This is a genomic window from Bacteroides sp. GM023 (assembly GCF_014750685.1).
In the GTDB taxonomy this organism is placed as follows: Bacteria; Bacteroidota; Bacteroidia; order Bacteroidales; family Bacteroidaceae; genus Bacteroides.
In genome coordinates this window covers 115,344-173,014 of sequence record NZ_JAAXGE010000011.1, presented here as the reverse complement: position 1 = coordinate 173,014, position 57,671 = coordinate 115,344, and the positions used below count along the sequence as shown (strand labels likewise).

Below are 57,671 nucleotides of genomic sequence, written 5' to 3'. Positions count from 1 at the left end.
GCCGGAAAAACTGTGGAAGCAGGCAAAATAGTGAAAGTAGAAATACGTTTAACCCAATTCCCTAATTAGAATTTTATACCAATGATGAAATATTTTAAATTCAAGATAATAGCAGTACTCTGCTTACAAGTACTATTCGGGTTTGCTTTGCAAAGCTGTGGTACTGAAAGCGATGAACATAAAACCAATACACCATCCACCGGGCAACCGTCCGATACATCAGGAGCTTTACTAGAAAGCTTCTCAATAGAGCAACTCCCTGAAAAAACAGTTTACGCTTTAGGTGAGAAGATTGACTTGACCGGAATCAAAGTGATTGGTAATTATGATGATGGTAAACAACGACCCGTTACAGTTACTTCAGAGCAAATCAGCGGTTTTTCCTCTGCAGCTCCTGTTGAAAAGCAAGAAGTTACAATTACCATAGAAGGGAAACAGAAAACGTTTACTGTACAGATAGCCCCTATACGCATAGAGAACGGAGCATTGACGGAAGTTGTGAACGGTTATGATGAAATTACGTTGCCCAGTCATGTGAAATCAATCTCGAAAAATGTGTTTTATGGGAAAAAGATAACCAAAGTAGTACTTAACGAAGGACTCACCTCCATCGGAGAACAGGCTTTCTTTAATTCAAGTATTCAAGAAATCGTTTTCCCTTCGACTTTGGAGAAACTTGAAGAAGACATATTTTATTATTGCAAAAACTTGAAGCGGGTAGATTTAAGTCAGACGAAGCTCACCGAACTTCCTGCCAGTACCTTCTTCCTTTCCGGTATCGAAGAGATTGAATTACCTTCAACGCTAAAGGAAATCGGTTCGCAAGCATTCCTCGGTACTTCAAAACTGAAGATGATTAAAGTCCCTGAGAATGTAAAGACAATCGGACAGGAAGCTTTCCGTGAAAGTGGTATTGTAACTGCCAAACTACCGAACGGCATTACAACCCTGGTAGACAGAGCATTCTACTATTGTCCGGAATTGACAGAAGTATTAACTTACGGCGCCGCTTCCAATGACGGCCCCAATGCCATAATTAAAGCATATTGCTTTGAAGGATGCCCGAAGCTAACCCGTTTTGAAATTCCGCAAAGCATCCGGATATTAGGACAAGGGCTACTCGGCGGCAACCAAAAAGTAACTCAACTAACCATTCCGGCAAGCGTCACACAAATCAATTTCTCAGCTTTCGATAATACAGGCATCCAGGAAGTCAAGGTAGAGACAGCAACCCCACCACAGGTATTTGAAAAGGTATGGTACGGATTTCCTAAGAATATTACAGCAATCCGTGTTCCTTCCGGAGCAGTAGAGAACTATAAATCAGCGAACGGATGGAAAGAGTTTAAAGACAAGATAACAACGTTCTAGTAGTTTCTTTCTTCGATTATAACTGTAAAGAAAGCTCCTAAACCCTTACTTTATCAGTTATAATCGTTTTTTTCTATTGTCAACCGACTTAAATTTCTCCGTTTATCCCCAACCCGAACAGGGCAAAATCCCCCAAACAAGGGTCATCAGGAAAGACCTCTGCCAAAGCAGCGGTAATCTGACGGGCATTCTTCAGAGAAAAAGTTTCCGAATCCGTCAAATTAAAATAGTGAGCTACCCGGCAGACATGTGTATCCAAAGGAACAATCAAATCTTTCCGGTCGAAACTCTCCCAAATACCAAAATCAACTTCCGAATCCCGGCGAATCATCCAACGCAAAAACATATTCAGCTTTTTCTGTGGGCTTTTGGCGGAAACTTCAAGAAAGGCACATAACTTTTCCATCGGTATCCCGGGATGTACACGCAAAGCATCTTCCAAACTATCAAACCGGGAATAGGCTGCATACAAACGCTGAAAATATCCATGAAAATCAGAGTACGAGAGCATTCGATAGAAACTATCCTTTACTCCCGCCGGAAAATCCTCCTTCCATTGGCATGACAATACATATTGGTAAGGTGAATCCCCCATCAATCCATGCAGTTCATCCGCCTTTTTCCGTATCTGTTTACGATTGCCAAAACTCATTATTGCCGTCAGCAGACCGCTAATCTCAATGTCTTGCTTCAGTGTGTAACGATGCGGAAACTGCACCGGGTCACTTGCTATAAATCCGGCACAATGATAAATTTCCGCACACATCAATAGTTTATTCTTTATATCTTCAGTCATTTCAAAAGAGGTATCAATCATCGAAGATGCAAAAATACACATTCTAATTCAATTTCCTCTTCAGATACAGGACAGATTGCAATCCCAGCATTATTACAAACAAGTACTCCGCTGTCATATACATAACTAAAGAAGCATGGAAACATTCACTCAAAAGATATAAGTAAACGAGGTACAACAAGATGGTTACCAACTGAAATACAAAAGCCAGTTTCGTTCTTCCTGTTCCTGTGACAGCATTGATATAGACATATCCGGGCAATGCAAAGATATAATTCAATGACATGACTACAAAAGGATAGTAAGACAGCTCTACCAACAGGTTATTATTCGTATAAAAACCTACAATCCATTGATTGCATAAAAGAGCTATTCCGACCAATGGCAGTCCCAGCAAATATCCCAGTTTAAGAACTTTACGGCAAACCGGAAAAAGTTCTTTCCCCTGTCCTGCTCCAATCAGATTGCTGACTAGAGCTCCGGTAGTAGTGGCAAATGAATTGACTATCACAAAGAAGACAGTAGAAACACTGCGGGTAATATTGGAAACGGCCAGTTCCGTTTTTCCTAAATGCTCAACCGCCACAAAAAAGAGAAACCACGGCGCGACACTGATAAAAGCATGAAGCATACTCCACAAGGACAGCTTCAACAACCGCACCAACAACTTTCCATCATAAACAAACTTTAATCCATATTTCACTTTATCCACTTTCGTCCACATATATAAGAGGAGTACAATGAATGCACCGAATTCAGCCAAAGAAGAAGCCATCGCAGCTCCCGAAATACCCAAATCCAGTTTGAATATCAACCCATAGTTGAAAGGAATATTAATGCAGACTGCCATAATAGCTGCGCCGGACAATGCTTTGGTATTTGTTATCCCGACTAAAAAAGAACGAAAAGCCAAAAATGGAAATGAAAATAACAACCCGAAACTACGCCAATTCAGATAATGGATTACTGCCTGATAGATTTCATCGGAAGTAATCAACCAGCGTAGAATAAAGGGAGACGCAAAGTAAATCAAGAAACAAAGCAAAACCGCCATTCCCAATAAAAAGAATAACCCCTGAAAAAAGGTACGTCCCGTCTCCTTATAATCCTGCTCACCATTTCTTCGGGCAATCATCACTTGTAACCCGACACTGAAACCGAATCCCAACATATAAACTGCCAAATAATAAATTCCCGCAAGTGCGGAAGCTCCCAGTTCAACTTCGCCTACATGACCTAAAAATATAGCATCGGTAATATTGATTAACTGCTCCATCAAAATACTCATCATCACAGGAAAGTTGATGAGCCAAATTTGCTTATAAGTATAATTATTCATTGCTCAACTTTAAATAGCACGATAACAGCCTATTGCATTCTCATTGCAATACACCGCTTCGTAAATTCAGAAAAAGGAATATAAAAACTCTCTGACCGATAGAATTCGTCTATCGGAATAGCTGAATAGCTTCATTAAGAAAGGGATATGCTATTCGTTGAGCGTAGCTATATACAGAGTTTCATAAATGAGTGAATAATACGTATATTAATTGATTCGGTTACAAATATAGAAATAAATCTTTCAATCTTCTCACTCCTGAACGATAAGTATCTTTCAAACTATGGTATGATATTGGCATACTAATTATAGGAAGGATTACCTTCCTAAACAGTAAAATCATGATTAATAAATTGATTTTTAGAGATATACAGAAAACAAAAAGAACAGAAGAGCTTGGCAAAAGCCTTCTATTTTGAAAAAAGCATATCATTTTGAAAAAGATTAGTAACCAATAAAATATCAGACAACAATGAAAGTTTGTAAATTTGAAAAAATAAAGGATGAAGAAGAGATGAAACGGATTATCAACTGTATCCGCAATGAACATCCTTATGTAGCAGTACTTCCAACGATAGTACCTCTACAAAAATGGCTGCAAGAAATCTCAGTCAGTTGGTTCCACGATGAAGACGAAACTTCACATACCGCTATCAATGCCATAGAAGAATATTGCTATACATTGTCAGACCATCTTATCACAAGCGATAAACTGAACAGTGACAGTAAAGTGCTTATTCAAAAATATTGCAACAATATGCACAATTTGGTGGAAGAAAAAGCAGACTTACTGATAGATAAAATCATAAAAGCTGAAATATACCGTTTATCCACGCATTTATTCACCTATTTCCTGCGTGAACAAGGCATCAATGCCAAACTGCTAGACACCAGTACATTTATGCAACTCAATCTTGAACGTAGACCCGATATTCCCTATATCCGGGAAAGCATCCAACAATATATAGGGCAAAACCGTGATATTGAGATGTTCGTTGTTCCTCTCTCCTTATGCAAGAACGTATATGGTGAAACAGATTTTGTCAGTGAGAGGCGCAATGACTACTACGCCACCATATTGGCTACCGTCTTTAAAGCAGATGAGATTCTCTTATCAACAGAAATCAATCACATCTACGCAAACCAAAATAGCCTGAGAGAACAACACTCTCTGACTTATACAGAAGCCGAACAACTGATAAACAGCGGTGTATATCTACTTTACGCAGACTGTATCACCCTTGCAGCACATTCAGATATAGCCATCCGCCTGATAGACACCAATGACCTGGCAACCGAACGACTGTATATTTCCTCCCATGATACGGAAAGCAATGTAAAAGCGATACTCACACAAGATTCGGTCACTTTCGTTCGTTTTACCTCGTTGAATGTGCTGCCCGGCTATCTATTGATGGGTAAACTACTGGAAGTCATAAGCAAATATAAAATCAATGTCATCTCCATGGCCTCATCCAATGTATCCGTTTCCATGATTCTGACCGCCAGTCCTGACACATTGCGAATCATTCAGAGGGAACTACACAAATACGCAGAAATGACTACTGACGAAAATATGTCCGTGATACACATTATCGGCTCCCTTCATTGGGAACACAGACAAGTAGAAGGCAGAATTATAGAAACCATCAAGGATATTCCCATATCACTGATTTCTTATGGCGGCAGCGACCATTGCTTTACCATATCGGTTCACACTGCCGACAAAAGCAAAGCCATCCGTTTACTATCCCAACAATTTTTCAGGCAACTTTCCGCTTAACAGGAAATAATTTTCACTTGGTCAATAAGTATATATTTTTCGTCTATTTCTCCTCAAGAAAAAGCATTTTCATACGTCTATTATACGTTAAAAGAGTTACCCTTTTATTGGGTAACTCTTTTAAATATAGAACTTCTCGGGCTCAAACTTAACTTGCGATACTTTATATCGACATTTTTTTACTTATAAGTTAAGGACACTTCAAAGATATGCATTCACAAAACCTGCATTTATCCAAAGTTAAACGGAAACGCACTTTCATCGGAAAGGGCTATTAATCCATTCTTTCGCTGGATACAAATTTTGTTTTCTCTTGCCAACCAACCGGCGGCCAATGCTGTACTTTCAACGCTTAGGTTTAATCTTCTCGCCAATTCAGGTATCGAAATTTCACCAATTTCTTTTAGGGCATACCAAATCTTTCCGGCATTCTTCCCTACAATTGTTTTATCCATGGCTATTTTTATTAATAATTCGCTTCCAATATACTAATTTTAATAATAGATTATAACAAATAGATTCATTTTTATTTCGTATTTTGACATTATTTAAAACAATAAAATCATTTCTGCCGTTAGCGGTTAAAAATAGAGTCATTTTTTGTATAATAATACCAAAATCAATCACATCAAATATAAAGAAAATTCTCATAGAAGTAAAAGAAAAAACGCTGAAAAGAAATAGAAAATCTGTATTTTAGCAATATCGGACAAGTTAGTTCCCTTTTTTACCAATACCTTTGCGAAGTGAAATACCAAAACAAGTTATGCAACAGAAAAAAACAACGAAAGAAGAGTATCAAAAGTGTGTCAATGTTGTAGTGGATTATATCAACCAACATTTGGGAGAAGAGATTGATTTAAAATCGCTGGCCAGGATTTCTAATTTTTCTCCTTTTTACTTTCACCGGATAATGAAAGCATTCCTCGGTGAACCGGTTGGCACGTTTATCGTCCGGACGCGGACAGAAGCTGCCGCACGTTTACTCCGTTACTCGGATATTCCGATTGCCGATATTGCTTATCGCATCGGATACTCCTCTCCTTCTTCCTTGTCTAAAGTATTCAGACAGTTTTATGGCATTTCACCTTTAGAGTATCGAAACAATAAAAACTTTGTAATTATGAAACCAGCGATTATCAGGCCCGACCTGGAACTGACAAGAGAAGTCAAGAATGTACCCGAACGGAATGTGATTTACATCCGTCTGTCAGGCGACTATAAATTGAACGACTACTGCGGAACATGGATACGTTTATTCCAATTCATTCAGGAACAAAAACTCCCGATGGGAGATTTCAGTCCTCTTTGTATCTATCACGATGACCCGAAGGTGACGCCAGCTGAAAAACTGCGTACAGACGTATGCATGGTTATGCCTGCAAAGGTAGCCCCCAAAAGCGATATAGGATTCAAAGTAATCCCCGCCGGACGCTATGCCATCTTCCTCTATAAAGGCCCATACGACAACCTACAAGCAGTATATGATACGATTTACGGAAAATATCTTCCCGAAATGGAATGTACACTACGTGACGAAGCCAGTGCCGAACGGTATCTGAACAACCCTCGCGACACAGCTCCCGAAGAACTATTAACCGAAATTTATATTCCGGTGGAATAATAGAAAAAACTATGGGTTACGGAATCCGTAACCCATAATATTACCCAAAAAACAGATAATCTTCCTCTCCTTTATCCATTATTTGTCGGCGTAGATGCCAATCCGGTTTCCTTCACTATCAGTAAACACGGCAAACCATCCTTTTCCGTCCGCTTCAATCTTCGTCCTGGGGATGACAACCTTTCCACCTTTCTGAAGTACTTTATCCAAAGTCTCTCCTATCTCTTCACAGTTGAAATGGATAAGTACCCCATGTTCCGAAGGAAGAAAGTCGAAATCAGCAGCGTACGAAATAGCACCGACCGTTTCTCCCTCTTCAGTGAAGCATGCCATCTTTTCCGTTTCACATTCAAAAACAGACAATTGTACACCCAATACTGTTTCGTAGAAATCGACAGCCCGACGAAAATCGGCAGCAGGAATCTCAAAAAATGCAATTAACTTTTTCATCTTTTTCTTTTTATGGTTACTACTAAGCCTTTGCAAAGACACTGCAAAAGTAGGGTAACGCAATGGCTCCTGATAGGAAAAAACGGACATTCTCAGAGTTCCGAGAAATAGTCGGAATAGGGAGCACAGACAGAAAGGTATTCGGCAGGAGTATATCCGGAGAAGATTTTAAATTCCTTAATCATATGTGACTGGTCTGAAAAGCCACATTCATAAGCTACTTGGGCAAAAGGTATACCCGCATCCTGTTGCAACAGGAACAACGCCCGCTGCATACGCACGATACGAATAAATTCTTTTGGAGTCGTGCCGACATAATCGGCAAAGACACGCCCGAATTGTTTGCTACTCAAACAGGCTGCGTCCGACAACAGAGAAATGTTGATTTGTGACCGATGATTGATTTCATGGAAGACAGCGGACATTCTCTTCAGATTATACCCGGAAAAAGTATATAAACGATGGAGAAAGAATTGTTCTATCAAACGAATACAAGTCAGATTATCGGGAGTATCAGCGACTTGCTTCGATAAATCCGAAAATTCCATATCTTCCATTTCATCTATAGCTACATTCTGTCCATGAAATAAATTGCCGGGCATATGCAGCAGCACTTTGGCTGCATAAGGCTGAAGTACAACCGTAATCATCTCTATCCGCCCCGTCGACAGCACATCAGAAAAACCTACCGACTGTCCGCAAACAAAAGACTGCGGCTGTAGTCTCGATTCGTTCTGCAAAAAGAGTTGTTTTCCTTTGTGAAATATAAGTTGCATACAGCCGATGGGCATCGTCCGTTCGGAAACGGAACTCACTGCATCATCCTGCAATATCCAATAATGGCGGATATAGGGAGCTAATACAGGAACGGGCTTTATGATCTGAAATGACTGCATACGGCAAAGATATTACTTTTTTAATTGCGGAGACAAAAGTAAGCAGCCCGTTTGAAATTGTATTGTAAAAAAGAGACATTCTATAAAAAAAGTTCCTGCCATTCACGAAAAGTCTCCTCAAATGGCAGGAACTATATTCCTTCTTTATATAACAGAAAGTCCATATTCATAAGCATCGGACATCGCGTTATAGTCAGCGTCGGAATATGCTCCCTTATCTCTTGCTTTCTGCATGTCCTTCATAAACGATTCGACAGAAGAAAGGAAGCTATGATAATTCTTCAGTTCTTCATCATATCCGGTGACGGCAGGAAGTTTCTTCGCTGCTTCCAGCTCCTTTTTCAATTCAGCCATCTTCACGTCAATCCGCATGCCGTCCATCATATGTTTACGGGAATAGAGATTCATTATACTTTGCACAGTGCCTGACATCTTACGCATAGCCATGATTTGGTCTTTCAGTGGCTCGTCAGCCAAAAGTTCCTTTTCCGCCTGTTCCGTCAGAGGGCTTAGAATATCGAAAATCACTTGTTTGTATTCGGACATTGCTACACTAAGCTGATAGTTCTCTTCCAAAAGTTTGGCAGCTTTCGCAGTCTCTTTTGATTGCCGGTAGGAAAGGAATTTATCAAAATTGGCATAGAACTGTGCCCGCGTAGTAAACAAGCCTTTGTAATTCTGCTTCAGATTCTGACGAACTTCCGCATTAAAATAAGCGCCCGGATTCATCAGTTCCGCAGTATCCCTTGCAGAAACTTCCAGCGGTGCGATTGGAGCAACTTCGGGTACTTTTCCGCTTTGTTCCATATATCCCAACACGGCATTCATATCTTTCGCATTGGCTACGTGTCTCAACACAATGAGAGACGTATGATAATAGTTTATCACCTTACTGGCATCGTCCAACTCTTCGGGAGTGGCCGTGGACGTAGCCTGTTTCTTGCTTCCACCCGAGCAGGAAACCAATAAGAAAGCACCTACGAGTGCTCCCAAAAACAAGATTCTTTTCTTCATAATGTTCAGTTTATTAAGTCTTTCGTACTATAACAATAAAAATCGTTTTTTGTTATAGACAAACAATGCATATCGTATAAGTGTTTTAAAACTATATTCATTAAAACAAAATCGGATATGGAACAAGTATTTAAAAAAGGAGCAGTGCTCCACCTGGCTTCCCTTATTGACTATTCAGAAGGGGGCGTTATCAGTAAACAGTTGATTAAAAGTCCGGCAGGAAACATCACTTTATTTTCTTTCGACCGGGGCGAAGGACTCAGCGAACACCGTGCACCGTTCGACGCACTTGTGCAGATATTGGAAGGAACGGCGGATATTACCGTAAACGGTACGCTATTTACCGTAAAAGCAGGAGAAAGTATCGTATTTCCGGCCAATGCCCCGCACGCTCTTACGGCAGTAGAAAAGTTTAAGATGCTATTGACGATGATTAAGGAATAAACAATCATCGGGGTATAAAAACAAAAAATGGCTACTCATCACGAGCAACCAATCTTTTGTTAACCTTAAATCTAATACTTATGAAAAAAACACATTACAAAGGTACTATCTTTCTGGTAAATAGCAAATTTCAGGGTAAAATCAGGGCATATTATAACACGGTTTAATACTCTCCGATTCGCGTTAACATTTTAGACTTTTCACGTTAACATTTAACATATTCATTCACAATCATAATTCAAAGAAATAACACGTTCCCCTCATTCGTACCATTTGTTCTTTTTTTCAGTCCGAAAGTATTGCAATTCAACTGTTTTTGCCGTAACTTTGAAATATGATAATTAGTGCCAGCCGCCGGACAGATATTCCGGCTTTTTATTCGCAATGGTTTTTCAACCGGATTAAAGAAGGATATGTGCTAGTCCCCAATCCTTTCAATCCTAAAACGATTAGCAAGGTCAGTCTAAACCCTGCCGTGGTAGATTGCATCGTGTTTTGGACAAAGAATCCCGCTCCGATGATTGACAGGCTGGATAAGTTACAGGATTACAACTATTACTTTCAGTTCACTCTCAACTCCTACGGTGAGAAATTAGAAAATAACCTGCCGTCTGTCAGCCAACGGATAGACACCTTCAAGCGGCTTTCGGATAAGATTGGCAGAGAAAAGGTAATATGGCGTTATGACCCGATACTGACTAATGAGGAATACAATGTTGCTTTCCATCAGGAAGCATTCGCCCGGATTGCCGACGGACTCAAAGACCATACCGAGAAATGTATGTTGGGATTTATCGACCATTACCAGCATATCCGTAACGCAGTAGGACAGTTCAACATCCAACCCTTGACGAAAGAAGAGATTGAAGAAATAGCTGTTTCTTTCAGAAAAACGATAGACGCGTATCCGTCTATCCAATTAGACACATGCACCACTAAAGTCGATTTGAGACATCTGGATATTCCCAGTGGCCTATGTATCGACAAGGAATTGATAGAAAGAATTATCGGCTGCCCCATCCTTGCCAGGAAAGATAAAAATCAGCGTACTGTCTGCAACTGTATCGAAAGTATTGATATTGGCACTTATGAGAGTTGTCTCAATGGATGCATTTACTGTTATGCCATCAAAGGCAATTATAATACCGCGGCATACAATATGAAGAAGCATGATAAAAATTCCCCTTTACTTATCGGGCATTTGTCGGAAGATGATGTAGTGAAAGAACGGGAGATGAAAAGTCTGCGAGATAATCAATATTCATTGTTTTAAGATTCCGTCATTTATTCGGGACTTATAAGCATAAAAAAAGGCTATCTATCCCAGACAGCCAATCTTTTGTTAACCTTAAATCTAATACTATGAAAAACACATTGCAAAGATACGGACTTTCTGCATATCTCCAAATTTTCGGGGCAAAGCAGCCTATCTTATAACATGGTTTAATAGAATTGGGAGCGCATTAACAAATAAGCAGTCTGGCATTAACATTTAACAGTTTTCTTAAATAATCAGGGTGAAAAACTGAACGAGATGCAAAAGTTTTCGAATCGGGTGTCCTCTCGTATTAAAGAGAGTTTACGCAGCCTAACAAATTCTTCCGCCATCTGTTTATAACTGAAGGTAACCATCAAATTTCCCTATATATGAACAGATTCGATAATAAAGTAGTTGTCATCACCGGTGCCGCCGGTGGTATTGGCGAAGCAACCACGCGCCGCATTGTCTCCGAAGGCGGTAAAGTAGTCATCGCCGATTATTCTGAAAAGAGAGCAGAACAGCTCGCCGCCGAACTCACTCATGCAGGAGCAGACGTACGCCACGTCTATTTCTCCGCTACCGAACTTCAAAGTTGCAAAGAGTTGATTGATTTTTCCATGAATGAATATGGAAGAATAGATGTACTGATTAATAACGTAGGCGGAACCGACCCCAAACGTGACCTGAATATTGAAAAGTTGGATATTAATTATTTTGATGAAGCTTTTCATCTCAATCTTTGCTGTACGATGTATCTGTCTCAGCAGGTCATTCCTATTATGACAACCAATGGCGGTGGAAACATTGTCAACGTAGCTTCGATAAGCGGGCTTACTGCCGATGCCAACGGTACATTATACGGTGCCAGCAAAGCGGGTGTTATCAACCTGACGAAATATATCGCTACCCAAATGGGAAAGAAAAATATCCGTTGCAATGCCGTAGCTCCAGGACTGGTTCTCACCCCCGCCGCCTTAAACAATCTGAACGAAGATGTCCGTAATATATTCCTCGGTCAATGTGCCACGCCGTATTTAGGAGAACCCGAAGATGTTGCTGCAACAATCGCATTCCTGGCATCGAATGACGCACGTTATATCACCGGGCAAACAATCGTTGTAGACGGTGGTTTGACCGTCCATAACCCGACAGTGGAGTTATCATAAGAAAGAAGCGTCTTATTAACTACAAATAAGATGTTCATTCATATAGATTATTTTCTCCGTTGCCTATTCGGTTTTCGTTTGACAGTTGTCAAGCGATAGTTTAACATAAGTCAAGCGTTCGTTCAACAACTGTCAAACGAAAACTGAATAGCAGGTTGAATAATTCATTTATACAACGCAGTTTCTTAAATGATGCATTGCCACAACTTAATGATTGCATCGCATAACTCAACGCATGATTCCCTTTCAACCACCCCTATCCCATCACTCTCTTTCAAGCCAAAACTAACCACATAAAAAAATTTCTTTTTCTCTTGATGTTACCGATAGGAAACATATCTTTGTGACCAACCAGTAACAAGAGCATAAAAGTATGGAAAAAGAGATTACCAAAAACAGGCAGGCAACGGAACTTACCCTGATTAAAGCCGTCAATGACATCATCGAAGAAAGCGGTTTCGAGGGATTGGGCATCAATGCAATAGCCGCCAAAGCGAAAGTATCCAAAATGCTTATCTACCGCTATTTCAATTCATTGGATGGATTGATAGCAGCCTATATCCAACAAAATGATTATTGGATTAACTTCAACGAAGAACTTCCGGACAAGGAACACTTAGTCGATTTTATTAAGCAAGCATTCAAAAGACAAATCACCCGGTTACGGGAGAATTATACCCTGAAACGCCTATATCGCTGGGAACTTTCAACAGATAACAAATTCGTGAAAGAATTACGCGACAAACGGGAGGAAAAAGGTATTTGGCTGATAGATGCCGTCAGCCAACTTTCAAAGCATCCGAAAAAGGAAACTGCCGCCCTAGCTTCTATCATCACGGCAGCCATTAGCTATCTGGCATTGCTTGAAGAGAATTGCCAAGTTTACAACGGGCTTAAATTGCAGCAAGAAAGCGGGTGGGAAGAATTAGAAGAAGGTATCAATCTATTAGTAGAACTTTGGTTACAAAAATAAATTTAATCAGATGAATAAAATGACAATTATGGGAATAGGATTCCTTTCTCTACTTATCAACACCGGATGCAATCAGGATTTAGTAGAATATAACAGCAACGACCTCAAAATTTCTATCGAAAAGGGGGAAGAATGGCTACATGATTTCCCTCTATTCTTAGGTATTAATATAAAAAATCCACCGCAGATTGCGATTTGGACAGAAGATACGGAAGGACATTATCTGTCTACTGTCTATGTGACACATAAAATAGCCACTCAATCGTGGCAGGCTTCCGGCGGTAACCGAAGAAAAGAAGCCCTGCCCCACTGGTGTCACCAGCGTGGAATAAAGTACGATGATGGTTTATACCTGCCAACCAAGAAGTCACCGGTAACGGATGGTATCACTGGAGCGACTCCCAAAGGTAGTTTTAACGTAAAAATGATTCCAACCGGAAAACTGAAGAAGTTTATAGTCAAAATAGAAATCAATCATTCAACGGATTTCAATGAAGCTTTTCCTAAGGTTGCTAAAGAGGGTGACGCTAATTATTCCGGCGGAAAAGAAGGGAGTGGGCAGCCGGCTTTAGTCTATGCAGCGGAAATCGACCTGACTTCAGGTGAAAAGAAATTCGTAGCGGAACTTATCGGACATAGTAGCCCGGACGGCAGCGATGGTGCTATCACTACGGATATTTCTTCACTTACAACGGCACTGAATATCGTCAAGAATATCACCATAGATATACAATAATATATTATATCCGAATTTCATCATGAAAAAAGTCATATTAACAGCCATCCTGCTATCCTTTATAATGGTTTACGCTAATGGTCAGACGGACAAGAGACATTTCTCTTATACCGCATATGCAGGCACAGGAATATCCATGAGCCAACCTTCCCGCACTCCTTTTACAGGACAACTCATAGCCCATTATCACATTAATCAACGATTCGTAATAGGCGCAGGCAGCGGGTTGTCTGTTTACGAAAAGCTACTTATTCCGTTATATGCCAGTGCACAATTTAATATCATCAAGCCAAGAAAATTGACACCTTATCTGGAATGTAATATCGGCGGCTCATTTGCCACTTCTAAAAAAGCAAATGGCGGATTCTACCTCTCGCCTTCCGTTGGAGCGCAATTCAGTATCAGCCGGAAACTAAAAATGAATTTTACCCTGGGTTATGAGCTTCAGGAACTGGAACGGCTAAAGAAATACACAGACCAATACTTCCACACTGAATTTAAAGAAGAATTATCTCACCACTCCATCACGCTGAAAATCGGTTTGACTTATTAACCATTTGCTATATTAATCAAAAGAGAGATTTTACATTTTCTGAATAGAGATAAAGAACAATTATCAGCAATTAAACCCTTCTTTTGTTCAACAAATACTAACTTTACAGCGTTATAAACTATAAAGAACGAATGGAATGATTGTTAGGACACTATTGGACACTGACCTTTATAAGTTTACCACATCGTATGCTTATATCAAACTGTTCCCCTACGCAATGGGAACCTTCAGCTTCAATGACAGAAATGACACTGAATATACCGAAGATTTTTTGAATGTACTCAAAACAGAAATCAATAATCTTAGTCAACTAAAACTTACAGAAGAAGAACTGGAATATATGACACGAAATTGCCGGTTCCTTCCGAGAGTTTATTGGGAGTGGTTATCGTCTTTCCGTTTCGACCCGAATAAGATTGATATTCATTTGAATGAAGCTCACCATCTCCATATCGAGGTCACCGACTTTCTATATAAAGTCACTATGTACGAAGTGCCCATTCTTGCTATTGTCTCTGAAATCAAAAACCGATTCTTCGGCAATGTAGCCGATATGAACGGGATTCTTTGCAAGCTAGCTGAAAAGGTAGAGTTATCCAATCAGCATCAGCTTCGTTTTTCAGAGTTCGGTACACGAAGAAGATTCTCTATTGACGTACAGGAAACTGTAATTAAGAGGTTGAACGAGACAGCCCAATATTGTACCGGAACTTCCAACTGTTACTTTGCAATGAAATATGGAATGAAAATGATGGGTACCCATCCTCACGAATGGTTCATGTTTCATGGAGCGCAATTCGGATACAAGCATGCCAACTATATGGCACTCGAGAATTGGGTGAATGTATATGACGGTGATTTAGGTATCGCACTTTCCGATACCTACACTTCCGGCATTTTCCTTAGTAACCTCAGCCGTAAACAAGCTAAATTATTCGATGGTGTACGATGCGATTCCGGTGACGAGTTTGAGTTTATCGATAAGTTAGTTGCCCGCTACAAAGAACTGGGGATTGACGCAACGACGAAAACAATCGTTTTCAGTAATGCCCTTGACTTTACAAAAGCATTGGAAATTCAGGAATATTGCAAAAATAAAATCCGCTGTTCCTTCGGAATCGGCACGAATCTGACCAATGATACCGGATTTGAGCCATCGAATATCGTAATGAAACTGACGCAGTGTAAAATGAATGTCAATCAAGAGTGGAGAGAATGTATCAAACTTTCTGATGATGAAGGAAAACATACCGGAAGCCCGGAAGAGGTACAAGCCTGCCTATATGAGTTACGGTTAAACAGAAAACAATGATAACAGCAAGTATATTGCCATAAAAAATCCCCTGCATTTAATTTTGCAGAGGATTTTTTATTTATAGAATCTCTTTTATAACAATGTGGCGCATATCTTTCGCAGGTATTCCATTCAAAACTTATTTTTCAGGATTTAAACCCTTTTACAGCCCTTTCCAGTCTTTCCAGCGTCAATTCCCCGGACTGCCTCCAAAGCTGTTGTCCTTTTCTGAGAAGAATGAATGTCGGAGTTGCTTCAATCGTATAGAAATCCGTAAGAGCGGTTTCCTGGTCGACATCTACTTCCACTACTTCAAGCGTTCCTTCCATCAGTTTCTTGAACTCCTCAACAATAGGTTTCATACGTTGGCAATGAGGGCACCATGTAGCATAAAACTCTGCCATTACCCAATCGCCATTCGCCAACTTCTCTTGATTTCTTTCTTCACGAGCAATTTTTTTCTCTTTCATATTGGTAAATCTCCCTTTTAATTAATAATTGAAAACTTAACAATATCAAGAGAGAAATAGTTTAAAAGAAAAAAGGTTTCTCCAGTAGTTACATTGCACAAAAATGAAACTTTCGTGCAAAAAAAGAACATTCTATTCAAGATTTATTTATCTTTGCCCCGATTTTGGTTCGAAATCCGTAGCCAACGGACGACGATTAATAGGGAATCGGGTGTAAATCCCGGACAGTCCCGCTGCTGTGAAACTTTGTTCAAAGTCTTATGAATGAACTTATTCATGCCACTGATGTTTATATTTATCATTGGGAAGGCGCCATAAGACAGAAGTCAGTCAGAAGACCTGCCAAATCAAGTAACCGTTTTTTCACCTCGTGGGTTAGGAGAAAAAGATATCATTTGTTAAGCTCAATTTGAAAAAACACTGTGTTTTCATCGGGTGGACTGTGTCCGCAAGGTGGGAAAGCATAAATATGTATGTACTTAATTTAGAAAAGTATGATAAAAAGAATCTTAGTAGCCAATCGCGGTGAAATTGCCGTGAGGGTGATGCGCTCCTGCCGGGAGATGGAAATAACGAGTATCGCTATATTCTCCGAGGCAGACCGGACTGCAAAGCACGTGCTCTATGCAGACGAAGCTTATTGTGTAGGGCCGGCAGCATCTAAAGAAAGTTATCTGAATATAGAAAAAATCATCGAAGTGGCGAAAGCATGCCACGCAGATGCTATTCATCCGGGCTATGGTTTCCTGTCCGAGAACGCTACCTTCGCCAGACGCTGTCAGGAAGAAGGTATTATTTTTATCGGGCCCGACCCGGAAACAATGGAAGCCATGGGAGACAAAATTGCCGCCCGCATCAAGATGATTGAAGCCGGAGTGCCCGTCGTGCCCGGAACACAGGAAAATCTGAAAAGTGTGGAAGAAGCCGTAGAGCTCTGCAACAAAATCGGCTACCCGGTGATGCTGAAAGCCTCTATGGGTGGCGGTGGAAAGGGAATGCGCCTTATCCACAGTGCAGCAGAGGTGGAAGAAGCCTATACGACTGCCAAAAGTGAATCTCTCTCTTCTTTCGGTGACGACACCGTTTATCTGGAGAAGTTCGTAGAAGAACCTCATCACATCGAGTTCCAAATCCTGGGAGACAAGCACGGGAATGTTATTCATCTGTGCGAACGCGAATGTTCCGTTCAGCGTCGTAATCAAAAGATTGTAGAAGAAACGCCATCGGTATTCGTCACTCCCGAATTGCGGAAAGATATGGGAGAAAAAGCCGTGGCAGCCGCCAAAGCAGTAAACTATATCGGAGCGGGACCCATCGAATTTCTTGTTGACAAACACCGCAATTATTATTTCCTTGAAATGAATACCCGCCTGCAAGTAGAACATCCGATTACGGAAGAAGTAGTAGGTGTAGACCTTGTGAAAGAGCAAATCAAGGTTGCCGACGGACAGGTGCTTCAACTGAAACAAGAAGATATACAGCAACGCGGACATGCCATCGAATGCCGTATTTGCGCCGAAGATACTGAAATGAATTTCATGCCAAGTCCGGGAATCATCAAGCAGATTACAGAACCGAACGGTATCGGTGTACGTATCGACAGCTACGTGTACGAAGGTTATGAAATACCTATCTACTACGACCCGATGATAGGTAAACTGATTGTATGGGCAACCGACCGTGATTATGCCATCGAACGTATGCGCCGCGTACTCCACGAATACAAGCTTACCGGAGTGAAGAATAATATCAGTTACCTGCGCGCCATCATGGATACTCCCGATTTTGTGGAAGGACATTACGACACCGGATTCATTGCCAAGAACGGCGAGTATCTGCAACAGTGCATCATGCGCACCAGCGAACGTTCTGAAAACATAGCCATGATTGCCGCCTATATGGACTACCTGATGAATCTTGAAGAGAACAAGGGTAATACGACTGACAACCGCCCTATCAGCAAATGGAAAGAGTTCGGACTGCATAAAGGTGTGCTGAGAATCTAATTTTAACAAAGAGAATTCAATTATGGAAATTCATATAGGAAATCGCGTGGCCGAAATAGAACTGGTCAGCAAAGAAGATAACAAAGTGGTGCTTACCATCGACGGAAAGCCTTTTGAAGCCGATGTCGTGATGGCAGAGAACGGGACCTGCAACATTCTCATGGACGGTCGCAGTACAAACGCTCAGTTGATTCGCAAGGAGAACGGAAAGAGTTACAAGGTAAATACCCACTATAGCAGTTTCAATGTCGAAATCGTAGACAGCCAGGCAAAATACCTGCGTATGCGCAAGAAAGGCGAAGAAGAGCAGAACGACCGCATCACCTCTCCGATGCCGGGCAAAGTAGTGAAAATACCCGTAACAGCGGGACAGGAAATGAAAACGGGAGATACAGTCATCGTCATCGAAGCCATGAAGATGCAAAGTAACTACAAAGTGACTTCCGACTGCCGCATCAAAGAAATCCTGGTTCAGGAAGGTGACAGCATCACCGGCGACCAGACATTGATAACCCTTGAAACAATCGAATAAAAATGGAAGAAAAGAATAAAGCATATGCCACGTTCGAGGAACGTGACCGCGTCGCTTCCCTCGGAGGCGGTATCGCAAAAATAGATATTCAACATGAAAGCGGAAAGATGACGGCCCGCGAACGTATCGACATGCTGCTCGATAAAGGTACATTTGTCGAACTGGACAAACTGATGGTTCACCGTTGCACCAACTACGGCATGGACAAGAATAAGATTCCGGGAGACGGCGTCGTATCCGGCTATGGAAAAATCGACGGTCGCCAGGTTTTCGTTTATGCCTATGACTTCACCGTTTATGGTGGCTCATTGTCGGCTTCCAATGCCAAGAAGATTGTGAAAGTGCAGCAGCTTGCCTTGAAGAATGGTGCTCCGATTATCGCTTTGAACGATTCGGGTGGCGCCCGTATTCAGGAAGGTATCGAAAGCCTTTCAGGTTATGCGGATATCTTCTATCAGAATACGATGGCAAGTGGTGTGATTCCGCAGATTTCCGCCATTCTCGGCCCTTGTGCCGGTGGAGCTTGCTACTCTCCCGCCCTTACCGATTTTATCTTTATGGTGAAGGAAAAGAGCCATATGTTCGTGACAGGCCCGGACGTAGTAAAGACTGTCATCCATGAAGAAGTCAGCAAAGAGGAACTGGGTGGCGCGATGGCGCACAGCAGCAAGAGCGGTGTCACTCACTTTATGTGCAATACCGAAGAAGAGTTGTTGATGAGCATCCGTGAACTGCTTTCTTTCCTGCCGCAGAACAATATGGATGAGACTAGAAAGCAGAACTGCACAGACGAAATCAATCGTGAAGATGTTACTTTGGATACTATCATCCCAACAGACCCGAATGTTCCGTATGACATGAAAGATATTATCGAACGAGTGGTAGATGATGGTTATTTCTTCGAAGTAATGACAAATTTTGCCAAGAATATCATTATCGGTTTTGCCCGCCTGGCAGGCCGCTCGGTAGGTATCGTCGCCAACCAGCCCGCTTACCTTGCCGGAGTGCTCGATATTGATGCCAGCGACAAAGCAAGCCGTTTCATTCGTTTCTGCGACTGCTTCAACATTCCGTTGATTACATTCGAAGATGTTCCGGGATTCCTTCCGGGATACACACAGGAAAATAACGGTATCATCCGTCATGGCGCGAAAATCGTTTATGCATTCGCAGAAGCTACTGTTCCCAAACTGACAGTTATCACCCGCAAGGCTTATGGCGGCGCCTATATCGTCATGAACTCCAAGCAGACAGGAGCCGATGTGAACTTCGCCTATCCAAGCGCGGAAATTGCAGTGATGGGTGCGGATGGTGCTGTGAACATTCTGTTCCGCAAGGCCGACACAGAAACAAAAGCCAAAGAACTGGAAGCCTACAAAGAGAAGTTTGCCACTCCGTATCAGGCTGCCGAGCTGGGATACATTGACGAAATCATTTATCCAAGACAGACTCGCAAACGTCTGATTCAGGCTTTGGAAATGACGGAAAACAAGATGCAGACCAATCCGCCGAAGAAACACGGTAATATGCCCTTATAACCACTATATATAGTGCCCGCGAGGCACCACTGAAAACGGACTTACACAAGTTCTGTACTGCAAGGTCAGAACTTACGTAAGTCCGCTTTTTATTTCGGAGTTTCACTTGCCGTTATGTTACATCAAATAAGGAGTCAGATACTTCACCAGGAAATATCCCCCTACTACCAGCCAGACATAGAGCAACGACGCCAATACGAACGGTTTTGCGCCCGCTTTTCTGAATTTATCAATGCTTGTCTCCGTTCCAAGCGCCGTCATTGCCATCGTCAGCAGGAAAGTATCCAGTGTATTGATTCCTGCCACCAACTGCGCAGGCAGCAAATCAAAAGAATTAAAAGCAATGACTCCCATAAAACCTATCGCAAACCAGGGCACAGCTATTTTCTGAAATTTCTGTCCTTTTTGCACCTGTCTCTTTCGCGCTTTTGCCACCAGGTAAGTAGTAATCAAGAGTACGGGAACCAGCATCATCACACGAATTATTTTCACAATAATAGCAGAGTCCGAAATGCCGTTTCCCATAGCGTCACCCGCTCCTACCACGTGGGCTACTTCGTGAAGCGTAGAACCGGTATAGATTCCCATTTGGTCGGGAGTCAGCGCACAGATACCATTCCGGTAAAGAAAAGGGTACAAGAACATGGAAATAGTTCCGAAAATAACGACCGTAGATACGGAAACGGCCGTCTTGTAAGGTTTTGCCTTAATAGTAGATTCCGCACCAAGAATAGCGGCAGCACCGCAAATACCGCTTCCGATAGAAGTCAGCAGTGCAATTCCCCTGTCCATCTTCAATAGTTTACCTAGATAGATACCGCCGTAAATCGTCACCGCCACAATAATAACATCAATCAGCAGAGCGGGCAACCCGATAGCCAGTACATCTTGAAAAGTCAATTTGAAACCATACAGAATAATACCGATGCGCAGAATCTTCTTCGAACAGAACTGTATACCCGGGACCCACGTTTCAGGAAGATGGTTCCGCAAACTATTAGCATAAAGCATACCCAGGATAATACCGACAATCATCGGACTAAAGGAGAGACTTTTCACAAAAGACATCTCGCCAATGTAAAACGCAGCACAAGAAAATAAAGCTATCAATAAAACACCGTGCAGCATACTGCTTCTTTTTTCATCGAACATAAACTATTTGATTTAAGTGATACTGATTTATTACTTTGCAAAGGAAATCATTTTTTGCCAAACCGATTCACTGTATTTTATTATACCCGATAATCACAGGTTATAATGTAGAAGCACACGCTCTCGGTTTATTACAATTTTTCCCTATATGATAACAATACTTCCTTTTTCATATTTTTCAATTAATGCCATCCACAAAAAAAGACTATCTTTGCCGCAATAAAAAAGACAAGCAATACAACATAAGATGAGACAGATTATATTAATCATAGCCAGTCTATTAATCGCAATCGGTAGTAAAGCAGCAGAAAGCGAACGTGATTTCATTCTTATATTAAACTCCACTGTGGCAAACGGAGCATGGAACGAATACTTCAACAAAGAATTATGTAATTATTGCAACAAACATTCCGACCTGTATGTGGATTCCTATACGCTGTCTTTCCCTGACACTCATCCTGAAACAGATTCAGATGTACAATGTTCCCGGATATTGCAGAATTTTCCCATCCCCCCGAAAGTTGTTGTCATAATCGGCGCAATGGGGTGGCACATAACCTCTCCCTTATTCGAAAAAGAATGGAAGGGAGTTCCGGTCATCCTTTGCCACCCATTGCCGACATTGCCCAATTCATTACAAACAATATTAGCGCACGAAACACTCGACTCACTCCACATCACCACTGCCGAAGAACTGCAAAAGCATTATAACATCACGCTTCTCGAACAAAGGCTCTATATCAAAGAAACTCTCCAACTGATGCACAGCCTGCAACCTGAAATGAATCGTATCGCTTTCATTTCGGACAGCCTGTACATGAGCCACATGACTTTTCAGAAAGTACAGGAAACGGTCAGCCGGCATTATCCCGGTATGAAACTCGAATGGCTCTCGCAAGGCAATCTCAATTTAGAACAATTGCTCGATACTATCAACGGTTACGATAAAAGAACCGGATTGCTTTATTTTTCATGGCACAAACCGCAGAAGATGAACAGCCACAGTTTCCTGGCTGATAATATCGGCAAAACACTCACGGGATTTGCCAATGCACCTCTCTTTACATTAAGGGACTTGCATCCACAAGACGGTTACTTCGGTGGCGGATATTATGTCAGCGCAAGTGATTATGCTTCCGACTGCTTCAGAATCATAAACGAAATAAGGAGCGGCAAACGAGCATCCGACATTCCACCCGGTTTCGGAAAATCCAAGCCCCAAAATTATTTCAATTACCTCGACTTGCAATGGTTCGGCATTTCTCCTTCGCTCTGTCCCGACAATATCCATTTGCATAATAAGCCAACCAGTATTTATGAGAAATACTGGAGATACGTTCTCGGATTATTTATTTTTCTGCTTGTCGTGTTCATCTCCCGCCACTACTTCTACCGGGTGGGGAAAAAACACAAGAACATGAACAAGCGTATCATCAGTTCCCTTGACGTAGCTGTCTATCTAGTGGACAAAAGCGGATACGTCGAAGAAATACTAAATACCCCTGAAGAGGAGAACTACGTGCAAACCGTCAATAGAGGAGAGCATCTGCGGATTCATGACATCGTGATAGACGACATCGAGCTCAAGAAAAACATGAGGGCGATAAAACAAGTACTAAATACAAGAAAAAACATCCACATTAAAACCCAGATAAGAAATACACAGGGGCAACAACTTTATGTATCAGTCCACATTACCTATTATGACAAAAACCATATCCTCGGATTCGTATGCAATATCTCCGACATAGAAAATGAGCGTATCCGCAGCGAACGGTCTAACTTTTTCATGAAATCCATTTTGGACAATCTGCCCATAGCTACCATCGTTAAAGACATGAATGACGAAGGCAAATATCTGATATGGAATAAAAAAGCCTCAGAGATGGTTGATACAGACGCCGCCGACATTATAGGAAAGCGGGAAGAAGACTTTATCGGCAAGCAGCGTACCGAATTTATAACAAAAGCAGAAAAAGAAGTAATAGAAAGCGGAAAGCCACAAGCATACATCAAACGTTTCACCAATGCAAAAGGCAAGACAAGTGTCCTGTCCATCCATAAGGCACTGGTCACTTTCAGTAAGGGCAATGAACGCTGGCTGGTCAGCTCGTCTCTTGATATCACCGAACTCGAAATGCAGCGCAGGCAAATAGAGCAGATGAATCGCCAATATATGTTTGTCATGCAAGCCATCGGACTGATTTCATGGACATGGGATTTAAGCAAAAACGAGATTACATGCAATCGTAACTACTTCACTCCAAAGTCAAATGCTGAAACAGGCATAGTAGTTGAAAAGGGAGAATCCTACTTCGCACAAATCATTCCTGAGCACCGGGAACGGATGAGACAAGCCTTCGACAATCTAAAAAGTGAAACAGCATCTCCCCTCAATGAAGAATATCAGATTATTTACGAAGGGGACGATACCGCTTCCTGGGCAGAAACCTTTGCAATAGTCAGTGAGCGGGACGAGAACGGCACACCTCTCATGCTCGTCGGTGCTACACGCCTGATTGACGAACGTAAAAAACTGGAACAGGAACTTCTGCACGCCAAAGAGAGGGCGGAAGAATCCAACCAGCTGAAATCGGCTTTCCTCGCCAACATGAGCCATGAAATACGCACCCCTCTCAATGCCATTGTCGGATTCTCCGCCCTACTGGCAGACTGCAATCAGAATGAGGAGTACAAAGAATATTCCGGCATTATCGAAAGCAACAACCAGCTTTTATTACAATTAATCAACGATATTCTTGATATAGCCAAAATAGAATCCGGTACACTTGAATTTACGTATGGCAATATGGATGTCAACGGTAGTTTCAGCGAAATAGAATCCGTTTCACGCCTGAAGATGAATCTAAGTCCTGACGTACAAGTAAATTTCCTTCCGGCTCTTGACGAATGTATCTTATACACGGAAAAGAACCGTGTATTGCAGATTATCAATAATTATATCTCCAATGCTATGAAATATACTTCTTCCGGGCATATTCAATTTGGATATTATCCACCGGAAAAAGACAACATCCGGTTCTTCGTAAGGGATACGGGCAGCGGAATCCCCGAAGACAAACAAGACCTGGTATTCGGACGCTTCGTCAAGCTAGACAGTTTCAAGCAGGGGACAGGACTGGGGCTGTCCATCTGCTCCACAATTGCAGAAAAGATGAACGGAAAGGTTGGTGTTTCTTCCGAAGTAGACAAAGGTTCGGAATTTTGGTTTGAGATACCATACCACCCTGTTTCACTGCAATAAGAAAGCAACGAACATATCCCCCCAACAGCTTAGATTTATGCTCTTATGACACACGCGTATTTCAATACTTTAAAAGGTATAATCCTGCTGACAGACAATCTGCCTGCTGTCCAGACAGGTCATAAGGTCAATGATTTATATAAATTCATTTGGGTACAGGAAGGAGAAATTACGCTTGTCGTTGACCACGTAGAGAAAACCTTGGGCAAAAACGAACTGGTCACCCTTAGTCCGCTACACAGCATCGAAATCAAAAAGATGGAAGGGAAATACACTGGCATTCTGTTCAATTCCGAATTCTACAGCATCTACAAACATGATGAAGAAGTGTCATGCAACGGGTTATTATTTAACGGGACTTCCCACATCGTCCATTTACAACTTTCAGAGCAAACGTCACAACTACTTCATGAAGTCACAGAGAAAATACTCGACGAATATCGTCTGAAAGACACTCTTGAAGGTGAAATGCTTCGTCTTCTGCTCAAACGTTTCATTATCTTATGTACACGCCTGGCACGTGAACAAGTTGCCGTCCCGTCTGAAAAGATGGGATGTTTTGATATTATACGTCAATACTCTATCCTCGTTGATAACCATTTCAAAGAAAAAAAGCAGGTATCCGACTATGCGGAAATGTTGCATCGCTCTCCTAAGACGCTTAGTAATATATTTGCTTCCTATCAACTTCCTTCTCCTATTAAAATCATACACGAACGAATCATTTCAGAAGCTAAACGGTTGTTACTGAATAGCCCGGCAAGCGTAAAAGAGATAGCCACCTTTCTCGGATTCGAGCACGTATGTACTTTCAGCCGTTTCTTCAAACACATAACAGGAGAAAACATTTCCGATTACCGGAAAAAATACGGGAAGTAAAAAAAACGCCACCTCGATTCACATCGCAGCACCGTCACAACACAAACACAAAATAAAACACGACAAAACTACTATGCAATCTTCCTGCGATGCCGGGGAGGCATACCTTACTTGACTTATCCATATTCGCATATCCATAAGAAGCTCTATCAGGTGATTTGCATAATTAAAAACATATGAATTGGGATTTTGTTCACGGAAGTTTGAAAAAAAATAAGATTGGAACCGGATTTTAACAAAAAAAACGGCACCCCGATTCACATCGCAGCACCGTCACAACACAAACACAAAATAAAACACGACAAAACTACTATGCAATCTTCCTGTTATGCCGGGGAGGCATATTCACTGACTTATATATATTCGCATACCTACAAGCAGTCATCAGGCGATTTGCATATATAAAACATACGGTTTTCGATTTTGTTCACGAAAAAGTATGTTTTAGGCCTATTTTTTATCTTTGTAATCTTTCAGAAAGCCTTCCATCAGCCATTTAGCCAATGCCTGGCGATTGGAATTTATCACCAGGCGGCGCTGGTCGAAAGTATTTTGGATATTGCCCAGTTCCACAAAAACGGAAGCGGGAGTAGTATGGGAAAGCACATACAGGTTGCGTCCGTTCACTGTCCCGGTAAATCCTCGGTTCGGCTGATGCTTTCCGTATTTCGATTCAAATGTATCTTTCATATTATTTGCCAGACGCTTGCTGTCTGCTTTCTTGTTCGAATGATAGAAAAAGACATCGGTCTGCTTTCCTTTGCTGCGGCTATCTATATGGATGAAGATTGCCCGGCAGTAAGAGTAATTCTTGCGGTCTTTCTGATAGAGGGCGTTTATCTTATTGCAGCGTTGCTGAAGGCGTTGTACCTGATTCAACGGAATCGGGTCTCCCATGCACGTCTCACGTTTACTGTTCGGTAGGTAGGTATCGTCACGGATACCGTCTTTGGCATCCTGAATGATGATATGGACTTCCGCGCCTTCCTGCATCAGGTTACGTGCCAGGCGAAGGGCAATGTCGTAGGCATATTCATCTTCGTGAAGCTCGTGTTTCCCTACCCGTCCGATAGCTCCGGGGTCAGGGCCGCCATGTCCGCTGACTACATAGAAACAGGCACCCGCAAGACGGTTGGAAGTAACTTTGACATTTGCCAGTTCCTTTCCGAACAAGGGTTCATTAATGGTAGTTCCTATTTTTGACGCTTTGGATTTCGAGGGTTGTTGTTTGGTTTCTGTACTTTTAGCGGTTGTATTCTTTTCGGTTGTACTCTTTGCGGCCGTATTTCCGGCAGGAGTTCCCGATGATTTCTTTACCGGCGGAATCACATAAGTCACGCCCATCTTCAGCACATTATTCTTTCCCAGTTTCTGTTTATTCAGTTCTACAAAATCATCATAGTATTTCTTCGGAGAACGGTTGTGTCTCAACAGAAAAGTAGAGATACCTTCCCCGGCCTTCGGAGTTGCCTTTTGCTGTGCCCAAAGCGCTGTGCCCGAAAAAAGAAAAGCTAAGAATAAAAGAACATAGAGTTTATTTTTCATATCTACACAATTATCTCCTTCACATGAGTATCATTTCACTCATAAACAGGGCAAAAATACAATTATTTTCCCTACTTTTGCGCCATTAAAACATTTTTTGAAATAAATCATTAAAACCCGATAACATTATGGCAAAACAATTCAAGCCCGAAACCCTGTGCGTACAGGCAGGGTGGACGCCTAAAAAGGGCGAACCACGCGTATTGCCCATCTATCAAAGTACGACTTTCAAATACGATACCAGCGAGCAAATGGCACGTCTTTTCGATTTGGAAGAAAGCGGTTACTTCTATACCCGCCTGCAAAATCCTACGAACGACGCTGTTGCCGCCAAGATTGCCGCTCTCGAAGGTGGTGTGGCTGCCATGCTGACTTCCAGTGGTCAGGCTGCCAACTTCTACGCCATTTTCAATATCTGCCAGGCCGGAGACCACTTCGTTTGTTCTTCCGCTATTTACGGTGGTACTTTCAACCTGTTCGGTGTTACGATGAAGAAACTTGGCATCGACGTGACTTTTGTCAGCCCGGATGCCAGCGAAGAAGAAATCTCCGCAGCTTTCCAGCCAAATACAAAGGCATTGTTCGGCGAAACAATCTCCAACCCTTCTCTCGAAGTACTGGATATTGAAAAGTTCGCACGTATCGCGCATAGCAACGGAGTTCCTTTGATTGTTGACAATACTTTCCCGACTCCAATCAACTGTCGCCCGTTTGAATGGGGAGCGGACATCGTAGTTCACTCTACTACCAAATACATGGACGGACACGCTACAAGCGTAGGCGGCTGTATCGTAGACAGCGGTAACTTCGACTGGGATGCTCACGCTGAAAAATTCCCGGGACTTTGCACACCGGACGAGTCTTATCACGGACTGACTTATACAAAAGCATTTGGCAAGGGCGCTTATATCACCAAAGCTACGGCACAATTAATGCGTGACCTCGGCAGCATCCAAAGCCCGCAAAACTCATTCTTGCTGAACCTGGGACTTGAAACGCTGCACCTGCGTATGCCGCAACACTGCCGCAACGCACAGAAAGTGGCTGAATTTCTTTCTAAAAACGAAAAAGTGGCTTGGGTAAACTATTGCGGACTGCCGGATAATAAATATTATGCTTTGGCACAGAAATATATGCCGAACGGTTCTTGCGGAGTTATCTCCTTCGGACTGAAAGGCGGACGTGACGTATCTATCAAGTTTATGGACTCACTGGAATTCATCGCCATCGTTACTCACGTAGCCGATGCACGTAGCTGCGTGCTTCACCCAGCCAGCCACACTCACCGCCAGTTGTCAGATGAACAGTTGATGGAAGCAGGCGTACGTCCTGACTTAATCCGTTTGTCAGTAGGTATCGAAAATGCAGATGATATTATCGCGGACATCGAACAGGCACTGAATGCATAAAGACTGATTATTACAGTATTACATCATACAAAAAGAGACTGAACTCATGTGCATATTGAGTTCAGTCTCTTTTGTATAATAACAAAGCGATGGAAGTACGTATCCGCGCTTCGCAATGATTTTATAATTCTGCTGGTCTGGTGCCGGAAGAGCTCGCTAATACTACATAAAGAACTTTTACGTTCTCTTCTTCTGGCAAAGAGACTCCCTCCCAATAGCGGGAATCCGTAACCTGTTCCATCCAATAAAATGTAATAGGTCCTGTATCTCTAGTAGAAGGTTGACGAACGAATGAAGGCTCAAAATAGAACTTATGTAATAGTTTATCAGCACCATCCTGATTCTGATAGAAAAAGAAAGCCAACTCCGGTTTGCCGGTTCCCAATTCCTCGTCACGGCTTACTTTATAAGTACCCTCGGCACGTATTCCTCCATCGGCACTTTTCAATTTAAACTCCCCCTTGCCATCTTCCAAAAAGCGGCTGACATTATCCGGTTGCAGAACACAAATATCCTGTTCCGCTAAAAATGAATATGATTCCAACATTACCTCATTCAACGATTTCAAGAGTTCTTTATTTTCATCCGTTTCTGAGGACATAATCTCATTGTCCACACTTATAGCAAACCCTGACCGGTTCATTCCACAGTAGAAAGTCATAATCCCATACGAAACCGTAACAGGCAGAACAACGCTGTTCCCTTTTTTATCACTGACAGTAACCGTGACTTTTCCTTTTTTACCATGTGACTCCAACAATAACCTGTCATCGCTGACCGTTGCCGTCACAATCGTTTCGTCAGAACTTTGCGCCGAATAACCACCTTTCCCATTAGCTATTCCAATGTCTCCGGTTTCCCGTCCGTTCAGGTATAAAACCGTAGAAGAAATGGTATTTGTGCAAGTTCCCGTCTCATTGATTAACTCGGAACCACTAAATAGAATAATCTCCGCATCATCCTGACAGGCGGACACACAAAATGTCATAACGGACAAGAGAAAGAACCTCAGTAAAGTTTTTGTTTTCATATTTTCAGTTATAAGTTTGTCTTTTTTATATTGTTTTGCAAAGATATTAAAGTATCATGTAAAAATGAATTCTTTATTGAGGAAATATATCCCTTTTTATTATTGATACATTTGTTGCAATATCTGTTACATTTCTGTGCTTCCATATTCTCCTTCTTATCTATCTTTGTGACGAATCAAATAATGAATAAAAACATATCAATAAGAACATGAAAAACATTCTAAAAAGAACGACCTTGTTAAGTGGTTTGGTAATGGCATTATCTGTGAATGGCGCATATGCCCAGTCTTTCGAATGGATTAGCAGTACGGAAAGGAACATTTGGAAGCAAAACAAAGTCAAGTTACAGACGAATACCGGACAAACTCCTTTACTAGAAGTCAATGGTACAGAAGAAGGTACTGTTTTCAAAGCCTGGGGAACTTGCTTCAATGAATTAGGATGGGACGCCCTCAATATGCTTCCACGCAAGCAACAGGAAATCATTCTCCAAAAACTCTTTTCTCCCGAAGGAGATTTAAAGTTTACGATGGGACGTTTTTCCATGAATGCCAATGATTATGCCCGCGACTGGTACAGTTGTGATGAAGTCCCCGGTGATTTCCAATTGAAACATTTCAATATCAACCGTGATAAAACGACGCTGATTCCTTTTATCAAAGCCGCGCAGCAGTATAATCCCCATATGACTTTTTGGATGTCTCCATGGTCGCCGCCTTCATGGATGAAGATTAACCATTACTATTCTGTCCGTAGTGACCGCAATCAAAACGAGATGTCGCCCCTGTCAGACGTAGCCCTCTTTGAAGACAGCAAAGAGAAGGACACCAAAGTATTCCCTCAACAACTGGCAGTGAACGATTACTTCATCCAAGACCCACGTTACCTGCAAACCTATGCCAACTATTTCTGCAAATTCATCGATGCCTACAAGGAACAGGGTATTCCCGTTTCAATGGTCATGTTTCAAAACGAGTCATGGAGCTATACCAACTATCCGGGTTGTGCCTGGACAGCGGAAGGTATCATCCGTTTCAACACAGAATACCTGGCTCCGACATTGAAGAAACAACACCCGGAAATCAAGTTATACTTAGGTACAATCAACACCAACCGCTACGATGTCATCGACCAGGTTCTTTCTGACCCTCGTATGCCAGAAACGATACAAGGAGTCGGTTTCCAATGGGAAGGCGGACAAATTCTGCCCAAACTCCGTGCCAAATATCCGCAATATAAATATGTACAAACAGAAAGTGAATGTGGCTGGGGCTCTTTCGACTGGAAAGCTGCCGAACATACCTTCGGTCTGATGAACCACTACTTGGGTAACGGTTGCGAAGAATATACTTTTTGGAATGCTATCTTGTATGATGGTGGTTTCAGCGGATGGGGATGGAAACAAAATTCCTTAATCCATGTAGATTCAAAGGCGGGAACAGCAACTTTTACACCTGAATATTATGCGGTAAAACATTACAGCCATTATGTTACGCCCGGTTCAAAGGTACTGGCTTATAGAATGGATAAAGAAGATAAAACACCGGTAATGGTAGTCATGACTCCACAAAAGAAACAAGTGGTGATAGCCGGAAACTTCAACGAAGAAGCTAAAGAAGTAACAGTGAAATTAGGCAGCCGCTATTTAATCGTTACCCTACCACCCCATTCACTGAATACATTTGTAGAAAAATAAAGCGTTGGAAATAATACAGTAAAGAGTCACAAAATGAATTCATTGGTGGCTCTTTGCTGTATTCTACCTTATCTGATTAAATCAAGGTATTACTATTTTTCTTATTACATTTCCTGTTTTCCCTTTGTTAGGTTTCACTAATCGGAATGCTTTCATATCTAATTTCTTAAATGGCAAAAAAGCGTCTATTGCATTCAAGTAATCCAACAGGCTATCAATTTCAGCAAAAGGAAAACAAAACTCGGGCATCGCATTACTATTTCTTTTTAAAAATACAGCCATATGTGACAAGACTTCTTGTCCCGGCAATACCTCTTTAGTTACCGGCTCAATAAACTGAAACTTATAATCTATCCGAAGACGCATTTTAGGCTGCGTCTCAACAGGGCAAGACTGCGAATTAACCATGTATCGTATCGCAGTTTCCAATTCATCTGCCGGTAACTCCCAAATGAATTGATTATTAAGACCATCAAACCATTCTTTCGGTTTACCAAACAAACAACTCGCTTCTTCTACCAAACAACGAGCATCATGTGTTGCGTCTGTATATATAGTAAGTACCAGCCATGTAGGAGTATTCATATCTACTGTTGTACAAGAACGTAAAAACAGATTTACTATCTCCCAAGCCGTCTCAATCTTTGTATTCTTTTTTAAAGATTGAACTACCTTAGATAATGGTAATTCATAAGTTATCATCGGTTTTGATACGACTGTCTTTTGGCTGCTTATGTCACTAAAATCTATCATTTTCCTATTTCTTCCTCACCTTGCAACCTTTAATCATAAAACCAACTTCAAACAAATACTGAAGAGCTATTTTTATAGTATCTTCAATATAGCTTCCCATATCATCATATTTTGTAAAATCTACAGGAATCAGCCTGACATTTTTGTCTTTGCTTGAGTCCGGTATTTTAGCTGCAAAACGCTTTTTCTTTTCCACTCCCCAGCTCACAGTCTTATGATAAGGAAGAGGAATCCCTATCGTTAGTACTTTCTCTTTGGTATCCGTGTATATAATTCCCCGTTTCCCAATCCTTATATCTTTAGCTCCCCAATAAGTACCTATATGTATGATAATAGTAAAAGTCCAATCAGCCAAAGCGCTATCTGTTTGAATATCATCGACCAAACTGTAGAAATAATCTCCAATCATTTCTCTATCAAAACTGTTTAATTCAGGCCACTCACATTTTTCAAACAGTAAATGCGCATTGACGGGAGTTAACAGAGTGCTTATTTCTAATTGATATTTCATTGGCTTTACTTTTTAGTTTCATATGATTTCATTCTTCAATAACCGATAATACCTACTATTTCACATTTTCTTTGCCACAATCCTGCAAAAGAAAGATACTATAATTATCTTTGATTCCAGCAAATCCTATTAAGTCATTTCCAAAACGTTCTAAATAGTATATGTCAGTCATCATACTCGTATCATCCGCCAATAAAGGATAAAAGTACTTTGTTTCTTTCGGTTCATGCCCCTCGATATAGCATGAACCCTCTTCTTTCATCGTATTTAGATTGAGTAACCAAAATTGTTCCTCACGTTGGATTATAGCTTCTTCCTTATTTAAATATACATGAGAACAACCTATATATTCCGTCTCTTCGGGGAAATAATACTCTTGCAGTAGTTTACATGAAGGATATTCATATTTAAAAATACCCGTAGTATATTGTTGCAATAGAAACTCATGCTCATTTTCTCCCCAAATAGGAGTCACCGGTTCGCTACCTATATTTAAACTTTCCGGATACGTAAAGGTTATATTTTCATTCTCAAACTCTGCAAAACCAATTAATGAACCATCCTGTCCGGCCACCAATAAAAGATACACTTTGTTACTTTCGGGAAGTAGCCCCAAGCTAAATTCACTATCATATAATTCGTTCTCACAAACTTTCTTAGCCAACACCCGGGTGAAATTATCAGCTTCACGTATTTCTATGGTAAACTCTTTAGAATTATTTCTTTTGATACACCACAAGAGTTTTCCATCAAAAGAATGACGCACATCGACAATATTATCTCTGTTTTTTTCTATTAGTTTCCCATCCAGGTTATAAGTACAGACTGTATCGTTTCCTACTACCACAAAAAAAGGAGAACAAGGATGAATGGATATGGATTGAATTTCTGTTATATCTTCCGGGTCAAACAGACACAATGGCACAAGTTCGGCATTCAAAACAGCGATTCTGCCTTTATTCAAGGCTACCACATAATAAGTTTTATCTTCATACTTCGCTTGACAAAGCTTATCCACTCTATCCGCAAAATTATGTTTATGAGTTACTTTTATATTCATACAATTAATCCATTTATAAATACCTGAATAAACATTTCCTACAATGACTGAATATTTCCCTAAATATACTATTTTAGCCAATAAAATACGAATGAATAAAAGTTTTTTTCCTGTATCATCAAAAATAACTTCAGACATATTCTGAAAAGAAACCATTCTCACCTCAGTGAGAATAAATACTCATTGCATTGAGAATTTATTCTCATTATAGTGAGTATTTTTTCTCATAGGCATGAGAATATTTGAGAAAAAGCACTAAGATAAATACTGTTTAATAAGCTCTTAAGAAAGTCCTATATTTCAATTTCATACAGAAGCTAACTATCCAAATCATAATCAGCTATAATTTTACTCTTTCCTGTTCCGATTCAACCGGCTTAGTAAATAATGAGGGATTAAACAATAGACCAACTGTGCTCGTGACCATTTATAACATTGCTGATAAAATACCATTCCCATCGCGATAAATATTGTAGCACCAATGAGTACTTGAAAAGGTAGCCAAGGTAATGCCTCTTTTGGAAGCAGCATCGGTATAAGTGCCATTGCTCCTACCGGTGCAAAGAACTTGCCAAGCCATTCAAACAAAGTGAAAAGAACTATAAAAATAAAAAGCGCTACTACAGTTTCAGGCAGCCCCAGGTAATGATAACCAATCAGTTGAAAGATAGTTCCTATCAATGAACCGCTTACTAACAGCAATATGGTAAGTACAGGTCGATTTCGAAATCCGGCTTTTGAATTGACAAACTCAACATACATAACAATCAATGGTGGAATGATAAAATAAAAATTAGAAGTATATACCGCCAGGCAGGCTACCGCAAACACACTAATCATCAGACTCAACCATCGGAAACTATCCGTTGTCCAATTCCGTTCCACCGGTTCATAAACAATAGATTTTCGGAGTCTAAGATATTCCATCCATCGTTGTACAGCAATGATTATCAATGTCATCACAAAAACGGAGAGCGGATAAACCCAACTTTCAGTTTTTAATAATACGGGAAGTACACAGGCAGAGATTAATGGAAATAGCGAAGTATGGGTAAATAAAAGCCCGACAGCAGCACATGAGAAAGCAATGGCCACATTTACTACTAAAGAGAATGGAGAATAAAGTACAATCAATACTCCGGCACAAGCACCAAGAGTCATCAATAAAAGCATTTGCCAGTATCTTACACGCCACACCCGTTTATTAACAATCCACATACCAATGGTAAGAGCAGCCATTTCGGGGAAAATGATTTCCTTTTCGTGCAATAGTTCTGCTACTCCAATCATCAATAATATCATAACCAGTGCACACAAGTATCTCTTCCGTTGCTGAATATCACTAAATAACGAGGGTTCCTTTGCTGCTTTGTCCATGTTCTTTTCGACGTTTTATATCAATCAGTTATGTAAGTGGGCACAAATATCTGAAAAAAGAGTGAGACAGAGGGCTTTTTAAGGAAAAAAGAAGTATAACTGCGATAATAAACAAATTTCAGTAATTAAAAAAGGTGCGCCCTTCTTTCGTTGGACGCACCTCTCTCTTCTTATACACAAACATTAAATTTATCAGGTTCCAGGTGTTCATCAATATACCGGATGCCATCTACTCTGAAAAGTCCCCGCAAAAGTGTATAGTTCATCATACGTTGCACCACATACGGAGTGCCTTGCAAGCAACTTTTGTAGATTACCTCCTGCAAATCCGTTGCGAAACTCTCAGGTTCGACTTCAGGAAGCAAATAACCACAGATTTTGCAATGCGTCAGTACATCTATAAACTGTTGCAGCCAAAAAGCTTCTTCACGTTCGAAGGAAGAGCGATAATCCTTGTCCGCGTTGATGTCCAGCAACAGAGTTTTTCCTAACGAGTACAACAATGTGAGATATCCGTTCGCTGTCATAAAAAGCAAATCCATACATGAACTATCCATTCGTAGCTGTTTCTGCTGTATATGGCTTCTGACTGTCTTAACGGAATCAGAAAGGCAGATGCGGAACAAATAAGCCTTACTGGGAAAGAGCTTGTAAAGCGTTCGCTTCGACATCTTCATTCCCCTGGCTATATCATCCATAGTAAGTCCACTGACACCATGCAGGGACATTTCCCGCTTTGTATAGTCGAGTATCCGGCCGCGTAGTGTTTCAGTATTCATATACACCTCCCTACATCCGACCGCCGCCCAATGCCTGATACAAAGTAATCATGCCCTGGATTTCGGTAAAGCGATTGGCTACTTGAGAAAGCTGCGCGTTGAGCAATGTCTGTTGCGCGGTCAATACTTCCAAGTAAGTGGTATTGCCATGCTTCATTAAAAGACTCGTACTCCGGGCAGCCGTCTGCAAAGAAGTAACCTGCTTTTCGTAAAAAGCCGCTTTCTCGCGGGCAGTCTGATACTGCACCAATGCTTCGTTGACTTCCACACCTGCGTTCAGCAAAGTCTGTTCAAAGCCGAGACGGGCTTCTTCCTGCTGGGCTTTCGCTATTTTCAACTGAGCCACGTTCATTCCTTTATTAAATAAAGGCTGTGTCAGAGAAGCTACGGCAGAAGCTACAAACTTACCCGGGTTGATAATCATACTTCCGGCACTGTTTGTCCATCCTGCACTACCACTCAATGTGATAGACGGGTAGAAAGCAGCACGGGCAGCATTCGTCGTATAGAAAGCCTGTGCCAGTGAAAACTCTGCACTACGCACATCGGGACGGTTGGCAAGCATCTGCAAAGGAATACCTACGGAGAAGTTTTGCGGCAACTGCTGGTTTCCCAGTCTGCCACGTTGGATTTCGTAGGGAGTTTCTGCCAATAACAAAGCCAATGAATTTTCTGCCTGGTTGATTTGTTCTTTCAAATCAAGCACGGTCGTACATATATTATAATAGGTAGCTTCCGTCTGCGCCAATCCGGCTTCGTTCATCATACCGGCATTTTTCATGGCACGGGTGGTTTTCACACTTTCCTTCCAGGCAGATTCAGTGGCAATAGCTATTTCATACTGCGAATCGAGCATCAGCAATGTATAATAAGTATTTGCCATAGCAGCGACGAGTTGCGTCTTAACGGCTTGCTCATATTCCTTGCTCTGTTCATAAGCGGCTTTCGCGCGACGTTTCGCCGTCGTAACCTTTCCGAAAATATCCAGTTCCCACGAAGCTGTCACGGGTAATGAATAAGTCTGCGTAGCCTTACTGCGGTCGAAGCTGCTGACAGCCCCTTCCGGCGCGAGGAACAAAGAAGGCAGATAAGACAGTTTGGACGTCAAGAGCGAAGCTTCCGCTTCTTTCACACGCAAATGGGCTGTCTGCATATCCGTATTTCGTACCAAAGCCGAATCAATCAGAGTCTGCAAGTACGGGTCGGTAAAGACCTCTCTCCACGAGAGGTTACCGAAATTTGCCGTATCGGTGGCAGCAACTGACTCGCTGCCGTAAAGTCCCTCGGGAACTTCCGATACCGGTTTGTATTTATTGTAGATACCGCAACTACTCAGCACAAGTGTTGCTGCGGATAAGATTATTATTTTTCTCATATTTCTTGTTATAAATGAAAAACGTTGAGTACTCTGTGATGGAAAAGAGTTTATCACTCTTTTCCTGCCTTAGACCTTTCTTCCTCACTCACCTTCATGTCTTCTTCTATTTTCCAGTCGCTTGTAGGTGCACTTTGCGCGGGGCGAAGGCGTTCCTGCAACCATTGGAAAGCGATAAACAAGGTAGGCACGATGAAAAGCAATGCCAATGTACCGATAGTCATACCACCGACTACACCCGTACCCAATGAACGGTTACCGTTAGCTCCTACTCCACTGGACATCATCAACGGGAACAGACCGAAAATCATGGTCAATGCCGTCATCAGAATCGGACGCAGACGGGCTTTAGCCGCACTGACAGCAGAAGCAATCAGCCCCATACCTGCCTTACGGCGTTCTGCCGCATATTCTGTGAGCAAGATAGCTGTCTTAGCCAACAGACCAATCAACATAATCAAACCTGTCTGCAAGTAGATGTTATTCTCCAGTCCGAACATTTTGGCAAACAAGAAACTTCCCATCAATCCGCAAGGCACACTCAAAAGAACGGCGAACGGAATAATAAAGCTCTCGTACAATGCACTCAGAATCAAGTAAATCATCAGGAAGCAGATACCGAAAATAATCATTGTCGTACCGCTTTGCTGATTCTCTTCACGGGTGATACCACCGTAGTCATAGCCATATCCTTTCGGGAGAGACTGTTCCGCTGTTTCCTGTACTGCCTTGATAGCATCACCGGTACTGTATCCTTCAGCCGGCATGGCGTTTACTGCAATAGAGTTGTACATATTGAAACGGCTCAAAGTTTCCGCACCGTAGGTACGTGTCAGTGTAACGAACTGGCTCAAGGGAGCCATTTCCCCATTCGACATACGTACGAACGCATTATCCAGTGAAGTCTCGTCCAGACGGAACTGCGGGTCTGCTTGAATCATTACTCTATATACCTTAGAGAAACGGTTGAAGTTGGACACATACTGACCACCATAATAACCGGAAAGTGTACTCAGCACAGCATCGGGCGTGATACCTGCACGCTTACATTTAGCCGGGTCTACTTCTACCGTCCACTGCGGATAGCGGACGTCGAATGAAGAATAAGCCATCGCAATCTCGGGACGCTGATTCAATGCTCCCAAATACTGCTGTGTAGTCGCAAAGAAATCGGTTACTTCACCACCCATCTTATCCTGCATATGAAGTTCCAGTGCATTACCCATACCATAACCCGGAATCATACCCGGAGAAATGGCAAAGATACTCGCATCCTTAATATCAGCCGTACGACCGTATATCTGACCGATAACCGCCTGTACATCATCTCCGTCTTCCTGACGTTCATCCCAGTTTTTCAGTTTCAGAACCAACATACCGAACGAGCTTCCCTGTCCGGCGAGCAATCCGTAACCTGCTACTTTCTGTACGTGTGCTACCTGTGGAATACCCATCAAACGACTTTCAACACGTTCCATCACGTCATTAGTCGTAGTCAACGAGCTACCAGCCGCCGTACTTACATTGACAAATACTACACCCTGGTCTTCATCGGGCACCAAACTGGTCTTGGTTGTATTCATCAGGAACACAAGCAATACCACGGAGCAAGCCAACAGTGACCAAGTCAGCCATCTGCGTTTGATAAAGAACAATACAGCATTCTTGTATTTTTCCACCATCACGTCAAAAGCCGAATTAAATGCCTTACGGAAGCGTGCCGCAAAGTTATTCTTCTGCGTTCCGTCTTCATTTATATAAGGTTTCAGCAGCAGTGCACACAAAGCCGGACTCAACGTCAACGCGTTAACTGCGGAAATACCAACGGCAACCGCCATGGTCAGACCGAACTGCGTGTAGAACGTACCGGAAGTACCGCCCATGAAAGACACCGGAATAAATACAGCCATAAACACTAATGAAGAGGTGATAACAGCATTACTGATACCTTTCATAGCGTCGATACTTGCCATATAAGATGACCTGTATCCTACGTCGAACCGTGACTGCACCGCCTCGACGACAATAATGGCATCATCCACCACCGTACCGATAACGAGCACCAGCGCAAACAAGGTCAGCAAGTTTATACTGAATCCTGCCACCGCCATAAAGGCAAACGTACCAATCAGCGAAACCACAATTCCTACCAAAGGAATCAATGTGGAACGGAAGTCCTGCAAGAATACATACACCACAAGGATAACCAGGATGATAGCTTCAATCAATGTCTTCACCACTTCATTAATAGAAGCGAACAGGAAGTCATTCGAACTCATCATCTGTGTCAGTTCCACTCCTTTCGGAAGGTCTTTACGGGCTTCTTCGAGGAATTTGTCAATGTTCTTATTGACTTCGGTTGCATTGGAACCTGCCGTTTGGAATACCATACAGGCAACACCTGCATGACCGTCCATACCACCATGATAAGCATAGCTATCCTGTCCCAGTTGTATGTCGGCAATATCTTTCAGTTTCAGCACTTCGCCGTTATCCGTAGAACGAATGACAATATCCCCGAATTCTTCCGGAGTAATCAGACGTCCTTTATACTTCATCGTATATTGATAGGTTTCGTTGGAGTTCTCACCAAACGAACCTGTTGCCGATTCTATATTCTGTTCGGCAAGCACCATAGTAATGTCCGACGGAATCAACTTGTATTGTGCCATCACATCCGGCTTCATCCATACGCGCATACTATATTCACCGCCCAAAATCATCAAGTCACCCACACCGCTGATACGGAGAATCTCCGGTTTCATGTTGATGCTTAGATAGTTGGACAGGAAGTTTTCATCATAACTGTCGTCCGGGCTGGAAAGCGTGAACATCTGCAGGATACTGGTCTGACGCTTGGAAGTGGTCACACCGACCTGCGTTACTTCTGCCGGAAGCTGTCCCGTAGCACGCGATACGCGGTTCTGCACGTTGACAGCCGCCATGTCCGGGTCTGTTCCCTGTTTGAAGTAAACAGTGATACTTACCGTACCGGCATTGGTAGCCGTTGAGGTCATATATGTCATGTCTTCCACACCATTGATAGCTTCTTCCAACGGCGCGATTACACTCTTCTGCAAAGTTTCCGCACTGGCACCATAATAATTGGTGCTCACCATGATGGTAGGCGGAGCAATATCGGGATATTGCTCAACGGGTAGACTGAACAACCCGATGATACCCACTACGACAATCGTGATAGAAATCACTGCCGATAATACGGGGCGTTCAATAAAGGTTCTTAAATTCATGGATTAATCCTCCTTTGTTTGATTTTCAGTAGTTGTTGGAGCGGCAGTCTGTGCTGTCTTGGCTTTAATCGGTGTACCTTCACGGAGCAATCCTACGCCTTCCGCTACGATTACGTCTCCCGGTACCAGCCCTTCGTCAACAATAAATTCACGTCCGCCGTTTACACGTGTCACCTGAATCAAGTTTGCCTGTGCTTTGCCGTCCACTACTTTATACACATATCTCTTGTCCTGGATTTCGAAGGTAGCCCCCTGCGGAATAACCAAAGAGCCTGCTTTCTGAACAGGGACAATCACATTTCCCGCGCCACCGCTATGCAGCAATCCGTCTTTGTTCGGGAATACGGCACGCAGACTGACAGTACCCGTTGAACGGTCGATTATTCCACTGATGGACTCAATCTGTCCTTGTTCGGAATAAGATGATTTGTCATTCAACTGAAGGTCGATAGCCGGCATACTTTTCAATGCTTCTTCTTTAGAACCATACTGGCGAATCAGTCCCAGCAACTGGTTTTCCGTCATAGAAAAGTAAACGTACATATCCGAATTGTCGGAAACGGTTGTCAACGGTTCGGGAAGACTGGAACTAACCAAGGCTCCCACGCGATAGGGCAATGTACCTACTACTCCGTCAGCCGGGCTCTTCACTACTGTGTAAGAAAGGTTATTGCGGGCACTCACTTCCTGGGCTTTTGCCTGTGCCAACTGTGCTTTGGCAGCCAGCAGGGAGTTCTTCGCCGTACTCAGGTCGAAAGAGGAAACTACATTCTCCTTATACAGTTCCTCTTTACTGTCATAAGTCAGTTGTGCGGTAGCCAGGGAAGCCTGTGCAGACTCAACGTTTGCCACTGCAGTTTGCCAGGCTGCTTCGTATGGCACCTGGTCGATGATGAACAGTGTCTGACCGTTCTTTACCCGTTGACCTTCTGTCACGCAGACTTTGGTCAGCGTACCGCCTACCTGGGGATAAATGTCTATATCCTGACGTCCACGGATGGTCGCCGAATACGCGCTCGAAATCATCCGGTCGGCCGGAGATACAGTCATTACTTCGTATTCAGCCTCCATTTGTGCCGGTGGAGCTTGCTTACAGCCTGTCGCAGCAATCAGACAGCAGAGTAACAATAGTCCCTGCTTCACTTTACTAATCTTTTTACTCATTGTGTTACCTATTTTTAAATTTTGAACGCGGCAAAGGTAGACTCTTTTTACCACAGAAAACTAGACATAGTGTCTTCAGTTTTGTTCATTTTCGGAACACCAAAGCTAATATTTAGCAAAAAATCCCTATTTTTGCCCGCAAAAAGAGAAACCTATATGGAACAAAGAAACTCTAACCTAGCCGTACTTCGCGAACCCTTCATCGCCGGAATTGATGAGGAGTTAGCTCCTATCATGCACCACCTGTGGAAACTGGAAGGGGGTGCCATTTACTTCTGTCGCAGAGGATGGGCACATGTCACGATTGACTTGAAAGATTACGAAGTAGTAGAAAATACTCAATTAGTACTTCTGCCGGGAACCATTATCCGTATCAATGGAAGCAGCAGCGATTTCACAGCTTCCTTTTTCGGATTTCCCAAAGAGATGTTTATAGAAGCCTGTATGCGTTTCGAACCGATTTTTTTCCGGTTTATAAAGGAACATCCATGCTACGTTCTCCCGGAAGAGAATACCGGAGCCATCAACGGACTAATACGTGCTACGACTGCCATCTACAAAGACCGTGAGAATCGCTTCCGAAACCAAATAGCCAAGAATCATCTTCAATCCTTCATGCTCGATATTTATGATAAATGTTATCGCCATTTCGATGCACAGGAAATAGAAGGTGGAAGCCGGCAGGATGAAATCTTCAAAAACTTTATTGCATTAGTGCATACTAATTGTACTTCCCAGCGGGAAGTGACTTTTTATGCCGATAAGCTTTGTATTTCTACCAAGTATCTGACCGGTATCTGCAAAAGCGTAACGGGAGATTCCGCCAAAAAGATTATTGACGATTTCACTATCCTGGAGATAAAGGTACTGCTTCAGTCTGCCGAACTGACAATACAGGAAATAGCCGACCGATTAAGTTTCCCAGACCAGTCGTACTTGGGAAGGTATTTCAAACGGCATGAGGGTATATCGCCAAAGGAGTATCAGAGTAAATATTCAATATAAACAATCAATTATAAGTATATCTATCATCCAAAGGCTGTACATCTTTTAAGTAAACCAAGTAGATGGTAATCACAAATCAAGTACTAGACTGTGGTGGTTATAGTACATCTTTCACTCATTTCTTCTACATGGTATTTGGCTGCGCAACCGTTAAAAAACATTATATTTACGTATATATAGAGTTACAACTTACCTGATATTTTTTATAATTTTGCAAACCGAAATAGAAAAACAGGTATCAAAATGAAATCAAAGTATTATCAAACTTCCATTCGCTATGAGAATAAGATGCACGACTTCCACGGTTGGGGCGTAGCTGTACAAATTTGATAACCTTCCTAAGAATTCTACTTATCACGACGCGAAATGCCGGCTCTTCGGGAGTGGCATGATACAGGAGCGTATATTTACCATTATCAATTAAATTTCTTTTCATTTTATGAGCAAAAAAAGATGGCTCATAGTGCCGCTATGCGTCGTACTATGCAGTCAGGGTCTATCCGCCCAAACGCTTGACAGAAAGGTTTTGGGCATTAATGAGATGTTCCGCCTGGCAGACGAGAACAGCCAAAGTATTCAAACGTATAAAACCGGAAAGGAAGCTGCCGATGAGGCTTTGAAAGCAGCCAGGGCACAGCGTTTGCCGGACATAGGGGCATCACTTTCTTTCAGTTACCTGGGTGACGGGTATTTATGGGACCGTGACTTCAAGAACGGGCAGAATATAACTATGCCACATTTTGGTAATAATTTTGCGTTGGAAGCACAACAGGTTATTTATGCGGGCGGAGCTATCAACAGTAGTATTTCTTTGGCGGAACTGGGGCAACAGATGGCTGCTTTGGACTGGCAGAAGAATCGACAGGAGATACGCTTTCTTCTGACTGGTTACTACCTGGATTTATACAAGTTGAATAATCAGGTACAGGTATTGCAGAAGAATCTTGATTTGACTGAGCAGGTGATTCGGAATATGGAAGCACGGCGCACGCAAGGGACGGCTCTGAAAAATGACATCACCCGCTATGAGTTACAAAAAGAAACATTGAAGTTGCAACTGGCAAAGGTACAGGACGCATGCAGGATTATGAATCATCAATTAGTGACTACTCTTCATCTGCCTGCCGGGACAGAAATTATTCCTGATTCTACTTTACTGGACGAGGAAGTCAAAGCATTGGCGGAAAATGACTGGCAACTGCTGGCTAATCAAAGTAATGTCGGTTTGCAACAAGCCCAGTTGGCGGTGAAGATGAACGAACAGAAAGTGAAGCTGGAGCGTTCGGAACTGCTTCCTAAAATAGCACTTGTAGCCGCCGAACATTTGGACGGGCCTATTACGATTGAAGTCCCTGTACTTGATAATAACTTTAATTACTGGTATGTGGGAGTAGGAATCAAATACAATCTTTCTTCTCTGTTCAAGAGTAACAAGAAAGTGCGGCAGGCCAAACTTAATGTGAGGAAAGCACAGGAAGAATATTCGTTAGCCCAGGAACAGATAGAAAACGGTGTTCAGGCGAATTATGTCAATTTCCTGACTTCTTTCACCGACCTTCGTACACAGGAGAAAAGCGTGGAGCTTGCCGACCAAAATTACAGTGTGACCAGCAATCGGTATAAGAATGACCTTGCGTTGCTTACGGATATGCTCGACGCCAGCAATATGAAGCTAAGTGCCGACCTGAACCTGGTCAACGCACGCATCAACGTGATTTACAGTTACTATAAAATGAAATATATTACACACACCCTTTAAAAAATACAATAAAATTATGATAGCTAGAAAAACCCAAAAGATTATATACAATATTCTGATACTTTGTTTTCTCGTTGGCGGTGCCGTTTATGTTTGTTCCCGGTTCCTTCATTTGGGAAATATCGAATACACCGATAATGCACAGGTGAAACAACATATCACGCCTATCAATACCCGTGTGCCGGGATTTATCAGGAAAATATGTTTTGAAGAATATCAGCAGGTACGCAAAGGGGATACGCTCGTTATTATCGAAGACGCGGAATTTCGTCTTCGCGTGGCGCAGGCGGAAGCGGATTTAGCAAATGCCACTGCCGGACGGCAAGCGACTACAATCGGTATCGCCACCACTCAAAACAACCTGAGTGTGAACGACGCAAGCATCGAAGAAGTACGTGTACAAATGGAGAATGCCAAACGTGAATTGAACCGTTTTGAGAAATTGCTGAAGGAAGATGCTGTGACAAAGCAACAGTATGATAATGTACTTACTGCTTATGAAGCGGCTAAAGCACGCTATGAGCAGGTTTCGCGTGCCAAGCAATCTACTTCGTTGGTAAAGAGCGAACAGACACACCGATTGGGACAGAATGAAGCGGGTGTACGCCTGGCAGAAGCTGCCCTGGAGCTTGCCCGTCTGAATCTTTCCTATACGGTTATTATCGCTCCGTGTGACGGCACTACGGGAAGAAAAGAAATTTTGGAAGGTCAGTTGGTGCAGCCCGGGCAGACGATGGTCGATATTGTGGACAGCAGTGACTTATGGGTGATTGCCAATTATCGTGAGACTCAACTTTCCAATATCCGGGAAGGCGCAGACGTGGAAATGACAGCGGACGCAGTGCCGGGTGTTACTTTCAAAGGGATGGTAGAGTCTATCTCCGACGCTACGGGGGCGGCTTTTTCAATGATTCCGCAAGATAACGCAACCGGTAATTTCGTAAAGGTGGAGCAAAGGATTCCGGTTCGTATCAGTCTGAAAGGAAACAAGGCGGAAGATTTGAAACGTTTGCGCGCCGGATTCAATGTAGAATGTGAGGTGAAATATTAACGTATGGGAGCACCTGTTTTAAATGGGCCTTTCGTAATGCCTATGTTCCGTAGCTTCGTGCCGCGGAAGATACAGCCGTGGATTTATCTGTTCATTGCCGTCACTTTCCAACTTTCGGGTGGTGTGTATTTGGGAGCATTGAATCATATGGTCGGAGGAATGGCATTGATGCGTGAGGATATATTGATGTGTATGTACGCCAATCTTGCAGGTATGGCCATCTATTTCCCTTTGTTGTTCCGCATGAAGTTCCGTTTTACGAATAAGACGCTGCTTACATCGGCTGCATTGGGGGTATTGCTTTGCAACCTGATAGCGCCGCATATTACTTTTCTTCCGTTATTGTGGCTGATATGTTTCATTGAAGGAATGTGCAAGATTCAGGGAACGTTTGAATGTATGTCCAACATTCAGTTGTGGATGACGCCCAAACGGGATTTTACCGTTTTCTTTCCCTGGCTTCATATCGTTGTTTTAGGTAGTATCCAGTTATCCGATTTGATAACGACTTATTTAATGTATCATTATCATTGGACGTATATGAATCTTTTCATTGCAGGATTGATGATAATCGTTCTGTTGATACAGATCGTTTGTGTGAAGCATTTCCGGTTCATGCGCAAGTTTCCCTTATTCGGGATCGATTGGCTGGGAGCAGCGTTATGGGCGGCTTTATTGGCAGAGATTGCGTTCCTTTTCAACTATGGCGATTGGTATGACTGGTGGAACAGTCCGGTGATTCGACAGTTGTCGCTAGCAATTATCATTACGCTGTTTTTTTGTATTTGGCGTATGATGACTATCCGCCATCCGTTCCTGGAGCCTAAGATGTGGAGTTATCGTTATTTTTGGCCTTTATTGGGGTTGGTTACATTAGTGGAAGCATTTCTTGCAACGGAACATGTATTGGAGGAAGTGTTCTATGAAGAAGTGATGAAGTATGAAGAACTGGTAAGCGTACAATTAGACTGGTTTGCGATTATTGGTATCGTATGCGGCTGTGTGTTCTCCTATTGGTGGATGCATGTCAAACAATATAATTATGTACGGCTTGTCATCGTCGGTTTCTTGGGTCTTATCGGTTATCTGATAGGATTCTACCTGACATTATCTACCGATATTCATATTTCACAGCTTTATCTGCCTACCCTGTGCCGGGGATTTGCCTATGCTGTGTTGAGTGCCACTTTCATGGTCTGCCTGGAAGAGATTATGACTTTTCAGCACTTCTTTCAGGGTTTGAGCGTGTTTAATATGCTTCATATGGTAGTTGGCGGCGTATTGGGTTGTGCTGTGTATGCACAGGGACTGGCTTATTATGTTCCTGATAACCTGGCACGTTATGGGTCGGCAATCGACCATGTGTCTTTCAGCAGTAGTCCGTTTAATCTCGGTCATTATATGGAAGAGTTTATCAGTCAGATGATGGAAGTCAGTATCAAGCAGATTTATGGCTGGGTAGCTTATGCCTGTATCTTCTTATTCTTGTTATTGCTGCTTTATGATTTTCCGGTTCGCCGTTCCTTGAAGAGTATGCCGAGTTGGAGAGAAGTAGCCAACGAAGTTAAAAGCACTTTTTGGCGTACGACGCATGTATTGTCGAAAAAAGATAAGTAGATAACAGAAATCCGAAATAGGGTATTCAGATAGTTATATAAAAAAGAGGTGGGCACTTCATTAGTACCCACCTCTTTCTTATCAATAAGAACAATTAATGTTCTATATACCTCTATCTATATTTTGATAAAAATCCGCTTCTTGTACAAGACTAATACAATCAGATAATTAAATCCGATAAACAGAAGTCCGTAAATCAAAGAAGCCAGGTAAGCATCCCGGAAAACCGCTACTATCGACTGATATATTTTCCCTTGCAGACTTGTATCTCCCACAGGAATCACCGCCAACACAGTAGCCAGTACTCCAGCAACCACATAGATAAAAAGCGGGTTCGTTCCGAAGACATGGAAAGCATATCCCCACTTCTGTTGTTTCTTGATATCAATCAGCCAAGTGAGGAATACCAGAAACAGGGAAGCAAAACCGCAGGTTACCAACACAAAAGTCGGACTCCACACCTTTTTATTCAACGGACAGCCGTAGCTGAACAATAGTCCGGCAAATAAAAGAATAATTCCCAGGATAGAGATTTGCAAGAGCCGATGCTGAATTTCAGTCTTTTCCCTTAATATGTTTCCACAGAAATAGCCGATGATTACCTGAGCAATACAAGGCAAAGTACTCAACAACCCTTCCGGGTCGAAAAAGATACGACTACCATCGGGTAACCATTCGCGGTACATATGATTCTCTCCGAAAATCCATCGGTCTGTAACAGCAATTACGTTTTGTTCAGATAGGTCAAAACCGTTTCCTAACATCAGCAAGACATAATATCCTATCAGGAGTATGCCTGAAATCCATGCCAGATTCACCGGACGACGGACACTCATAATCAACAAGGAGCCGAAGCAATAAGCTAATGCCAACCGTTGCAATACGCCCAGGATACGTATATGTTCAAGAGGATGTTCCACACCAAAGCACACTAAGGAGAACCAGGAGAGAAAGACTCCCAACAAGAACAATATCACAGTACGCCGTAGCAACTTGGTAACAAAACTACGGCTGAAGTGATGGTCGAACCTGGACAGGGCAAAACTCATGGAGACTCCCATAATGAACATGAAGAATGGGAAAACCAAATCCGTAGGGGTCAGTCCGTTCCATTCTGCATGTCGCAAAGGAGCATAGATAGATTCCCACGTTCCGGGGTTGTTCACCAATATCATTCCGACAATGGTAATTCCCCGAAGCACATCCAAAGAAAGTAAACGTTCTGATTTCATATCAATCTCTTATTATGTTTTAATTATATAAATCCCGGTTTGGTGAAGTAGAAGCCGTTAGCGTTCAACCACTTAATATGCCACTTCAGACGATTGGTAAAGTCAATCCAGTTGCGGTTGCTTCCCCAAGCCAATTCCGAAAAAGCCTGAAGAGACGGGAATACATGCTGACCGAACTTCCGTTCATTAGGAATCATTTCCGTCCATACGCATGCCTGGAAACCCAATACATTCTGTTTCACAATACCCGGGAACTGTGGGTCGAATTCAAAATTATAGAGAGAACCCAGCAATTCGTCCGAAGGCGTCGCGCTCAAATAGAAGCGAGACCATTCCATGAATATGATTGGATACCCTGCCTGAGTAATCTTTCCCGGTTGGTCGGGCAACCAGTCACGCCAATAGGTATAAATCAAATCCTGCGGTTCTTTTTCAAGGAAAGCATCGTCCCAGCCCATCACTTTTTTGCCTTTGCCTTTCACGTAGTTCGTCATAATCTTCACGAAGCGGTTTTGCAGTTCATCGACTTTCTGACAACCTTCCTGTTGCATCAGCCGTTGGCATACCTCGCATTGTTCCCAGTTATCCTTTTCCACTTCGTCGGCTCCTATATGGAAATATTCGGAAGGGAAAATCTCTACCATCTCGTCAATGATAGATTGTACGAACTGGTAGTTCTCCGGTCGGGACGGACAGATAGGGTAAGAAAATTCTTCCCCCCAACCGGCTTCTCCTGTGCATGATAGTTCAGGATATACCTTGATGGCTGCTGAAAAGTGTCCCGGCATATCTATCTCGGGAACAATGTCTATACCTCTTTCCAAAGCATAACTAACCAATCCTTTCATTTCTTCCTGCGTATAGTGGCCACCATATTGTGAACTATTTCTCACAAAACGAGGGTCTATCTCATAATTATAGTCCTGCTGAGAAAGCTCGACACATCTTTTATCATACTCGTCAAAGTCACGCCAGCTACCTTCCTGCGCCAACAACGGGTATTTTTTTACTTCGATGCGCCAACCCTGGTCATCCGTCAAATGCAAATGTAGTTTATTTATCTTATAAAATGACAAACAATCTATAACCTTTTTCAAATAATCTACCGTAAACATATGGCGGACAACGTCTATATGGAAACCACGCCAGGCATATTTGGGAGCGTCCTTGATATCTACTATCGGAAGATATTTCGCATTTCCCGAAGTGAAAAAGTTAGCTTGCTCCAGTGCTTGGCGCAGTGTCTGAATTCCCCAAAGAAGTCCTGTTTCCGTTGAATAATACACACAGGCGCCTTCTTTGGTCACAGTCAGCCGATAGGCTTCCTTAGCCAGGTCCGATTCCTGTTTTACCCGGATGAATGCATTATCGTTGGGAGATTCATTGACAGAAAGAGATAATTTATCTTCCAGTGTAGATTTCAGTAATTGAAATATGGAAGCCGGGATACTTTGGCTGACAGTCACACTCTGCGGAAGGTTGGCTACTGCTTCCTTATAGTCTACCCTCTCCGGCAAAGGCATCACAGACAGACGGGTGGGTACTCGTTCCGGGTATCCGCCGTTATCATTGTCATTGCATGACAATGATGTAATCGCACATATCCCTATCAGGAATAATATACTGCTTCTTTTTATCTTATAATAGTTCATAACTTATCTACTTTTTAGGAATTAATTCTTTTTGAGAGTGCTGGTCACACTCTCCTTATTTAAATAAAACAGTTTTGCCTTGACGGTAGTAGCATCACAGGCTACAGGTGCCTGCCAAAGTTCCGAATGAAGGGTTGGCTCTGTTCCGTCCGTCGTATAGCGTATCTCTCCGCCCCGGATAGGTGTATTGGCATATAGCATACCTTCTTTTATGCACAATCCGGGATGAGGCAGACGGAAGTTGATGTTCCGGGATGCCCAGTATGGCATTTCCCTGTCACTGACTTTGGAGTAGAACAGCGCCAAATCCCGGTTGAAAGCCTGTTGTTCTTTCTCTCCCGACAGTTTTTCCCAGGCAGGATGCGTATTCCATCCCCGTTCTACCAATCCGAGAATCTTGGGGAATATGTAATATTCCACCCACTGAAATTCCCGGATAGTCTCTGCAAACAGTTGCGCCTGTACACCCACAATCCGTTCTTTGCCTAAAGCTGTCAAGGTTGTTTTCCTCTTTCCGGCAATATCCAAATTGACAGGATTGCCCGCCATATCAGTGCGCGAAGAACGATAGATGCTATACGGAAGCATGGAAAAACTTTTGGATTCATCGACATATCCTGCCCACAGAAGTCCTCTTTCGTCCGGATGGGCATCATAAGCCAAATCCATATAGAAGTTATTCACATTGCAGAGAATCACCGGATATCCTTTGTTGGCTATCTGATAGGGTATTTCATCCGATTCCCATTCGGGAACTGTATTCCAGCAATAGATGCCTGCTGCCCGTTGGTTCAGATACTGGTCGGTAGCTTCGGGATGTCCCAACGCCGCTTCCTGCCAACCACTGAACTGCAAATCAAACTTTTGCAGATAACCTACCATTTTCGTAATATAGTACTCGGACAGTTCGTGCGCATTAGTCATTCCACGTTCATTCATAAACGCCTGACAAACAGGGGAACCCATCCATGCACCATCAGGAACTTCATCACCGCCTAAATGAATAGTAGCCAACGGCACACCCGCTTCCTTATACATAGCTACCACCTCACTGATAACTTTCTCCATAAACCGATAAGTGGATGGCAATGCCACATTCATAATATTATCCGTATATGACTGTGCTGAAACATAGCGGGAAGTATCCTGTGCATCACTTAGCAAGTATTCGTTCGCCTTTTCCGGGTCAGTGTTTACATATTTATTATATCGTGCCTTCATAGATACGATTGCCGCCCGGGCGTGTCCCGGAGATTCAATCTCAGGAATCACACGCACATGCCTTTCGGCTGCATAGCGCAATAAATCAATAAATTCCTCACGGGTATAATATCCGTTCCCGGACGTATTGGCATTGGGGTCGTAATTTCCGTCATATCCGGGATACAGACATTCACTCTCATCCGTCGTATGTCCGCGGCGTGCTCCAACCGAAGTCAGCTCTTCCAAACCCGGAATTTCCAAACGCCAGCCTTCATCATCCGAAAAATGGAAATGCAGGACATTCAGTTTGTAAGACGAGATAACATCCACCAGTTTCTTCACATTCTCCACTGTCGTAAAATTCCTGGCAATATCCAGCATCTGCCCCCGATAAGGCAAGTCCGGGTAATCCTGAATAGATACAGTTTCCAAAGTGAACGGCGCCTTCTGCCCTTTCAGCAAAGACAATAAAGTTTGCGTCCCGTTGAAAATGCCATGCGCAGTAGAAGCAGAAATATGTATCCCGTCAGCTTTCACATCCATCCGGTAATATTCGTCGTTTACAGCAACTTCCTGTTTCGGCAAGTAATCCAAATGAACCGTTACGGGTGCATCGTCAACTACTTCCAAACTATACAAATTCACCAACTTTTCCTTCAACAACTTTGCTTCATTGGCATAATCATCATGGAAAATCAATCCTACCATCTCCTTTATAACAAGACTTTCTTTATCGGAACCCGGAATCACCTTCTTTACTGACGGAAAAATATCCGTTTGCCGCAACTGGGCTATATTAAATAATAACTGGTTTGAAACATAATTTTTATCGGGTGCGGGATACCGGGATTCCGATTCGGAAAATAGTAAAGGGTGTATGGTTAGTTCGACAGGCAAGGGAGTTCCTTGCTTGCCGTCTATCTGACTCACCCAGTAAGTACCTTCGGGAGCATGTGATATTTTTGCCAGTCCATTAGTACAACAAAAAGTCACAATCAACGAATCTCCCGGTGCCAGTGGTTTAAAGTTCTCTGTCGGATACATTCTGAAGAAGTTGGCATTCACCAGTTCTACCCTGACCGGAGAAGATTCTTCTTGCAGAATCTCACGGGGTAACTGCGAATAATAAATAATCCAATCCATCCCCAAAGGAGTATCCGATATATTCTTCAATGTAAATGAGTTCTCATAATACCCGGGCTTCACTTCGGCAGTGCCCATCTCCCATGTCAACGACACGGGAGATTTCACTTCACCGGATGATTTACATCCGGTCATTACCGTTAGGATATACAGAGTTCCCACTATACAGCATAGTAAATATCTCATAGGCTTTTTACTTTTATACATCATCCTCGCAGGTATTAATTGTCCAAACGTTCAATGTGCAACGTTTCTTTTCCTACACCCAAAGAAGTATCAAAGGTGAGACGATAATAGCCGGGGACAAAACCATCTCCACTTGTTAGTCCGTTCGATGCTGAAATCTCGATACCCTCCGTATCACCGGATAAAGAACCTTCTTCCAACAACATTCCCTGAGCTTTCCCCCAGCCTAAATCACTATAAATTTCAACTTCAAAGGCGTCCCATTTATGAGTATTACTCAAATAGACCGTAGTCTGATATTTCTGTTCACCTATTGGCACAATATATCCCATTTGCGCTATATCTTCCAGGTTCCAACCATTACTGGAATCATAATCCGTATTCCAAACAGGGGCACAGGTAAATCCATGACCGACGAGCCAGAAACAAGCAGGTGCCGAGTCACTCATCCGTGCTACCCAAATATAATTATACTTGGAAGAATAATAGATTTCCCAGGTTCCTGATTTACGCAGGAAGGTAAACTTGCCGGTCTCCTGATTATAACTAAAGAAATCACGGTTGTAAGCATGTTCTATATCTTCAAAACCACTCATTTCAAATTCTTCGCCTTGAGTGAAGTTAATCTGCGCCCGGAAATAACCTTCGCTGGCTATCAATTCCGTATCCTTAATTTTCAGATTCTTCTGATAACCGACAATGCCCAGTTTGAAAGTCATCACATTGAAAGTGATTTGCTCAACAAACCAATCGCGATAGTCAAACGTGAAACTTGCTCCCGTTTTCTCAGTGAGAACAGCCGAGTTACTTCCTTCTGCCGCTCCCCAAATCAGTTTTGAATCATCCAATGATTCCGCTGTCGAAATTTTTCCTGCCAGTTCCATCGGAAAACCGTCCTCCGATTCGGATACATTCGTCAGATATAGATAAGGATTCTCCACGCTCCGGGTCATTGCCACCACTTCATCGTTATAATGAAGATATAGCACTTCCGGCATTTGCGGACGAACGATATGGAAATCAAAAGTCTGAGTAATCTCGCTACCTTCCACATTGATAGCTGTCAGAATCAATTTAGCTTCCCGGCTTTCTTCGAGGTCTGCCTCAAACGGAATATAGACACCTTTTTCAACAATCGAAACATCATTTCCTTTCGTGCGGATAGATTGTGAACCCAGTAACGTCTCACCTGCCATCAATTTAACTTCCAGTGTAGACAACGGAGTCTGCGGGTCATGGAGCTTCGCAGAAAAGTACAAAGAATCTGCAGCATGCGCCTGATTGGTTATCGAGAATTCCAAGCCCGATATTTCGGGACATGAATACGGATATTTCACCCTGTTATCCTCTTCGCTGCATGAAGTCAGCCAGCAAACAGTCAGACTCAACAGCCATAAAAACAAAATATTGTGCTTCATCATTTCTTCTTTTAAAGTTTTACGATTCCTTTTCATTAATAGCCTTCATTTTGAGTAAGATTGGTATTCTTATCTTTCTCTCCCTGAGGAATCGGCCACAACTGCCGGAAAGCCTGCAAACCGGCAAACATCAGCCTGCCATCCTTATCTTTATGTTTCTGCATCACTTCCAGCAAGCGGTTATTGCGTATCAGGTCAAACCAGCGTTGTCCTTCCATATACAATTCAAGCTGACGCTCATTTTCTACTGCCAGGCGTCCTCTAGCCTGCCCCATATTCTCATCCAGTGAAGAAGGTCCAAAACCTGCACGCTCCCTGATTGTGTTTACAATCCTGATAGCTTCCGGTGTTCTGTCCAACTCCACCAATGCTTCTGCTTTCAGCAGCAATACATCAGCCAGTCGCATTAAAATAATGTCGGAAGTCTTTTCACGAATCTTATAAGACAACGGGTAATTGTCCGCCGGCCAATACGTATCATAAGGAACCGAACGCCACAGGATACTGGATGCATAACGGGTATCTTTCTCTTTATCAAACTTAGCCACCAGGTCATGGGTAGGCGTACAATAACGTCTCCAGGTCACCGAGCCGTCATCCTCTTTCAGCAATACCCAATATGCCCAGTTGGGAGCATCGGAAGTATAATAAACCTCGAAGATACTTTCGGAAGAAAACTTCTTCTCCGGTTGCCACAATTCATCAAAATTGCCAAGCAATGTATATCCTTCCGCAATCACTTTATCGCAAGCCTCAACCACTTTTGCATAATCACGCGTTGATTTCTCGCCCTTGGTCGCGAGTACTTTGGCACGTAAGGTATAAGCAGCCCCCTTTGTTGCCTGGAAAGCTCCCTGATTCTTGCTTACCAAATAACGAATCGTATTTTCTTCGCTCAGGTCATCCAAAATCGTCTCGTAGATTTTATCGCTAGTGGAGCGTTCGGGATACATCACAGGATACCATTTATCCAGATTCTCGGCAGTGATAGTCGGAATCAAATCCAGTACCATCGGTGCATCTCCCCACAAACGAACGATGTCAAAGTATGCCCATGCCCGTAGAAACTTAGCTTCCGCAATGACGCGGTTACGTTCTTCGGCCGCAGAAGAAGTAGGGTCCATCATTTTTGTATTCTCGATAACGCTGGTCGCAGTTCCTGCCATGGAATAATACTCCGACCAAACGATTTCCACCTTATAATTGGTAGAAGTCAGTTTCAGCAGGTCAAATTCCTGTTCGGCGACACCATCCCCACCAACGTAGCAGTTGTCGGACTGTACATCTCCAATCGTATAGTTTTCCGCCTGGAAACTATTCTGCTTGAAACTTTCATATACTCCCTGCAATTCAGCCTGCGCATCTGCAAGACTCTTATATTTAGATTCCAGGTCTTCCGTTCCGGTACCTTCCTGCATAAAATCCGATTGAGGTTTCTCATCCAGAAAATTACTGCACGAAACCAATAAGCCACAGAATACGATATAAACTAACTTTATTATGTTCTTCATTTTCGCACCTATTAAAATTCAACATTCAAACCAAAAATTACCGCCCTCGATTGAGGATAAGTACCATAGTCCACTCCTTGAGCAACGGAGTTGCTTCCAAAAGCATTTACCTCGGGGTCATACCCCTTGTATTTCGTCAATGTCAACAGATTCTGTCCTGTAACATAAGCCTGCAACCTGGACAGATGTATTTTATTCAACCATTTTTTCGGGAAATTATAGGATAATGTGACTGTTTTCAAACGTAAATAAGAACCATCTTCAACAAAACGGGATGAGTTGTGATTATTCTCCGTATTACCAACCCGGGGGACGTTGGTAATCATTCCCGGCCGCTTCCAACGATCCAGCACACGAACCGACTGGTTTCTAAAGTCTGTCATACCTTCCATGTCGATGCGCGACGCATTAAATATCTTATTCCCCTGGCTTCCCTGCAAGAATACAGACAGGTCAAAACCGGCATACGAGAAAGTATTCGTCAAGCCGTAAATGAATTTAGGCTGCGCATTTCCCAAGGTAGTACGGTCTTCGGGATCAATGAAGCCATTACCATTCAGGTCACGATAAATAATATCTCCCGTTTCAGGGTCTACACCTTCCGAAATATACCCGAAGAATGTGCCCAATGGAAGTCCCTCTTTCAGGATAACAGCTTTCTCCTTAGATTCGTACATCTCGGCATCATAATACACTTTATTCAGCCCGAGCTTTGTCAACTTGTTGCGATTGAAAGAGATATTAAAGTCAGTATTCCATTGAAAATCCCCCTTAAAGTTTTGGGAAGACACTGTAAACTCCATACCTTTATTCACCATCTCACCGTCATTTCTCGTCACACTGCTCGGCACGACATTTTCCGGCAGGCTAACGGTCAGCAATAAGTCTGTCGTTTTCTTGTAATAAGCATCTACCGACAGAGACAGGCGGGAATCGAACATTGTCAAATCAAGTCCGAGATTCCATTGGCTTGTTTTCTCCCAAGTCAGTTCTTTATTAGCAGCCGAACCGGGTCTGATAGCGAGTCCCGGATACAGATTACTTTCAGAGACAGGCAGTTTGCTGGTATACATGGAAGCCATATATGCATAGTTTCCAAAACCGCCCTGATTACCGTTCATACCCCATCCGGCACGAAGTTTCAAGTCAGTAACCACCTCTTGCAAAGGTTGCATAAATTTCTCGCTAGAGATTCTCCAACCTGCGGAAACCGAAGGGAAAGTTCCCCAACGATGTCCCGGAGCAAAACGGGAAGAACCGTCGGCACGGAAATTGACTGTCAATAAGTAACGGCTGTCATAATTGTAAGCTACCCGCCCCAGGAAAGAGGCCAGCGACCATGCAGAAGCGGAAGAACCGCAGGCGTCTTTGTCCAATTGATTGGCCGCACTGATGGAATGAATATCCGGATAAGATTCTGCTAAATCGAAACCGGCCATCCATGAACCATTATATTGTGCACGCTGCTGTGTAGCTCCTGCCAAAACAGAGAGATTATGTTTCTTGAAGGAGCAATCATAAGTCAGTAGATTCTCCAATAACCACTCGAAATTCCGGGAGAAACTCTCTTCCACGCGTCCTTTCGTACCACGACCGTCCGAAGTAGAAACCGGGTCGAGATAATAATCCCAATGTTCGTTGGTCAGCTCGATGCCAAACGTTGTTTTGAATTTCAGTCCTTTGTATATATCGACTGTGAAACCGATTGAACCATTGATATGGTCTGTATTCGTATTGCTATCCGCCGCATTGGCTGCCAATGGATTCAGGATTCGTGCGCCATAAGCCTGTTCGTCATACTCGTTAGGATCATATGGATTCCATTTCTGCATGAATGGCGGAGTGTTGACCACGGACAGGATAGAACCTGCACGCAGCGAACTGCGGCTTTCGTTCACCCATTGTCCGCCTGTATGGGAGTAAGCAAAATTCAATGCCATCTTCAGCCATTTAGTCTGCTCACTATCCAAGTTGGCACGGAAATTATACCGGTTGAAATGCGCTTTATCTACGATACCCTGTTCGTCAGAATAACCACCGGATACAAAATATTGCAATTTCTCCGTTCCATTGGCCACGGACAATTGATAGTTCTGATTGACACCCGTACCGAAGAACAGATCAGTCCAGTCTACATAACGGGTCTCGTTTTCGGGAATATTGGGAGCAACATCCGAAACGGCTTTCAAATCTTTCATCAAGTCCTTATACTGTTCCGTGTTCAATGCATCAATCTTCTTTCCCAATTTGGAGAATCCGACATACGCACTCATTTTCACTTGCGGAGCACCGATTCTTCCTCTTTTGGTGGTAATCAGCACAACTCCGTTTGCCGCACGTGCTCCATAAATGGCAGCTGACGACGCATCCTTCAGGATTTGCATACTTTCAATATCGTTCG

47 protein-coding genes and 1 riboswitch (2 of these 48 cut by a window edge) are annotated in these 57,671 nt (G+C 42.6%); of the genes, 22 read left to right on the top strand and 25 right to left on the bottom strand.

Annotated elements, in window-relative coordinates; translation table 11 throughout:
* A protein-coding gene (locus tag HC965_RS21785) for a hypothetical protein (RefSeq protein ID WP_191033440.1) crosses the window boundary here: on the top strand, window positions 1-69 show its 3' portion. It extends 336 nt beyond the left edge of the window; only the last 69 of its 405 coding nucleotides appear in the window; the start codon falls outside the window, past its left edge; it ends in the stop codon at window positions 67-69.
* Between the two features lie 15 nt (window positions 70-84).
* Window positions 85-1,371: a leucine-rich repeat protein gene (locus tag HC965_RS21780; protein ID WP_191033456.1), complete on the top strand. Its 1,287-nt coding sequence runs from the start codon at window positions 85-87 to the stop codon at window positions 1,369-1,371.
* An 88-nt stretch (window positions 1,372-1,459) separates the two neighbouring features.
* On the opposite strand, the gene HC965_RS21775 is transcribed toward HC965_RS21780, so the two are convergent.
* The gene (locus HC965_RS21775; RefSeq protein WP_191033455.1) at window positions 1,460-2,167 is read right to left on the bottom strand and encodes a TIGR02757 family protein; all 708 of its coding nucleotides are present in this window, start codon (window positions 2,165-2,167) and stop codon (window positions 1,460-1,462) included.
* Window positions 2,168-2,210: 43 nt separating this feature from the next.
* Window positions 2,211-3,506 (bottom strand): MATE family efflux transporter, encoded by a 1,296-nt coding sequence (locus tag HC965_RS21770; RefSeq protein ID WP_191033439.1) that lies wholly within the window; start codon window positions 3,504-3,506, stop codon window positions 2,211-2,213.
* Window positions 3,507-3,978: 472 nt separating this feature from the next.
* Between HC965_RS21770 and HC965_RS21765 the strand changes: the two genes are divergently transcribed.
* Window positions 3,979-5,289, top strand: coding sequence for an aspartate kinase (locus HC965_RS21765; protein WP_191033438.1), 1,311 nt, complete (start codon window positions 3,979-3,981; stop codon window positions 5,287-5,289).
* Between the two features lie 230 nt (window positions 5,290-5,519).
* On the opposite strand, the gene HC965_RS21760 is transcribed toward HC965_RS21765, so the two are convergent.
* On the bottom strand, window positions 5,520-5,744 hold the full coding sequence (locus HC965_RS21760) for a winged helix-turn-helix domain-containing protein (protein ID WP_191033437.1): 225 nt from the start codon (window positions 5,742-5,744) through the stop codon (window positions 5,520-5,522).
* 311 nt (window positions 5,745-6,055) lie between these two features.
* Here HC965_RS21760 and HC965_RS21755 point away from each other — a divergent pair, with 311 nt between their 5' ends.
* Entirely contained in the window at window positions 6,056-6,913 is an 858-nt protein-coding gene (locus HC965_RS21755; protein WP_191033436.1) for a GyrI-like domain-containing protein, read from the top strand.
* Between the two features lie 78 nt (window positions 6,914-6,991).
* Here the strand turns inward: HC965_RS21755 and HC965_RS21750 are convergent, their stop codons facing one another.
* The 3 genes from HC965_RS21750 to HC965_RS21740 form a co-directional block, all read right to left on the bottom strand.
* A complete protein-coding gene (locus HC965_RS21750) occupies window positions 6,992-7,363 on the bottom strand; it encodes a VOC family protein (protein ID WP_191033435.1) in 372 nt (123 codons plus the stop codon).
* 92 nt (window positions 7,364-7,455) lie between these two features.
* Window positions 7,456-8,259: a helix-turn-helix domain-containing protein gene (locus HC965_RS21745; protein WP_191033434.1), complete on the bottom strand. Its 804-nt coding sequence runs from the start codon at window positions 8,257-8,259 to the stop codon at window positions 7,456-7,458.
* A gap of 144 nt (window positions 8,260-8,403) precedes the next feature.
* Window positions 8,404-9,273 (bottom strand): hypothetical protein, encoded by an 870-nt coding sequence (locus tag HC965_RS21740; RefSeq protein WP_191033433.1) that lies wholly within the window; start codon window positions 9,271-9,273, stop codon window positions 8,404-8,406.
* 117 nt (window positions 9,274-9,390) lie between these two features.
* Between HC965_RS21740 and HC965_RS21735 the strand changes: the two genes are divergently transcribed.
* From HC965_RS21735 to pncB, 7 genes are all read left to right on the top strand, one after another.
* Entirely contained in the window at window positions 9,391-9,717 is a 327-nt protein-coding gene (locus HC965_RS21735; RefSeq protein WP_191033432.1) for a cupin domain-containing protein, read from the top strand.
* 334 nt (window positions 9,718-10,051) lie between these two features.
* Window positions 10,052-10,990 (top strand): DUF1848 domain-containing protein, encoded by a 939-nt coding sequence (locus HC965_RS21730; RefSeq protein WP_191033431.1) that lies wholly within the window; start codon window positions 10,052-10,054, stop codon window positions 10,988-10,990.
* Window positions 10,991-11,364: 374 nt separating this feature from the next.
* Window positions 11,365-12,144: an SDR family NAD(P)-dependent oxidoreductase gene (locus HC965_RS21725; protein WP_022137956.1), complete on the top strand. Its 780-nt coding sequence runs from the start codon at window positions 11,365-11,367 to the stop codon at window positions 12,142-12,144.
* A 373-nt stretch (window positions 12,145-12,517) separates the two neighbouring features.
* Window positions 12,518-13,117 carry a TetR/AcrR family transcriptional regulator gene (locus HC965_RS21720; RefSeq protein WP_191033430.1) on the top strand — a complete coding sequence of 200 codons (600 nt, stop codon included), beginning with the start codon at window positions 12,518-12,520 and terminating at the stop codon, window positions 13,115-13,117.
* 10 nt (window positions 13,118-13,127) lie between these two features.
* A complete protein-coding gene (locus HC965_RS21715) occupies window positions 13,128-13,853 on the top strand; it encodes a hypothetical protein (protein WP_191033429.1) in 726 nt (241 codons plus the stop codon).
* 22 nt (window positions 13,854-13,875) lie between these two features.
* Window positions 13,876-14,406: a hypothetical protein gene (locus HC965_RS21710; protein ID WP_191033428.1), complete on the top strand. Its 531-nt coding sequence runs from the start codon at window positions 13,876-13,878 to the stop codon at window positions 14,404-14,406.
* Window positions 14,407-14,542: 136 nt separating this feature from the next.
* On the top strand, window positions 14,543-15,718 hold the full coding sequence (pncB, locus tag HC965_RS21705) for a nicotinate phosphoribosyltransferase (RefSeq protein ID WP_191033427.1): 1,176 nt from the start codon (window positions 14,543-14,545) through the stop codon (window positions 15,716-15,718).
* 128 nt (window positions 15,719-15,846) lie between these two features.
* On the opposite strand, the gene HC965_RS21700 is transcribed toward pncB, so the two are convergent.
* Complete coding sequence (locus HC965_RS21700; RefSeq protein ID WP_191033426.1) at window positions 15,847-16,170, bottom strand: co-chaperone YbbN; 324 nt, start codon at window positions 16,168-16,170, stop codon at window positions 15,847-15,849.
* Window positions 16,171-16,318: 148 nt separating this feature from the next.
* Window positions 16,319-16,532: riboswitch (cobalamin riboswitch) on the top strand.
* A 132-nt stretch (window positions 16,533-16,664) separates the two neighbouring features.
* On the opposite strand from HC965_RS21700, the gene accC reads away from it, so the two are divergent.
* From accC to HC965_RS21685, 3 genes are read left to right on the top strand one after another with little or no spacing between them, the layout of a single operon-like run.
* Window positions 16,665-18,176 carry an acetyl-CoA carboxylase biotin carboxylase subunit gene (gene accC, locus HC965_RS21695; protein WP_191033425.1) on the top strand — a complete coding sequence of 504 codons (1,512 nt, stop codon included), beginning with the start codon at window positions 16,665-16,667 and terminating at the stop codon, window positions 18,174-18,176.
* A gap of 22 nt (window positions 18,177-18,198) precedes the next feature.
* Window positions 18,199-18,708 (top strand): acetyl-CoA carboxylase biotin carboxyl carrier protein subunit, encoded by a 510-nt coding sequence (locus tag HC965_RS21690; protein ID WP_022137964.1) that lies wholly within the window; start codon window positions 18,199-18,201, stop codon window positions 18,706-18,708.
* 2 nt (window positions 18,709-18,710) lie between these two features.
* Window positions 18,711-20,246 (top strand): acyl-CoA carboxylase subunit beta, encoded by a 1,536-nt coding sequence (locus tag HC965_RS21685; protein WP_191033424.1) that lies wholly within the window; start codon window positions 18,711-18,713, stop codon window positions 20,244-20,246.
* Window positions 20,247-20,363: 117 nt separating this feature from the next.
* Here HC965_RS21685 and HC965_RS21680 read toward each other — a convergent pair whose 3' ends face one another.
* Window positions 20,364-21,398 carry a YeiH family protein gene (locus tag HC965_RS21680; RefSeq protein WP_191033423.1) on the bottom strand — a complete coding sequence of 345 codons (1,035 nt, stop codon included), beginning with the start codon at window positions 21,396-21,398 and terminating at the stop codon, window positions 20,364-20,366.
* Between the two features lie 247 nt (window positions 21,399-21,645).
* On the opposite strand from HC965_RS21680, the gene HC965_RS21675 reads away from it, so the two are divergent.
* Window positions 21,646-24,663: an ATP-binding protein gene (locus HC965_RS21675; RefSeq protein ID WP_191033422.1), complete on the top strand. Its 3,018-nt coding sequence runs from the start codon at window positions 21,646-21,648 to the stop codon at window positions 24,661-24,663.
* 45 nt (window positions 24,664-24,708) lie between these two features.
* Window positions 24,709-25,542: a helix-turn-helix domain-containing protein gene (locus HC965_RS21670; protein WP_191033421.1), complete on the top strand. Its 834-nt coding sequence runs from the start codon at window positions 24,709-24,711 to the stop codon at window positions 25,540-25,542.
* A gap of 450 nt (window positions 25,543-25,992) precedes the next feature.
* Here HC965_RS21670 and HC965_RS21665 read toward each other — a convergent pair whose 3' ends face one another.
* Complete coding sequence (locus tag HC965_RS21665) at window positions 25,993-27,087, bottom strand: N-acetylmuramoyl-L-alanine amidase (RefSeq protein ID WP_191033420.1); 1,095 nt, start codon at window positions 27,085-27,087, stop codon at window positions 25,993-25,995.
* Window positions 27,088-27,215: 128 nt separating this feature from the next.
* Here HC965_RS21665 and HC965_RS21660 point away from each other — a divergent pair, with 128 nt between their 5' ends.
* A complete protein-coding gene (locus HC965_RS21660) occupies window positions 27,216-28,496 on the top strand; it encodes an O-acetylhomoserine aminocarboxypropyltransferase/cysteine synthase family protein (protein ID WP_191033419.1) in 1,281 nt (426 codons plus the stop codon).
* A gap of 121 nt (window positions 28,497-28,617) precedes the next feature.
* Here HC965_RS21660 and HC965_RS21655 read toward each other — a convergent pair whose 3' ends face one another.
* Window positions 28,618-29,526, bottom strand: a complete 909-nt coding sequence (locus tag HC965_RS21655; RefSeq protein WP_191033418.1) for a hypothetical protein — start codon at window positions 29,524-29,526, stop codon at window positions 28,618-28,620.
* A gap of 209 nt (window positions 29,527-29,735) precedes the next feature.
* Here HC965_RS21655 and HC965_RS21650 point away from each other — a divergent pair, with 209 nt between their 5' ends.
* A complete protein-coding gene (locus HC965_RS21650; RefSeq protein WP_370539992.1) occupies window positions 29,736-31,223 on the top strand; it encodes a beta-glycosidase in 1,488 nt (495 codons plus the stop codon).
* 81 nt (window positions 31,224-31,304) lie between these two features.
* Here HC965_RS21650 and HC965_RS21645 read toward each other — a convergent pair whose 3' ends face one another.
* From HC965_RS21645 to HC965_RS21610, 8 genes are all read right to left on the bottom strand, one after another.
* Window positions 31,305-31,976, bottom strand: coding sequence for a hypothetical protein (locus HC965_RS21645; RefSeq protein WP_191033417.1), 672 nt, complete (start codon window positions 31,974-31,976; stop codon window positions 31,305-31,307).
* Between the two features lie 4 nt (window positions 31,977-31,980).
* Window positions 31,981-32,487: an Imm9 family immunity protein gene (imm9, locus tag HC965_RS21640; protein ID WP_191033416.1), complete on the bottom strand. Its 507-nt coding sequence runs from the start codon at window positions 32,485-32,487 to the stop codon at window positions 31,981-31,983.
* Between the two features lie 55 nt (window positions 32,488-32,542).
* Window positions 32,543-33,547 (bottom strand): hypothetical protein, encoded by a 1,005-nt coding sequence (locus HC965_RS21635; protein WP_191033415.1) that lies wholly within the window; start codon window positions 33,545-33,547, stop codon window positions 32,543-32,545.
* 348 nt (window positions 33,548-33,895) lie between these two features.
* The gene (locus tag HC965_RS21630) at window positions 33,896-34,924 is read right to left on the bottom strand and encodes an HPP family protein (protein ID WP_223854976.1); all 1,029 of its coding nucleotides are present in this window, start codon (window positions 34,922-34,924) and stop codon (window positions 33,896-33,898) included.
* Window positions 34,925-35,094: 170 nt separating this feature from the next.
* Window positions 35,095-35,703, bottom strand: a complete 609-nt coding sequence (locus tag HC965_RS21625; protein ID WP_191033414.1) for a TetR/AcrR family transcriptional regulator — start codon at window positions 35,701-35,703, stop codon at window positions 35,095-35,097.
* 10 nt (window positions 35,704-35,713) lie between these two features.
* Window positions 35,714-37,078: a TolC family protein gene (locus tag HC965_RS21620; protein ID WP_191033413.1), complete on the bottom strand. Its 1,365-nt coding sequence runs from the start codon at window positions 37,076-37,078 to the stop codon at window positions 35,714-35,716.
* A 53-nt stretch (window positions 37,079-37,131) separates the two neighbouring features.
* Complete coding sequence (locus HC965_RS21615) at window positions 37,132-40,329, bottom strand: efflux RND transporter permease subunit (RefSeq protein ID WP_191033412.1); 3,198 nt, start codon at window positions 40,327-40,329, stop codon at window positions 37,132-37,134.
* A 3-nt stretch (window positions 40,330-40,332) separates the two neighbouring features.
* Window positions 40,333-41,493 carry an efflux RND transporter periplasmic adaptor subunit gene (locus HC965_RS21610; RefSeq protein ID WP_191033411.1) on the bottom strand — a complete coding sequence of 387 codons (1,161 nt, stop codon included), beginning with the start codon at window positions 41,491-41,493 and terminating at the stop codon, window positions 40,333-40,335.
* A 156-nt stretch (window positions 41,494-41,649) separates the two neighbouring features.
* On the opposite strand from HC965_RS21610, the gene HC965_RS21605 reads away from it, so the two are divergent.
* A complete protein-coding gene (locus tag HC965_RS21605) occupies window positions 41,650-42,498 on the top strand; it encodes an AraC family transcriptional regulator (protein WP_191033410.1) in 849 nt (282 codons plus the stop codon).
* Between the two features lie 238 nt (window positions 42,499-42,736).
* Here the strand turns inward: HC965_RS21605 and HC965_RS21600 are convergent, their stop codons facing one another.
* Entirely contained in the window at window positions 42,737-42,934 is a 198-nt protein-coding gene (locus tag HC965_RS21600; RefSeq protein WP_191033409.1) for a hypothetical protein, read from the bottom strand.
* Window positions 42,935-42,937: 3 nt separating this feature from the next.
* On the opposite strand from HC965_RS21600, the gene HC965_RS21595 reads away from it, so the two are divergent.
* From HC965_RS21595 to HC965_RS21585, 3 genes are read left to right on the top strand one after another with little or no spacing between them, the layout of a single operon-like run.
* Window positions 42,938-44,257 (top strand): TolC family protein, encoded by a 1,320-nt coding sequence (locus HC965_RS21595; protein ID WP_191033408.1) that lies wholly within the window; start codon window positions 42,938-42,940, stop codon window positions 44,255-44,257.
* A gap of 16 nt (window positions 44,258-44,273) precedes the next feature.
* Window positions 44,274-45,308, top strand: a complete 1,035-nt coding sequence (locus HC965_RS21590; protein ID WP_191033407.1) for an HlyD family secretion protein — start codon at window positions 44,274-44,276, stop codon at window positions 45,306-45,308.
* Between the two features lie 3 nt (window positions 45,309-45,311).
* Window positions 45,312-46,925, top strand: coding sequence for a hypothetical protein (locus HC965_RS21585; RefSeq protein WP_191033406.1), 1,614 nt, complete (start codon window positions 45,312-45,314; stop codon window positions 46,923-46,925).
* Window positions 46,926-47,041: 116 nt separating this feature from the next.
* Here HC965_RS21585 and HC965_RS21580 read toward each other — a convergent pair whose 3' ends face one another.
* The 6 genes in view from HC965_RS21580 to HC965_RS21555 are tightly spaced (at most 35 nt apart) and all read right to left on the bottom strand, a layout consistent with a single transcriptional unit that may run on beyond the window.
* Window positions 47,042-48,157 carry an acyltransferase family protein gene (locus HC965_RS21580; protein WP_191033405.1) on the bottom strand — a complete coding sequence of 372 codons (1,116 nt, stop codon included), beginning with the start codon at window positions 48,155-48,157 and terminating at the stop codon, window positions 47,042-47,044.
* A 23-nt stretch (window positions 48,158-48,180) separates the two neighbouring features.
* Entirely contained in the window at window positions 48,181-49,809 is a 1,629-nt protein-coding gene (locus tag HC965_RS21575) for a beta-N-acetylhexosaminidase (RefSeq protein WP_191033404.1), read from the bottom strand.
* Between the two features lie 21 nt (window positions 49,810-49,830).
* Entirely contained in the window at window positions 49,831-52,341 is a 2,511-nt protein-coding gene (locus HC965_RS21570; protein WP_191033403.1) for a family 20 glycosylhydrolase, read from the bottom strand.
* A gap of 35 nt (window positions 52,342-52,376) precedes the next feature.
* Window positions 52,377-53,762 (bottom strand): DUF5016 domain-containing protein, encoded by a 1,386-nt coding sequence (locus HC965_RS21565; RefSeq protein WP_191033402.1) that lies wholly within the window; start codon window positions 53,760-53,762, stop codon window positions 52,377-52,379.
* Between the two features lie 32 nt (window positions 53,763-53,794).
* On the bottom strand, window positions 53,795-55,270 hold the full coding sequence (locus tag HC965_RS21560; RefSeq protein ID WP_191033401.1) for a RagB/SusD family nutrient uptake outer membrane protein: 1,476 nt from the start codon (window positions 55,268-55,270) through the stop codon (window positions 53,795-53,797).
* A gap of 11 nt (window positions 55,271-55,281) precedes the next feature.
* Window positions 55,282-57,671, bottom strand: partial view of a TonB-dependent receptor gene (locus tag HC965_RS21555; RefSeq protein WP_191033400.1) — the 3' portion only. The gene runs 853 nt beyond the window's last position; 2,390 of the gene's 3,243 nt are visible here — the last part of the coding sequence; the start codon falls outside the window, past its right edge; it ends in the stop codon at window positions 55,282-55,284.

Excerpts from the sequence above, each read along its gene's own strand:
- HC965_RS21780 (WP_191033456.1), top strand. The coding sequence starts at position 85 with ATGAAATATTTTAAATTCAAGATAATAGCAGTACTCTGCTTACAAGTA.
- HC965_RS21775 (WP_191033455.1), bottom strand. The coding sequence starts at position 2,167 with ATGACTGAAGATATAAAGAATAAACTATTGATGTGTGCGGAAATTTAT.
- HC965_RS21770 (WP_191033439.1), bottom strand. The coding sequence starts at position 3,506 with ATGAATAATTATACTTATAAGCAAATTTGGCTCATCAACTTTCCTGTG.
- HC965_RS21765 (WP_191033438.1), top strand. The coding sequence starts at position 3,979 with ATGAAAGTTTGTAAATTTGAAAAAATAAAGGATGAAGAAGAGATGAAA.
- HC965_RS21760 (WP_191033437.1), bottom strand. The coding sequence starts at position 5,744 with ATGGATAAAACAATTGTAGGGAAGAATGCCGGAAAGATTTGGTATGCC.
- HC965_RS21755 (WP_191033436.1), top strand. The coding sequence starts at position 6,056 with ATGCAACAGAAAAAAACAACGAAAGAAGAGTATCAAAAGTGTGTCAAT.
- HC965_RS21750 (WP_191033435.1), bottom strand. The coding sequence starts at position 7,363 with ATGAAAAAGTTAATTGCATTTTTTGAGATTCCTGCTGCCGATTTTCGT.
- HC965_RS21745 (WP_191033434.1), bottom strand. The coding sequence starts at position 8,259 with ATGCAGTCATTTCAGATCATAAAGCCCGTTCCTGTATTAGCTCCCTAT.
- HC965_RS21740 (WP_191033433.1), bottom strand. The coding sequence starts at position 9,273 with ATGAAGAAAAGAATCTTGTTTTTGGGAGCACTCGTAGGTGCTTTCTTA.
- HC965_RS21735 (WP_191033432.1), top strand. The coding sequence starts at position 9,391 with ATGGAACAAGTATTTAAAAAAGGAGCAGTGCTCCACCTGGCTTCCCTT.
- HC965_RS21730 (WP_191033431.1), top strand. The coding sequence starts at position 10,052 with ATGATAATTAGTGCCAGCCGCCGGACAGATATTCCGGCTTTTTATTCG.
- HC965_RS21725 (WP_022137956.1), top strand. The coding sequence starts at position 11,365 with ATGAACAGATTCGATAATAAAGTAGTTGTCATCACCGGTGCCGCCGGT.
- HC965_RS21720 (WP_191033430.1), top strand. The coding sequence starts at position 12,518 with ATGGAAAAAGAGATTACCAAAAACAGGCAGGCAACGGAACTTACCCTG.
- HC965_RS21715 (WP_191033429.1), top strand. The coding sequence starts at position 13,128 with ATGAATAAAATGACAATTATGGGAATAGGATTCCTTTCTCTACTTATC.
- HC965_RS21710 (WP_191033428.1), top strand. The coding sequence starts at position 13,876 with ATGAAAAAAGTCATATTAACAGCCATCCTGCTATCCTTTATAATGGTT.
- pncB (WP_191033427.1), top strand. The coding sequence starts at position 14,543 with ATGATTGTTAGGACACTATTGGACACTGACCTTTATAAGTTTACCACA.
- HC965_RS21700 (WP_191033426.1), bottom strand. The coding sequence starts at position 16,170 with ATGAAAGAGAAAAAAATTGCTCGTGAAGAAAGAAATCAAGAGAAGTTG.
- accC (WP_191033425.1), top strand. The coding sequence starts at position 16,665 with ATGATAAAAAGAATCTTAGTAGCCAATCGCGGTGAAATTGCCGTGAGG.
- HC965_RS21690 (WP_022137964.1), top strand. The coding sequence starts at position 18,199 with ATGGAAATTCATATAGGAAATCGCGTGGCCGAAATAGAACTGGTCAGC.
- HC965_RS21685 (WP_191033424.1), top strand. The coding sequence starts at position 18,711 with ATGGAAGAAAAGAATAAAGCATATGCCACGTTCGAGGAACGTGACCGC.
- HC965_RS21680 (WP_191033423.1), bottom strand. The coding sequence starts at position 21,398 with ATGTTCGATGAAAAAAGAAGCAGTATGCTGCACGGTGTTTTATTGATA.
- HC965_RS21675 (WP_191033422.1), top strand. The coding sequence starts at position 21,646 with ATGAGACAGATTATATTAATCATAGCCAGTCTATTAATCGCAATCGGT.
- HC965_RS21670 (WP_191033421.1), top strand. The coding sequence starts at position 24,709 with ATGACACACGCGTATTTCAATACTTTAAAAGGTATAATCCTGCTGACA.
- HC965_RS21665 (WP_191033420.1), bottom strand. The coding sequence starts at position 27,087 with ATGAAAAATAAACTCTATGTTCTTTTATTCTTAGCTTTTCTTTTTTCG.
- HC965_RS21660 (WP_191033419.1), top strand. The coding sequence starts at position 27,216 with ATGGCAAAACAATTCAAGCCCGAAACCCTGTGCGTACAGGCAGGGTGG.
- HC965_RS21655 (WP_191033418.1), bottom strand. The coding sequence starts at position 29,526 with ATGAAAACAAAAACTTTACTGAGGTTCTTTCTCTTGTCCGTTATGACA.
- HC965_RS21650 (WP_370539992.1), top strand. The coding sequence starts at position 29,736 with ATGAAAAACATTCTAAAAAGAACGACCTTGTTAAGTGGTTTGGTAATG.
- HC965_RS21645 (WP_191033417.1), bottom strand. The coding sequence starts at position 31,976 with ATGATAGATTTTAGTGACATAAGCAGCCAAAAGACAGTCGTATCAAAA.
- imm9 (WP_191033416.1), bottom strand. The coding sequence starts at position 32,487 with ATGAAATATCAATTAGAAATAAGCACTCTGTTAACTCCCGTCAATGCG.
- HC965_RS21635 (WP_191033415.1), bottom strand. The coding sequence starts at position 33,547 with ATGAATATAAAAGTAACTCATAAACATAATTTTGCGGATAGAGTGGAT.
- HC965_RS21630 (WP_223854976.1), bottom strand. The coding sequence starts at position 34,924 with ATGGACAAAGCAGCAAAGGAACCCTCGTTATTTAGTGATATTCAGCAA.
- HC965_RS21625 (WP_191033414.1), bottom strand. The coding sequence starts at position 35,703 with ATGAATACTGAAACACTACGCGGCCGGATACTCGACTATACAAAGCGG.
- HC965_RS21620 (WP_191033413.1), bottom strand. The coding sequence starts at position 37,078 with ATGAGAAAAATAATAATCTTATCCGCAGCAACACTTGTGCTGAGTAGT.
- HC965_RS21615 (WP_191033412.1), bottom strand. The coding sequence starts at position 40,329 with ATGAATTTAAGAACCTTTATTGAACGCCCCGTATTATCGGCAGTGATT.
- HC965_RS21610 (WP_191033411.1), bottom strand. The coding sequence starts at position 41,493 with ATGAGTAAAAAGATTAGTAAAGTGAAGCAGGGACTATTGTTACTCTGC.
- HC965_RS21605 (WP_191033410.1), top strand. The coding sequence starts at position 41,650 with ATGGAACAAAGAAACTCTAACCTAGCCGTACTTCGCGAACCCTTCATC.
- HC965_RS21600 (WP_191033409.1), bottom strand. The coding sequence starts at position 42,934 with ATGAAAAGAAATTTAATTGATAATGGTAAATATACGCTCCTGTATCAT.
- HC965_RS21595 (WP_191033408.1), top strand. The coding sequence starts at position 42,938 with ATGAGCAAAAAAAGATGGCTCATAGTGCCGCTATGCGTCGTACTATGC.
- HC965_RS21590 (WP_191033407.1), top strand. The coding sequence starts at position 44,274 with ATGATAGCTAGAAAAACCCAAAAGATTATATACAATATTCTGATACTT.
- HC965_RS21585 (WP_191033406.1), top strand. The coding sequence starts at position 45,312 with ATGGGAGCACCTGTTTTAAATGGGCCTTTCGTAATGCCTATGTTCCGT.
- HC965_RS21580 (WP_191033405.1), bottom strand. The coding sequence starts at position 48,157 with ATGAAATCAGAACGTTTACTTTCTTTGGATGTGCTTCGGGGAATTACC.
- HC965_RS21575 (WP_191033404.1), bottom strand. The coding sequence starts at position 49,809 with ATGAACTATTATAAGATAAAAAGAAGCAGTATATTATTCCTGATAGGG.
- HC965_RS21570 (WP_191033403.1), bottom strand. The coding sequence starts at position 52,341 with ATGAGATATTTACTATGCTGTATAGTGGGAACTCTGTATATCCTAACG.
- HC965_RS21565 (WP_191033402.1), bottom strand. The coding sequence starts at position 53,762 with ATGATGAAGCACAATATTTTGTTTTTATGGCTGTTGAGTCTGACTGTT.
- HC965_RS21560 (WP_191033401.1), bottom strand. The coding sequence starts at position 55,270 with ATGAAGAACATAATAAAGTTAGTTTATATCGTATTCTGTGGCTTATTG.